Source organism: Sunxiuqinia sp. (assembly GCF_055140945.1).
This window is the reverse complement of the sequence record NZ_JBSQYS010000008.1, coordinates 57672-115342: the sequence shown is the minus strand read 5'-3', so window position 1 is coordinate 115342 and position 57671 is coordinate 57672. Positions and strand designations below refer to the sequence as shown.

47 protein-coding genes (2 of these 47 cut by a window edge) are annotated in these 57671 nt (G+C 39.8%); 20 read left to right on the top strand and 27 right to left on the bottom strand.

The window, feature by feature from the left end; genetic code table 11:
- Nucleotides 1–485, bottom strand: partial view of an APC family permease gene (locus ACTB00_RS05445; RefSeq protein WP_463298922.1) — the 5' portion only. 697 nt of this gene lie to the left of the window's left edge; the window shows 485 of its 1182 coding nt (coding positions 1–485); the start codon lies at nucleotides 483–485; its stop codon lies beyond the left edge, outside the window.
- Nucleotides 486–624: 139 nt separating this feature from the next.
- Between ACTB00_RS05445 and ACTB00_RS05440 the strand changes: the two genes are divergently transcribed.
- The 3 genes from ACTB00_RS05440 to ACTB00_RS05430 are packed head-to-tail and all read left to right on the top strand — an operon-like array spanning nucleotide 625 to nucleotide 4117.
- A complete protein-coding gene (locus ACTB00_RS05440) occupies nucleotides 625–1344 on the top strand; it encodes a glycosyltransferase family 2 protein (protein ID WP_463298921.1) in 720 nt (239 codons plus the stop codon).
- Between the two features lie 30 nt (nucleotides 1345–1374).
- Entirely contained in the window at nucleotides 1375–2760 is a 1386-nt protein-coding gene (locus ACTB00_RS05435) for a hypothetical protein (protein ID WP_463298920.1), read from the top strand.
- Complete coding sequence (locus ACTB00_RS05430; protein WP_463298919.1) at nucleotides 2732–4117, top strand: hypothetical protein; 1386 nt, start codon at nucleotides 2732–2734, stop codon at nucleotides 4115–4117. Before ACTB00_RS05435 ends, ACTB00_RS05430 begins: the two co-directional genes overlap by 29 nt.
- Nucleotides 4118–4291: 174 nt before the next feature.
- On the opposite strand, the gene ACTB00_RS05425 is transcribed toward ACTB00_RS05430, so the two are convergent.
- From ACTB00_RS05425 to ACTB00_RS05400, 6 genes are all read right to left on the bottom strand, one after another.
- Nucleotides 4292–5752 (bottom strand): glycosyltransferase family 39 protein, encoded by a 1461-nt coding sequence (locus tag ACTB00_RS05425; RefSeq protein ID WP_463298918.1) that lies wholly within the window; start codon nucleotides 5750–5752, stop codon nucleotides 4292–4294.
- Nucleotides 5753–6119: 367 nt separating this feature from the next.
- Complete coding sequence (locus tag ACTB00_RS05420; RefSeq protein WP_463298917.1) at nucleotides 6120–7781, bottom strand: hypothetical protein; 1662 nt, start codon at nucleotides 7779–7781, stop codon at nucleotides 6120–6122.
- 123 nt (nucleotides 7782–7904) lie between these two features.
- On the bottom strand, nucleotides 7905–8651 hold the full coding sequence (locus ACTB00_RS05415; RefSeq protein WP_463298916.1) for a glycosyltransferase family 2 protein: 747 nt from the start codon (nucleotides 8649–8651) through the stop codon (nucleotides 7905–7907).
- A gap of 401 nt (nucleotides 8652–9052) precedes the next feature.
- Nucleotides 9053–10216, bottom strand: a complete 1164-nt coding sequence (locus ACTB00_RS05410; RefSeq protein ID WP_463298915.1) for a sigma-54-dependent transcriptional regulator — start codon at nucleotides 10214–10216, stop codon at nucleotides 9053–9055.
- A gap of 33 nt (nucleotides 10217–10249) precedes the next feature.
- Nucleotides 10250–11161: a Ppx/GppA phosphatase family protein gene (locus ACTB00_RS05405; protein WP_463298914.1), complete on the bottom strand. Its 912-nt coding sequence runs from the start codon at nucleotides 11159–11161 to the stop codon at nucleotides 10250–10252.
- A gap of 65 nt (nucleotides 11162–11226) precedes the next feature.
- On the bottom strand, nucleotides 11227–12144 hold the full coding sequence (locus tag ACTB00_RS05400) for a hypothetical protein (protein ID WP_463298913.1): 918 nt from the start codon (nucleotides 12142–12144) through the stop codon (nucleotides 11227–11229).
- A 206-nt stretch (nucleotides 12145–12350) separates the two neighbouring features.
- On the opposite strand from ACTB00_RS05400, the gene ACTB00_RS05395 reads away from it, so the two are divergent.
- The gene (locus ACTB00_RS05395; protein WP_463298912.1) at nucleotides 12351–12542 is read left to right on the top strand and encodes a hypothetical protein; all 192 of its coding nucleotides are present in this window, start codon (nucleotides 12351–12353) and stop codon (nucleotides 12540–12542) included.
- A gap of 129 nt (nucleotides 12543–12671) precedes the next feature.
- Here the strand turns inward: ACTB00_RS05395 and murI are convergent, their stop codons facing one another.
- The 8 genes from murI to ACTB00_RS05355 all read right to left on the bottom strand — a co-directional run bounded on the left by murI (nucleotide 12672) and on the right by ACTB00_RS05355 (nucleotide 20788).
- Nucleotides 12672–13508, bottom strand: coding sequence for a glutamate racemase (gene murI / locus ACTB00_RS05390; RefSeq protein ID WP_463298911.1), 837 nt, complete (start codon nucleotides 13506–13508; stop codon nucleotides 12672–12674).
- Nucleotides 13509–13582: 74 nt separating this feature from the next.
- A complete protein-coding gene (locus tag ACTB00_RS05385; RefSeq protein WP_463298910.1) occupies nucleotides 13583–14092 on the bottom strand; it encodes an OmpH/Skp family outer membrane protein in 510 nt (169 codons plus the stop codon).
- Nucleotides 14093–14246: 154 nt separating this feature from the next.
- Nucleotides 14247–14762 (bottom strand): OmpH/Skp family outer membrane protein, encoded by a 516-nt coding sequence (locus ACTB00_RS05380; RefSeq protein WP_159519107.1) that lies wholly within the window; start codon nucleotides 14760–14762, stop codon nucleotides 14247–14249.
- A gap of 64 nt (nucleotides 14763–14826) precedes the next feature.
- Entirely contained in the window at nucleotides 14827–17484 is a 2658-nt protein-coding gene (gene bamA / locus ACTB00_RS05375) for an outer membrane protein assembly factor BamA (RefSeq protein WP_463298909.1), read from the bottom strand.
- A 13-nt stretch (nucleotides 17485–17497) separates the two neighbouring features.
- Nucleotides 17498–18241 carry an isoprenyl transferase gene (locus ACTB00_RS05370; RefSeq protein WP_463298908.1) on the bottom strand — a complete coding sequence of 248 codons (744 nt, stop codon included), beginning with the start codon at nucleotides 18239–18241 and terminating at the stop codon, nucleotides 17498–17500.
- A gap of 5 nt (nucleotides 18242–18246) precedes the next feature.
- Nucleotides 18247–19041, bottom strand: coding sequence for a DUF6089 family protein (locus ACTB00_RS05365; protein WP_463298907.1), 795 nt, complete (start codon nucleotides 19039–19041; stop codon nucleotides 18247–18249).
- Between the two features lie 187 nt (nucleotides 19042–19228).
- Nucleotides 19229–20110, bottom strand: coding sequence for an NAD kinase (locus tag ACTB00_RS05360; RefSeq protein ID WP_463298906.1), 882 nt, complete (start codon nucleotides 20108–20110; stop codon nucleotides 19229–19231).
- A gap of 12 nt (nucleotides 20111–20122) precedes the next feature.
- Complete coding sequence (locus ACTB00_RS05355) at nucleotides 20123–20788, bottom strand: CBS domain-containing protein (RefSeq protein WP_463298905.1); 666 nt, start codon at nucleotides 20786–20788, stop codon at nucleotides 20123–20125.
- A gap of 53 nt (nucleotides 20789–20841) precedes the next feature.
- Here ACTB00_RS05355 and ACTB00_RS05350 point away from each other — a divergent pair, with 53 nt between their 5' ends.
- Both ACTB00_RS05350 and ACTB00_RS05345 read left to right on the top strand, forming a co-directional pair.
- A complete protein-coding gene (locus ACTB00_RS05350; protein WP_463298904.1) occupies nucleotides 20842–21558 on the top strand; it encodes a pyridoxine 5'-phosphate synthase in 717 nt (238 codons plus the stop codon).
- Between the two features lie 55 nt (nucleotides 21559–21613).
- A complete protein-coding gene (locus ACTB00_RS05345) occupies nucleotides 21614–22423 on the top strand; it encodes an alpha/beta fold hydrolase (RefSeq protein ID WP_463298903.1) in 810 nt (269 codons plus the stop codon).
- A gap of 26 nt (nucleotides 22424–22449) precedes the next feature.
- Here the strand turns inward: ACTB00_RS05345 and ACTB00_RS05340 are convergent, their stop codons facing one another.
- From ACTB00_RS05340 to ACTB00_RS05325, 4 genes are all read right to left on the bottom strand, one after another.
- A complete protein-coding gene (locus tag ACTB00_RS05340; RefSeq protein ID WP_463298902.1) occupies nucleotides 22450–22947 on the bottom strand; it encodes a GNAT family N-acetyltransferase in 498 nt (165 codons plus the stop codon).
- Between the two features lie 67 nt (nucleotides 22948–23014).
- Entirely contained in the window at nucleotides 23015–26140 is a 3126-nt protein-coding gene (locus ACTB00_RS05335) for an efflux RND transporter permease subunit (RefSeq protein WP_463298901.1), read from the bottom strand.
- Nucleotides 26141–27349 (bottom strand): efflux RND transporter periplasmic adaptor subunit, encoded by a 1209-nt coding sequence (locus ACTB00_RS05330; protein WP_463298900.1) that lies wholly within the window; start codon nucleotides 27347–27349, stop codon nucleotides 26141–26143.
- Between the two features lie 36 nt (nucleotides 27350–27385).
- A complete protein-coding gene (locus ACTB00_RS05325) occupies nucleotides 27386–28825 on the bottom strand; it encodes an efflux transporter outer membrane subunit (protein ID WP_463298899.1) in 1440 nt (479 codons plus the stop codon).
- Between the two features lie 242 nt (nucleotides 28826–29067).
- Here ACTB00_RS05325 and ACTB00_RS05320 point away from each other — a divergent pair, with 242 nt between their 5' ends.
- The 5 genes from ACTB00_RS05320 to ACTB00_RS05300 all read left to right on the top strand — a co-directional run bounded on the left by ACTB00_RS05320 (nucleotide 29068) and on the right by ACTB00_RS05300 (nucleotide 33923).
- Nucleotides 29068–29637 carry a DUF502 domain-containing protein gene (locus tag ACTB00_RS05320; protein WP_463298898.1) on the top strand — a complete coding sequence of 190 codons (570 nt, stop codon included), beginning with the start codon at nucleotides 29068–29070 and terminating at the stop codon, nucleotides 29635–29637.
- A 161-nt stretch (nucleotides 29638–29798) separates the two neighbouring features.
- Nucleotides 29799–30734 (top strand): ABC transporter ATP-binding protein, encoded by a 936-nt coding sequence (locus ACTB00_RS05315; RefSeq protein WP_463298897.1) that lies wholly within the window; start codon nucleotides 29799–29801, stop codon nucleotides 30732–30734.
- A gap of 87 nt (nucleotides 30735–30821) precedes the next feature.
- Nucleotides 30822–32144 (top strand): ABC transporter permease, encoded by a 1323-nt coding sequence (locus tag ACTB00_RS05310; RefSeq protein WP_463298896.1) that lies wholly within the window; start codon nucleotides 30822–30824, stop codon nucleotides 32142–32144.
- A gap of 237 nt (nucleotides 32145–32381) precedes the next feature.
- Nucleotides 32382–33293, top strand: coding sequence for a cysteine synthase A (gene cysK / locus ACTB00_RS05305; RefSeq protein WP_463298895.1), 912 nt, complete (start codon nucleotides 32382–32384; stop codon nucleotides 33291–33293).
- 96 nt (nucleotides 33294–33389) lie between these two features.
- A complete protein-coding gene (locus ACTB00_RS05300) occupies nucleotides 33390–33923 on the top strand; it encodes a mechanosensitive ion channel domain-containing protein (protein ID WP_463298894.1) in 534 nt (177 codons plus the stop codon).
- 160 nt (nucleotides 33924–34083) lie between these two features.
- Here the strand turns inward: ACTB00_RS05300 and ACTB00_RS05295 are convergent, their stop codons facing one another.
- Nucleotides 34084–34839, bottom strand: coding sequence for an NYN domain-containing protein (locus ACTB00_RS05295; RefSeq protein ID WP_463298893.1), 756 nt, complete (start codon nucleotides 34837–34839; stop codon nucleotides 34084–34086).
- A 216-nt stretch (nucleotides 34840–35055) separates the two neighbouring features.
- Here ACTB00_RS05295 and ACTB00_RS05290 point away from each other — a divergent pair, with 216 nt between their 5' ends.
- The 3 genes from ACTB00_RS05290 to ACTB00_RS05280 all read left to right on the top strand — a co-directional run bounded on the left by ACTB00_RS05290 (nucleotide 35056) and on the right by ACTB00_RS05280 (nucleotide 38322).
- The gene (locus tag ACTB00_RS05290; RefSeq protein WP_463298892.1) at nucleotides 35056–35742 is read left to right on the top strand and encodes a TrmH family RNA methyltransferase; all 687 of its coding nucleotides are present in this window, start codon (nucleotides 35056–35058) and stop codon (nucleotides 35740–35742) included.
- Entirely contained in the window at nucleotides 35739–37664 is a 1926-nt protein-coding gene (locus tag ACTB00_RS05285) for a dipeptidyl-peptidase 3 family protein (RefSeq protein WP_463298891.1), read from the top strand. The genes ACTB00_RS05290 and ACTB00_RS05285 overlap by 4 nt, the downstream gene beginning before the upstream one ends.
- A 124-nt stretch (nucleotides 37665–37788) precedes the next feature.
- Nucleotides 37789–38322 (top strand): TlpA family protein disulfide reductase, encoded by a 534-nt coding sequence (locus ACTB00_RS05280; RefSeq protein ID WP_463298890.1) that lies wholly within the window; start codon nucleotides 37789–37791, stop codon nucleotides 38320–38322.
- Nucleotides 38323–38325: 3 nt separating this feature from the next.
- Here ACTB00_RS05280 and ACTB00_RS05275 read toward each other — a convergent pair whose 3' ends face one another.
- Entirely contained in the window at nucleotides 38326–40401 is a 2076-nt protein-coding gene (locus ACTB00_RS05275; protein ID WP_463298889.1) for a cache domain-containing protein, read from the bottom strand.
- A gap of 306 nt (nucleotides 40402–40707) precedes the next feature.
- On the opposite strand from ACTB00_RS05275, the gene ACTB00_RS05270 reads away from it, so the two are divergent.
- The 3 genes from ACTB00_RS05270 to ACTB00_RS05260 all read left to right on the top strand — a co-directional run bounded on the left by ACTB00_RS05270 (nucleotide 40708) and on the right by ACTB00_RS05260 (nucleotide 44338).
- A complete protein-coding gene (locus ACTB00_RS05270; RefSeq protein ID WP_463298888.1) occupies nucleotides 40708–42153 on the top strand; it encodes a Do family serine endopeptidase in 1446 nt (481 codons plus the stop codon).
- A gap of 115 nt (nucleotides 42154–42268) precedes the next feature.
- A complete protein-coding gene (locus tag ACTB00_RS05265; RefSeq protein ID WP_159519064.1) occupies nucleotides 42269–43129 on the top strand; it encodes a sigma-70 family RNA polymerase sigma factor in 861 nt (286 codons plus the stop codon).
- Nucleotides 43130–43210: 81 nt separating this feature from the next.
- Entirely contained in the window at nucleotides 43211–44338 is a 1128-nt protein-coding gene (locus ACTB00_RS05260) for an MBL fold metallo-hydrolase (protein ID WP_463298887.1), read from the top strand.
- Between the two features lie 6 nt (nucleotides 44339–44344).
- Here ACTB00_RS05260 and ACTB00_RS05255 read toward each other — a convergent pair whose 3' ends face one another.
- From ACTB00_RS05255 to htpG, 3 genes are all read right to left on the bottom strand, one after another.
- Nucleotides 44345–47512, bottom strand: a complete 3168-nt coding sequence (locus ACTB00_RS05255; RefSeq protein ID WP_463298886.1) for an ATP-binding cassette domain-containing protein — start codon at nucleotides 47510–47512, stop codon at nucleotides 44345–44347.
- A 92-nt stretch (nucleotides 47513–47604) separates the two neighbouring features.
- On the bottom strand, nucleotides 47605–48435 hold the full coding sequence (locus tag ACTB00_RS05250) for a hypothetical protein (protein ID WP_463298885.1): 831 nt from the start codon (nucleotides 48433–48435) through the stop codon (nucleotides 47605–47607).
- Nucleotides 48436–48727: 292 nt separating this feature from the next.
- Nucleotides 48728–50785 (bottom strand): molecular chaperone HtpG, encoded by a 2058-nt coding sequence (gene htpG / locus ACTB00_RS05245; RefSeq protein ID WP_463298884.1) that lies wholly within the window; start codon nucleotides 50783–50785, stop codon nucleotides 48728–48730.
- 192 nt (nucleotides 50786–50977) lie between these two features.
- Here htpG and ACTB00_RS05240 point away from each other — a divergent pair, with 192 nt between their 5' ends.
- Nucleotides 50978–52441, top strand: a complete 1464-nt coding sequence (locus ACTB00_RS05240; RefSeq protein WP_463298883.1) for an aminotransferase class V-fold PLP-dependent enzyme — start codon at nucleotides 50978–50980, stop codon at nucleotides 52439–52441.
- On the opposite strand, the gene ACTB00_RS05235 is transcribed toward ACTB00_RS05240, so the two are convergent.
- The 3 genes from ACTB00_RS05235 to ACTB00_RS05225 are packed head-to-tail and all read right to left on the bottom strand — an operon-like array spanning nucleotide 52438 to nucleotide 54751.
- Nucleotides 52438–53121 carry a LytR/AlgR family response regulator transcription factor gene (locus tag ACTB00_RS05235; protein ID WP_463298882.1) on the bottom strand — a complete coding sequence of 228 codons (684 nt, stop codon included), beginning with the start codon at nucleotides 53119–53121 and terminating at the stop codon, nucleotides 52438–52440. The genes ACTB00_RS05240 and ACTB00_RS05235 overlap by 4 nt on opposite strands.
- Nucleotides 53118–54152: a sensor histidine kinase gene (locus ACTB00_RS05230; protein ID WP_463298881.1), complete on the bottom strand. Its 1035-nt coding sequence runs from the start codon at nucleotides 54150–54152 to the stop codon at nucleotides 53118–53120. Before ACTB00_RS05230 ends, ACTB00_RS05235 begins: the two co-directional genes overlap by 4 nt.
- Entirely contained in the window at nucleotides 54149–54751 is a 603-nt protein-coding gene (locus tag ACTB00_RS05225; protein WP_463298880.1) for a hypothetical protein, read from the bottom strand. Before ACTB00_RS05225 ends, ACTB00_RS05230 begins: the two co-directional genes overlap by 4 nt.
- Before the next feature lie 161 nt (nucleotides 54752–54912).
- Between ACTB00_RS05225 and ACTB00_RS05220 the strand changes: the two genes are divergently transcribed.
- Nucleotides 54913–55257, top strand: a complete 345-nt coding sequence (locus tag ACTB00_RS05220; protein WP_463298879.1) for a hypothetical protein — start codon at nucleotides 54913–54915, stop codon at nucleotides 55255–55257.
- A gap of 326 nt (nucleotides 55258–55583) precedes the next feature.
- Nucleotides 55584–57671: the 5' portion of a tetratricopeptide repeat-containing sensor histidine kinase gene (locus tag ACTB00_RS05215; protein ID WP_463298878.1), read on the top strand. Its footprint extends 18 nt past the window's final position; 2088 of the gene's 2106 nt are visible here — the first part of the coding sequence; the start codon lies at nucleotides 55584–55586; the stop codon falls past the right edge of the window.

Genomic DNA, 57671 nt, shown 5'->3' with positions numbered 1-57671 from the left:
AGCGCTTTCATGCCCATATTCGCACCTTTGGCTAAAATAATGATTGATAGAATCGCCATTGAGGGAATCGATATCCATCTACGGTCTTCAATTCCCAACTGATAGTTGTCGTTTAAAAAATTAATTACCGATTCAAAAGCTTCACCAAAAGCAATAATATAAAAGGCCACAGAAATGGCTTGTGAAAAAAATAAAGCCAAGCCAATAGCTCCAACGATATTAAACCCAAAGGAACGCGAGATGATATAATAAGCTCCACCTCCCTGTACCTGCTGGTTGGTTGCAATTTCGGCCACTGCAAAAGCGGTAGGAATAGTGATGATATGACCAATTAGAATGACACCGATTACTCCCCAGGATCCGATCTGCCCAACGGCCCAGCCGAAACGCAAAAAGAGGATTGCTCCCAATATTGTGGACAATGCTGTAAGAAAGACCGGCATGGTGTCGAACCTAGCATTCGAATTCACAAACGATTTAGCCATGCTGTAGTTTTTTATCGAAGTTAAAAGATCACAGGAGAATTCAAAAGCCAGAGGTTCTTATTTGAATTTGAGAAATACGCGCTGGAACGTGTTATTTTTTCTTAGATTTGCTATTCGTAAACTACTAGCACGAAATTAAATGAGCCAGATACTTTCGATTATTATTCCGGTTTATAACGAGGAAAAAACCATCACGCAGCTTCTGGATAAAGTTGTTGATGTCGAGTTGAAATTTGATTTTACGAAAGAAATGATCATCGTAAATGACTGTTCTACAGATAACAGTGTTGAAGTTATTGAAAAATACATCGAGTCTCATCCTGAAGTTGACATTCAGTTTTATCAGCAACCCATAAATATGGGAAAAGGAGCGGCTTTGCATCGTGGGATCAAGGAAGCAAAAGGTGACTATTTGATTATTCAGGATGCTGACCTGGAGTATGATCCCAGAGAGTACAATGATCTGCTGAAGCCGATTGCAGAAGGCTTTGCCGATGTGGTTTACGGCTCACGTTTTATGGGTGGAAATCCACACCGAATTTTGTTCTTCTGGCATTCTATTGGAAACAAATTGCTCACAACACTATCGAATATGTTTACCAATCTGAACCTCACGGATATGGAAACCTGTTATAAGCTTTTCAGAGCCGATATGGTAAAAAGTTTGGATTTAAAAGAAAATCGTTTTGGATTTGAACCGGAGGTTACTGCCAAGATTGCCCGCATACCCAAAGTTCGGGTTTATGAAATCGGGATCTCTTATTACGGTCGTACATACGAAGAGGGAAAAAAGATCAATTGGCAGGATGGTTTTCGGGCGTTATGGTGTATCTTGAAATATAATCTGTTCAGCAAGTAACTTGGCATGAAATTTAAAAGCAGCACTTTCTTGATTTTTTTATTAGCTGTTTCCTTTGTTTTTTTTGCTGTTTTGTCTTTTTTATCAGAAGGAAGTTGGGGTGGAGCTGATAATGTCGTTCACTATCGGATTGCTCATTACGCATTTAAATACCCACATCTTTTTCTGGATTTGTGGGGCAAACCACTGTTTACAATTCTAAGTTCTCCTCTGGCACAATTGGGGTACCATTACATGCGATTGTTCAATGTCATTGTAGCAATTTTGACTGCGTTTCTTTCGGTGAAGATTTTGGATATCCTGAAATTAAAGGATACCTATTTAGCTATTCCATCCATTTTATTTTCGCCGATTTATTTTGTACTGGTTCCAACAGCCATGACAGAACTGTTATTTGGGCTGATTATCATTTTGGCGATATATTTCTTTTTTAAGGAAAACTTCGTTCTTTCTTCTGTGGCGATATCATTTTTACCTTTTGCCCGAAACGAAGGTTTTATTCTTATTCCAATATTCTTTTTAGCTTTTCTTTTGAAGAAGAAATATCGGGTACTTCCGTTTTTAGTGACTGGATTTGTCTTTTTTAGTTTACTTGGCTGGAAACACTTTGGATCATTCTTTTGGATATTAGAGAACAATCCGTACACCGGAGCAGCCAGTTTGTACGGAAGTGGGAGTTTGCTGCATTTTGTTGATCGTTCGCCACAGGTATTCGGGATTCCTTTGGTCGTGCTCTTTATTGTTGGGCTATTTTTTGCAACACGTAATTTTATAAAAGACCGACTGTGCTTGAGATATACGTTCTTTTTTTATCTGCTGGTTGTAGGAAGTGCACTAACTTATTTTGCTGCTCATTCTTATGTGTGGTGGAAAGGGATGGGTGGCTCTCTTGGGTTGACTCGTGTTATGGCAGGAATTGTTCCTCTTTTTGCCTTGACTGCGGTTTATGGGATCAACCAAATTCCGGTAAAAGCGGACATTAGGCGCATCATTTCAATAATTGCGATCGTTGTTATTGTTTACATCCCATTTCAGAAATATCAGATTCCATTTCAGATAGATGCAACAGAGAAATTAGTAAAAGAAACCAGCAGTTGGTTGCTAGATCATGAGTGGATAAGCGACCGATTAATTTTTTACTATGATCCTGTGTTTTGCCATTATTTAAAGCTAGATCCTTTCGATCAGGAAAGAACACGAGAGCAAATTCACAATCGGGAGAAACCGGAAGAATCGGTTCCCGTTGGTGCCATTGTTATCTGGGATGGCCACTTCGGTCCAAATGAAGGTGGGATGCCATTGCAAAAGTTGAGACATAGTCCGGCTTTTAAACAAATATACCATGTCGAACCCAAACATGAAATCACTGTTTTAAATGGACACAAATATGAAATCTTTGTTTTCGAACGGATATAAATGGAGAAAATCTTTCTCATTTTGGACGATCATTATACTCGTAGTAGTAAATGGTTGGTATGGGAAAAATTTGAAACGCTGGGAGAATAACCACATTGTTGAACAGGATGTCGTTCACTACTATGCTTATTTCCCGGCGACCTTTATTTATCACGATTGGAAATTTGACTTTGTGAAAAATCTTCCCACCGATTTTGATGGAAGAATTTGGTTGCTAGAGACTCCGGATGGTAAGCCAGTACTAAAAATGACCATGGGCCTGTCTATTCTTTGGCTACCCTTCGAAACAATCGCTCATATTTATGCAAAGGTTTCTCATTATAAGGCTGATGGTTATTCAAAGCCATACAGTGTGGCAATTTTTATTGCAGCTTTATTTTATTTGGGATTGGGGCTCGTCTACCTCCGAAGACTATTACTTCAATATTTTTCTGAAATAACGCTAGGTTTTGTTTTGTTGTTGACAGTTTTAGGCACCAACCTAATGCATTATGTTATTGCAGAACCGGGAATGTCCCACGTTTACAATTTTAGTCTGATTATATTATTTATCTATTGGGTGCAGAAATTTTTGCAACACGCAAACCCATTGAATGCAGTAATAATTGGTTTAGTTACAGGTTTTATCGTTTTGATCAGACCAGTAAATATGGTTGTACTTTTTATCCCAGTTTTGTGGAGCATAAGCTCATTGAAAGAGCTTAATCAACGATTTTATTGGTTTTTAAAACAGTGGAAATTTTTGGTCTTGGCAATAATAGTAGCATTTTTGGTCGTATTTCCTCAATTAGCTTATTGGAAAGTTGCTACCGGGCACTGGCTGTATTACTCGTATCAAAACGAAGGTTTCTATTTTTTGAATCCGCACTTAATCGATGGCCTGTTTAGTTACCGGAAAGGATGGTTGCTATATACCCCAATAATGGCTTGTGCTATAATTGGGTTTATTTTCTTAAAAAGGTATATAAAAGGAGCTACTTTAGCACTTGTGGTTACCTTAGGTATTGCGATTTATGTTGTTTTTAGTTGGTGGACATGGTGGTACGGTGGTAGTTTTGGTTCGCGCCCTATGATTGATTACTATGGATTAATGGCATTCCCAATGGCTGCTCTGATTCAAAAGCTTGCTGAAACTAAATGGTGGATAAGGATGGTTACTACAACGGTCTTTGTATTTTTTATTTATCTCAACCAATTTCAAATGTCACAGTATCGCACTTCACTATTGCATTGGGATAGTATGACAAAGGATGCTTATTGGTCAATCATGTTTAAAGAACACTGGCCGACCGACTACGATAATTTGATAAAATCACCAGATTATGACGCTGCAAAAAAAGGCAAGGACGAATATTGATCGCGAATTGCATATTACAGATGTCCCCCATACTTTTCAATAAAAGAAAAAGTATCTCAATTCTGTTATCGACCAGACTGTTGTTTTAGCTCAATTGCATGCTCTATAGGTGTTTGTTCAAAACCTTTTAATTGTCTGTTCGTTGGTTTTTTAAGAAAGGCAGGTTCGTAAAATTTAGTTGGTTTTATTTAAAGTATCCTGTCTTGTATACAGAAAAATATTAATGCAATCTTCAAAAAATGCACTATCCGTCCTCGTAGATGCGGAATCGAGATAGTTTTCGATATCATTATAACCGATGCCTCCATTTTTAAAGAAGGCTATTTTCTGATTAGGGTATTTGGAGATATAATTGATAGCGTCATCAAGGCTCCAAACCTGATATACATCCCTAGATCTCAAGTGCTCTTCGAAATTATTGATATCTCTAAAAACGTTCAAATCGTAATAGTAAGCAAAACCATAATCAGCCCAATGGGGGTAAATTATGGTTATATAATCTTGATCAGTATTATCTTTCAGATAGTTGACAGCCTGTTGCACTTCGCGGTGGGCAATAAATTCTTTTTTGGTCTGTAGTTTTATGCCCATTACAAAAAGTACAATGATGCCTGCAGCTATTAGCATTAATTTTCGTGTTTGGTACAAATAACCAATGGAAATTCCAATAAACAGATACAGGGCTATAGAATTGTACATCACGTAACGGTTTTCAAACATAGGCACTTTCGATGAAACCAGAAACATGATGCTATAGGGGACGATCCAGAATATGAAAAGAACAGGTATTTCGCTTTTAAATTTCGTCGGTTTTCGGGCAATGAATAAAAAAAGCATCCCGAAAGCAAACAAATATAATATGGTTGAAATAACAACCGGGCTATTCATAAACATGGTGATTTCTTTCCAATATGCAGTGCTGTCTGGTGGCCTCATCCATGAATTATCTTTTGAAATCAAGAATTGTTTGATAAATGTAATTGCCATCGGTATGAACGCAATGGCTGTTGAAAAAAGGGCAATTGAAACTTTTATTAAGGCTTTGTTATTTTTGAAGTAGATCAATGCAGTAATGAATTCCATGAAAACCACAAACCAGCCAAAGTAGTGACTGTAAATCAATACAATATTTGAAATAATTAAACCTAAAAGGAAATGTTTCTTGTCAGGTTTTTCTAGCAGCGAAAAAAGATAATATATAGCCGCAGCAGTAGCGCAGAGGAGCAAAGAATAAGTACGGGTTTCCATCCCAAAATAGAACTGATAGGAGGAAAGGACAAACAATCCTGAAGCAATAATCCCGGCATGGTAATTCATGATTTTCTTTCCCGAGAAATACAAGAATACTGCTGTTGTTGCGTTGAATATTAGTGGGATAATGCGAACAGAATAAGGGGTGATCCCAAAAACTTTTATCCAAAAGTGAAGGAGGATCATAAACAGTGGTGGATTGGGTTCGTTATGTGTAGGTAAAAGCAGTATTTCTTTTAAGCTTCGTTGGGCATTATAAATAGTGAAAGGTTCATCAATACTGATATCCCTTGTTCCTATAAAGGTCAACTTCCATACAAAAGCTATCAAGAATAAAGCTACGGGGATGTAAAAGTTTAACAATTTTACGTTCCTATTTTCCATATCTTATTAATTGCAATTTCAAATGATGTATAATTGAATGGTCATCTCGAAATTCTCGTTTATCCGTGTCATTTCAATACTGGGACATTTTTGGTACTGTTTTTTTGTATCCGGTGTAAAGGGATTGCCAATGTGCAGAGCTATAGTTGTACATTCAGGTCCAACTATTCTTTTTGAAGGACTTATCCCCATCTGCGAAAAATCCCTGTGGATAAAAAGAGCTGACCAATAAGCATCGTATTTATGTCTGTCAGCCTTGATTGTTATTTTAGGGTAAACTAAAAAGGACAAAACCAGAAGAATCATTATCAAGGGAATGACAATTTCAGTTATTAGACGTATAGAATTTAGTGAAAAATGTGCCATGCTATTCAGAGCTTTCTGCAATATTTTCTACCCAGTTTAATTTTAATAGAATTTCATTATTCTTTTGATTAATGAAAATAGTATCTGGCAAAAAGGCAAATTCTTTCCGTGGATCTATTTTATCAATCGTTCTGTTATAGAGCTCGTTCGAATTGTTCTCCAGATAGATATATACCGGCATCCCTTTAGTCAAAACTTCGCTCGGGATAAACTGGTCACCCCAGTGCTGAAATTTGTCGTCCCAGGTAGTGTACTGATAAGTATTTGGATAGAGCATTAGTAACTCTTGATAGTAATGAGGTCTTAATGAATTGGCTGCCCAAGCCGTGCTGTATAGTAAAGCATATTCTTTGAAAGGACTTCCGTAATCTTGCGATACGATGATTTTTACGCAATTCTCGTCAAGAGAAGATACGACATGCCATGTTGCTTTCCGAGCTTCCACTTGACTACCAATAACGTCTGATTTGATTCGTATATATTTGAATTGTCGGTTAATATTCCACCCCATAAATAGAATGAGTAAAATATTAAAAAGTAATGCGATCGATCGACGTGGATATAGACTTTTGATTAATTCAATCGATAAAATAATCAATAGTGGGGTCAACATAAGTGCGGGTATGAAGTACCGATGTGCATAATGTTTCCCGGTCAGGATATATTGAACCAAAATTGCTGCTAAAACTGCGATACTAATCCATGTTCCTTTCCAGTGCTTTAATTTATCTCGATAGAAGAGGACAGAAATCATCAGCAATGCCAAAAGCCCAAGAAACAGCCAACCAAAGGTTTGTTCAAGGCCGATCAAGTCATTCAAATTGTTTTTAAAAGCTGAAAAATTAATGATGTCTTCTTTTCCTCCGCCATAAGTGCCACTATGAAGAAATAAGGCTTTGATCCAATTCCAGAAAGTCTCGAGTTGCAAGCTGACTGGTATAGCAATCAGCAAAAAGAAAAAGATTCCGAATCCCAAAAATTGAAGTTTCTTTTTCCAGTCCTCGATTACGATCACCGGAATCAACCAAAGTGAGATGAATGTCAGTTTAATTGACAGTCCAAATGCAAAAACAAAGCCGATAAGAGCAATGTCCCGGAATTTTAAAGTATGGTTTTCAGTATATAGGTAGTTGATCAGCAGGATGCTAATGGCAAAAAGGGGAATTGGGAATAGTAATTCCGGCGTGACACGTCCAATGAGATCGTACCAGATGACTGGCAAGAAAGGCATTGTTTGGATCAACAGACCATACAGTATTGAACCAGTTTTTCTATAAACCATTTTCCCAGCAGCGAAAATCGCAAAAACGACTATACCTGTAATAGACAGGTTGACAATGGCTAGATAAAGATCGGGATGTAAAAACAAATCATTGATAAACGAAGTATCTCCGCCTCTAAAAAGGTGTGTTATCCGAAAGACAAGAGCTACAAGGTATTGTAATGGAGTTCCCGGGTTGTCTATATGACCAATTTTTAGATGGCCTTCAGCAATCCCGAGTCCACTCATAAAATAGATATATTCTGGGTCGACAGAGCGCAAAGATGTCGCACCAAGGATGCTTCTAAAATAAACTGCTATCAGAAAATAAAACGATGGAATGACAAGAAACAGATACTTTAGCTTGTCGTTCCCTGTAGAAAGATCAGGCTTTATTTTCATATGATTATAATTGCTTATTTATAATTACAACACATGGAACTCGCCTAAGGTAATCCTCAACCTGCGTGTGCGTAGATTTACATGCTCGTTTCATTTAATTTAGTTTTGAAAATATTCATTCTCTTATTGTTTCCCAAAAATGTGATGTTTAGCTATCCCCCATTTTTCCAATCTATATTGAACAGCGGTTCGCATGACGCCTAACGCATAAATTGTACTGTTTTTTAAATTTATACTTGAAGCATCGTTAAAGTATTTTGTGGGACAAGTAATTTCTGCAATTTCGTAACCAGCATACCAAATTTGAGCAAGCATCTGGTTGTCGAATACAAAATTATCGGAATTTGCATTGAAGTTAACTTTTTCGAGTGCTTCACGAGAAAATGCCCGATAACCGGTGTGATACTCTGAAAGTTTCGCATTCATCAACAGGTTCTGGATAAAAGTGAGTCCGCGGTTTGCGACATACTTGATTACTGGCATACCACCCTTTAGCGCTCCTCTTCCTAGAATACGAGATCCTAAAACAACATGATATAGTTCGCTTCCAATTAAATGGCTCATAGCCGGGATCAGTTTGGGAGTGTATTGGTAGTCCGGATGAAGCATGATAACAATATCTGCTCCTAATTCAATTGCTTTGTTGTAGCAGCTTTTTTGATTTCCTCCATAGCCTTTATTCTGATCATGCCGGATGATGTGTTTAATTCCAAGTTTTTTGCCTACTTCAACGGTGTCGTCATTGCTATGATCATCAACTAAAATTACGTCATCAACGATTGAAAAATCAATTTCATCATAAGTTATTTTTAGCGTTTTGGCTGCATTGTATGCCGGAAGAACGACAACTACTTTTTTGTTGTGGATCATTTGACTGTTAGTTTTCGAGATCTAAGATATTGCTGAATCAGTTTCAGATTTGAAAACCTAAAAATAGCTAATTTATTGCAAAAAGGAAGTGGGAAATAAAAAAGGAAAACCCTGAGATTCGGTCCGTTCCCCGGGAAACAATAAACCCCGGGGTGAAGTGTTTAAATACGCCATGACAACAACAAAAACTTTCCTGCTTCAGAGGCTTTCCTTAAATCTTAAAATGTCTTTTTATTAACGGCAAGATGTCAATGCTTATAACAAAAAGCAGGTTGACAAGAGCCTGAAATTATACTGATCTCTATTGGTAAAACGCTTCCGGTGGCGCTTCGTTCAGTTATAACAACGGATGCCAAAAGTTGTTTGAAAAAATTTGGAAAACATCAAATAAGAAGGGCTGGTTATTTTATAGAAGTAGCGAAAGCCTCTACATCTTCAGCCGAAATTGACTTATTCCCAAGAATAATCAGTCGTTCAATTACATTTCGGAATTCACGAATGTTACCAGTCCAGTTGATTTTCTGAAGTTTTTTAATCGCCTCATCGCTAATTGTTTTTTCGGGCATGCCGTACTCATTGCAAATCTGTTTGATGAAGTGGCTGGTTAATTCAGGAATGTCTTCAGTCCGTTCGTTTAGCGTTGGTACTTTTATTAGGATGACACTTAATCGGTGGTACAGGTCTTCGCGAAAGTTGTTGTTTTCAATTTCTTCACTCAGGTTTTTATTGGTTGCCGCAATAACCCGAACATCAACCTTAATTTGTTTATCGCCCCCAACACGGGTGATGATACTTTCTTGCAAGGCTCGAAGCACTTTGGCTTGCGCTGATAAGCTCATATCGCCAATCTCATCGAGGAATAAAGTACCACCGGTAGCTTGCTCAAATTTTCCTTTGCGTTGCTTAACGGCTGATGTAAATGCTCCTTTTTCGTGTCCAAACAGCTCGCTTTCGATTAAGTCAGCTGGAATGGCAGCACAATTGACTTCAATAAAGGGTCCGGTAGCCCGATTGCTTTGGTCGTGCAGACGACGGGCAACAAGCTCTTTGCCTGTTCCGTTAGCTCCGGTAATCAGCACGCGCGCATCGGTTGGGGCAACTTTGTCTGCCATGCTAATAACTTTCGTCATCGCATCAGAGCTGCCAACAATTTCGTATTTCTTGTTGACTTTCTTTTTTAGAACCTTGGTTTCGGTGATCAGGTTCGACTTATCCATCGCATTACGAATGGTAATCAATAGCCGATTCAAATCAAGTGGCTTTTCAATGTAATCGTAAGCTCCTTTTTTGATCGACTCTACAGCTGTATCAATATTACCATGACCGGAAATCATGACAACCGGAGCATCCGGAGCGAGTATCTGAATTTTCTCCAGCACTTCAATGCCGTCCATTCCCGGCATTTTGATGTCGCACAATACGATGTCATATTCATTTTTTCGAATCAGATCAATTCCTTTTTGTCCATCTTCGGCTAAATCCACCTGGTATTTTTCATATCCCAGAATATCTTTTAAGGTATTTCTGATACTTCGTTCGTCGTCGATTACTAATATTTTTGACATGCTTATGCGGTTTTATTTGTTCGGGTTTCAAATTTAGTCATAAATCCATTTGTACAAAATGCCTTCGCGTAAGGCAAAATCAGTTTGTGTAATTTTTTCAATCTCCAGTTTCTCAACAACCAGTCGAATGAAAATTAAAGCAGGCACAATCATTTCTACTCGCAAGGGGTCCATCCCTTTCATTTGTTCCCGCTGTTCTTTTGTTGAAAAGATTACCTGATCAGCGATTCGATTAAAGTCGTTCAGGCTGATTTCTTGTTGTTGTCTTATTTTTGTTCCGGGAGAGCTTTGGTCGATCAGGTCTGCAATGGTATCGAAAGCTCCCGAGCAACCAATCAGTTGTAGCTTGCCTGGTTGAACGTTCTTCCACAACAACTCCAACCCTTGGTCAAAATATTTTTCCACGGTACTTATTTCTTCTGCAGTTATTGGATCAGAAAGAGGGATTTGCTCAATAATTCGGGCCATTCCCAAGGGGAAGCTTTCTTTCCAGACGATTTGGTCGTTATTGGTTTCGATAAATTCGTTGCTGCCTCCACCAATATCCATGATCAGGGACTGTTTTTCAAGTTTACCAAAGGCTAGTTTTACGCCTTCAAAAATCAATTGAGCCTCCTGATCACCTGAGATGGTAACTAGTTTTATTGTTGTTTCCTTTAATAAATGAGTCTCAAACTCTTTGCGATTGGCAGCTTCGCGCACGGCCGAAGTGGCAATAGCAAAAACCTTATCGACTTCATATTTCTCAATGGTTTGTCGGTGTTCGTTCAGTGCATTGGTCGCTCTTACAAAAGCTTCTGGAGTAAGCAGCTGCTTGTTTATTCCTCCTTTGCCCAGCTTAACACCAACTTTCCCTTGATAAATTAGTTGGTAGTTTTTATCCTTCACCTCGGCAATTAAAAGGTTGCAAGTGTTGGTTCCCAAATCGATAACAGCCAGTTTCATATTTTTCGATTAAATTGATTGACAAAGATAAGAAATGCGAGTTGACTGCGGGCGACGCCCCTCGTTCACTCACTTAATTTAAAAGGCGACAGCGGATGCCAATTAATCCCGATATTGATAGAAGTGTAAGGATAGTCGCGAAGACCTGTTTTATATTCGGCGAAATAGTTGAACTTTTCATTCGTTACAATTAGACGTGCCTTGAATTGAATGGGCTTGTCGTTTCCGTAAAACTTCCAACCGTTGTAACCGGAGATTCCAAATGCGTATTCCAACTTTTTATGATTGAATTGCGTCTCAATCCCCCAAAGAGGGCCTTCGTTTTGTTCCAGATCGTCTTGGTTGGTTTGCCAAAAGTAATACCCAAGCATTGCATTAAGCTGCCAGCGAAAAATTTCGTGATTTATAAGTTTCTTCCCCAAACTGGCGTAATGCCAGTGTGCAGGTAAATCGGTGTACCGACCATCAAAAATACTTCCGCTGGTTGTTTTCAATACCGAAACAAGCATGGCCGACGGTAAGCCGCGTTTCTCTTTTGTTAGTTGAATGAAGGTTTTCAGAATGATGTCGCCCAAGTCGGTACTCCAGCCCGGATCATCTTTGTATAATTGGATGATGTCGCGTACGTCATTGGTGGCTCGGAAATAGTCAATCAGGTTCCATTCGAGTCCGAAAGCCATAAAGTTTTGCACAACCGGAAACCGAAAATCAAGTTTGAAGGTATGCCCGTTGTCGCCACCGTCATCTCTATAATAGTTGTCAATCGATACTTTAAACTGCGAATCAGTTCCCACTTGCCCGTTTAGTATATCAGGTATGGGCAGGGCATTAGGTCCCATCGTTCCGGGAGCAATCAGTAGCGTAGTGTAATCGCGCGTTGGCGAATTGTGATAGTAATGAAAGAAATCATTCGTGCTTTCGCGCTGAGAAAAGCCGAGCTTAAAGACAAAGACCAGGATTACAAATAGGGTAGGTGTTTTCATTATTTTTGAATAAACAACAGCTGAGCACTTATGTTTTGCAAGAAAAGAAAAAAGATTCTAAAACCAGTCTGCAAGCTATTAAATAACAGTTATGGCTTGTTGGACCAAACGAATTTTAGCGGCTGCTAGCTTGCGTGGTGTTACTTCAAAATGCGTTTGATAGCTTCTCCACGGGCATGGCTAAGCAATAAAACACGTTTTTTTCGATGCCCATGGCCGTGGTGGTGAGCCAAAACACGTTTGAAACCATAACCGGGCTCATGGAGATGAGAGCAAACACGTTTGAGCAGACCTCCACGAACACACTGACGATAACAAACCCATTTGAAACCATCTCCATGCGAATGGTGACACAAAAAAACGCGTTTGAAACCATCTCCATGCGAGTGGTGACGTAAGAAAACGCGTTTGAAACCTTCACCCACGCCATGGGGGAGGCTTGTTTATCAGTTAGTTGGGTAGTTGAGGGGAGAAGGCCTTGTGGCGTTCAGTCGTTTATGAGTTCGGTCGTTTCGAAGGAGGACACGCTAGAGTTCAATTTTTTCGGCTTGAATATCGTACCCTAAAAACTGAGCTGCACGGGCTTCAAAAAAGTGGGGATCTTCAGTCGTTAAGTATTTTCGGGTCGAGTGTTTAGAACAGTTCGACTCCATTTCGGGGTGGCGTTCAAGGTATTCATTTAACTTTTGTGCGACTATTTTTCCTTGCTCAATAATATTGACATCCTGCCGGGGTATGTACTTTCTGATACTGTCAATAAGCAATGGGTAGTGCGTGCAGCCCAAAATCAAACTATCAATCGACGGATCTTTCTGAAACAAGGATTGTAGATTATCTTGTACGAAATAGTCGGCTCCAGCGGTGTTCATTACATTGTTCTCAACAATGGGAACCCACATCGGGCATGCCATCTGGCTTGTTTGCTTCACACTTCCATTCGACCATTTCTCCAGCTCAATAGGATACGACTCAGATGCCACCGTTCCTGATGTTGCTACAACTCCCACATGACCATTTTTCGTCATCGTAGCAACTTCCTCAACACTTGGCCGGATAACCCCCAACACACGTTTGTGTGGGGCAATGACGGGCAAATCTTTCTGCTGAATGTTTCGCAACGCTTTTGCCGATGCCGTGTTACATGCCAGAATAACCAAATGACAACCTTCATCGAAAAGTCGTTTTACCGCCTCCAGGGTGTATTCGTACACCACATCAAACGAGCGCGTGCCATACGGCGTGCGGGCATTATCGCCCAAATAAACAAAGTCGTACTGAGGTAACAGATCGACAATCTCCTTGAGAACAGTCAAGCCTCCGTAGCCCGAATCAAAAACGCCAATGGGTTGGTTACTCGCAGTCATTTAAATTCTTTGCAAACAAAAATAAAAAAAGCCGTCTGATTCAGACGGCTTTCTTGAAACTATTTAGTTATAGCTTATTGAATTCCTAGTTTTGCTTTAACAAGTGGCAACAAATCAATACTTTGATTTGACTTATACAACAAGTTGTTTGAGTCAAACACGTAAATTACGCCTTGTTCTTTCGCAACAGCTTCAATGGTTTCGTTGGCTTTTGCAAAAATAGGTTGCATCAGCTCACTTTGTTTTTGTTGCAAACGTTGTTGTGCTGAACTATTAAAGCTTTGAATGCGCTGTTGAAGGCTCTGTAATTCTTCAACTTTTGATTGATATACGATTTCAGTTAATGAGTCTTGCTTGCTTGATAAATCCTGCAATTTAGTTTGATACTCTTTTTGCAGCGTTCCCATTTGATCTTCTAATCCCTTAGCCTCTTTCTCGATGGTAGCTTGTGCAGTTTTTGCCTCAGGCATTGCCTGAATTAAAACCTGTGTATCAATGTGGGCAAACTTTAATGTTTGTGCATTTACCATTCCTACTGAAAGGAATAGAACCGCTACGAAACAAATTTTGAAAATACTTTTCATCTGGTTATTTTTTCTTTGTTAGTTATTATTATTTCCGCGTCAACCTTTTAAAATCAGTACTCGTTCCTGTCTAGCCGAATCAAATCAAACTATCAATTTTGAAGATTTAACTTCTTTTGTCGGATTTTAAAAATTCGTTGACAAATATAATTGATTAATTCTTATAACCAAGCTTTTCAAGCACCTGGTCACTAAGATCATATTTCGGGTTTGTATAGAGCATTGTAAGGCTTCCGGCCTTGTCGAAGATAACGGCGTAGCTCCCTTCGTTGGCTAGCTCCTGAACCGCGTTAAAGACATCATCCTGGATTGGTTTAATTAAGCCCTGACGCTTTTTAAATAAGTCTCCTTCGCGTCCAAAATACTTACGCTGTAAGTCTTTGTACTCTTTTTCCTTACTAATAATGACATCTTCACGTTTGCGTTTCATTTCTTCGGAAAGCAAAACAGCTTCGGCCTGAAAATCCTGATACATCTGCTCAATGTCAGCATGCATGGTCTCCAATTCTTTTTGATATTGTTTGGAAATTTGATCTAACTGCTCCTGCGCTGCATTATAAGCCGGAATATTTTCTAAAACATATTCTGTATCGATGTAGGCATATTTCTGAGCCATCGCTGTTGCTCCAAAAGCAATCAGAAAAACAAATAACAATACTTTTTTCTTCATGGCAATTCTATTTAAATTCATACTATCTCCGAGATTTACAAATACCGAGCCATTCTTATAACGATCAGAACTGCTGCCCGATAACAAAGTGAAACTGACTTCCTCCAGCATTCTGTTTATATCCTGACTCGTCAAATCCATATCCCCAATCGATTCCCATTAAACCAAACATGGGTAGGAAGATTCGGACACCAGCTCCTGCCGATCTTTTTAAATCAAACGGGTTGTAGTTTTCAAAGTCCATCCAGGCATTACCCGCTTCAAGGAAACCAAGTACATAAATGGTTGCCGACGGTTTCAAGGTAATCGGATATCGCAGTTCCATTGTTAGCTTATTGTACATATTCGAGCCAGTATTGGGGCTCAGACTATAATCCTCATAACCACGAAGAGAAATGATTTCGGAGCCATAGAGGTTATAGCCTGACATCCCGGAGCCACCAACCCGGAATCGCTCAAACGGTGATCTCCGGTCTTTATCGTAGTAACCTAAAAATCCATATTCAAATTTGGTATGCAATACCAAGTTTCGATTTGATGAAAGCGGTGTAAACCACGCACCTTTCATGTTCCATTTATGATACTCGATCCACTTATACTTATCTTCGCTCGATAGGTTTGGATCACTGTAGTCAATATCGTCAAACAAGGAGAATGGTGGTGTAAACTGTAAGCTAACAGAGAACTCGGAACCACTTCTCGAATACAATGGATTATCCACCGAATTTCGTCCAAAGGCCGTTTTAAAGCTCAGGTTATTGAAGCCACCACCACCTGATCCGTCATCATCACTCAGGAAGTAATAATAACCCGACATGTTCTGTAATTTATAATGCTCCAATGAAAGTTCATGATAAACCGTGAAAAAGTCATCCGGCCATTTCAAACGATATCCATAACCCAATGCCAAACGAGTAGTTACCTGAATCTGATCTTCATCTGATGATTGATTATCGTTGTAGGTGTAATTTGATCCCGGGTCGTATCCATAACCATAAGGGCTATATCCGTATGGGGAATAACCTCCTCCATATCCGTAGGGTGAATAGCCTCCTCCATAGCCTCCATAACCTCCATAGGGGCTACCATAACCACCACTATATAGGTTGTTGTTGGCCGAATAATTCACACGCGAATGTGAAAATGAAAGGGAGAATGAATTTGGTTTTTTACCTCCTAACCATGGCTCGATAAATGAGAAACTGTAGGACTGATAAAACTTTCCACTGGTTTGTGCCCGCAGACTTAATGTTTGTCCATCTCCGGTTGGCAAAGGACGCCAGGCTTCTTTGTTTGGAATGTTACGAACCGAAAAGTTTGAGAATTTCAAACCAACTGTTCCTACAAACATATTGGCTCCCCAACCTCCGGAAAGTTCGATCTGATCATTTGCTTTCTCCTGTAGCTGATAGGCAATATCAACAGTTCCATCTTCGGGGTGCGGAACAACATTCGGATTAATAGCCTCGGGGTCGAAGTGCCCCAGTTGCGAAAGTTCACGAACCGAACGGATGATCTTTGACTTACTAAATAAATCTCCGGGGAGTGTGCGAATTTCTCTTCGGGCAACATGCTCATGGGTTTTTGTATTTCCTTCAATCAGCACTTTGTTAATTGTTGCCTGATTTCCTTCATAAATACGCATCTCATAGTCGATCGTATCATTTTCAACCCTGGCCTCAACCGGATTTAAATTGAAGAATAAATAACCATTATCGAGGTATAGGTTGCTCACGGCATCCTCATCTTCGTTCAATCGCTTGTTCAATAATTTTTGATCAAACACATCTCCTTTTTTAACACCAAGGTATGCATCCAGATACTCACCCGGATAGATTGTATTTCCAACCCACTGAACATCTCCGAAATAATATTTTTCACCTTCGTCAACCCATATGTCCAGACGAATCAGATCTTCATCAACTTTGCTGATGCTATCTTTTACAATGGTAGCATCGCGATAACCTTCCTGGTTATATTTATCGACAACATTTTTCTTATCCTCGATAAACTTCTCTTCATTGAATTTCTTTGTCTGGAAGAAGTTTCTCAACCGCTTTTCATTGGTTTTCTTCATGGCTTTCCTCAACTTGTTTTCGTTCAGTTGACTGACACCATGAAAAACAATTTCGTCGATTTTAACCTTCTCTTTTTTATCCACGTTAATATCAAGAATAACGCTGTTTACGGAGGCTGTATCGTCGCGCTGAACAATATTTACCTCGGTATTTAAAAAGCCTTTTTCCAGAAATATCCCTTTTATAATCCGCTCTGCATTGTTTAACTGGTTGTCGGTCACCTGACTTCCTTTCAAGAGCAAAACCTTTTCGGTAATGTCATCTTTTTCGCCTTTGGAAACCCCATAAAAATTAACATCTGCCAGTTTTGGTCTTTCCTGTAGATAAATATCCAGCCATATTTTACTGCCCTCCACTTTGCTGGCTTCAATTTTTACATCAGAAAACATCTGATGCCCCCACAGCTTTTTTATCGCTGTCGTAATTGCTTCGCCGGGAACCGTGATCTCTTCACCGACCTCTAAACCCGAAATCTGGATCAGGACATCAGCGTCAAGATAGCGAATACCTAGCACCTCAATGCCGGCAATCGTGTACTTTTTAGGACTTGAATAGTAAATCGAAAAATTAGTGCTTTCGTTAATTTGTGCATAAGCACTCACACTAAGTAAGAATAGAATTAAGAAGAATTTCAGTTTTTGCATTTTCTGGAATTGATTAGCTAACTAATTGTTGACTTGTTTTACCAAACCGTCGTTCCCTGTTTTGATAATCACAAATGGCCTCATACAAATTTTCTTTCCGAAAGTCGGGCCAAAGAACAGGAGTGAAATAGAATTCGGAATAAGCTATTTGCCAAAGCAAAAAGTTGCTTATCCTGTTTTCACCACTCGTTCTGATTAATAATTCGGGGTCTGGTATTCCAACTGTAGCAAGGTAGTTATCAAGTATATCTTTATCGATATCGTCAATTTGTAATTTGTCGTCTTTTACGTCTTGGGCAATTTTTTTAATGGCTTCGGTTATTTCCCATTTCGAACTATAACTGAGCGCCAACACCAAAGTCAAACCAGTACATTTGCTCAATTCATTTATCGACCAATTGAGTTTCGTTTGAACATCTTCCGGAAGGCTATCAAAATCACCAATCATCGTCAGACGCACATTTTGTTCTTTCAATTTTTCCGTTTCATCATTGATAGCCTGTACCAAAAGTCCCATTAAAGCATTCACTTCATCATGGGGTCTCGACCAATTTTCGGTGGAAAAGGCATATAAGGTTAAATACTGAATTCCTATTTCAGTTGCTCCTTCAACAGTTGAACGAACCGATTCAACACCATGCTCATGCCCAAAAATTCGTTGATTCCCTTGTTTGGCTGCCCAACGCCCATTCCCATCCATGATAATGGCAATGTGCTTAGGCAATTTATCTTTCTGTATTTTGTCTTTAATGGTCATTTACTCTAGTTAATATTTTCATACACCGGACATTCATTACTTCCCCGGTAAAACCGATAAGTTAAATGAACCCCCAAATGTAAGGTGAAATCGTTGTTATGCAAGAAATCGTTGTAATTTACCCATCCTTCAGTGGTTTCACCAGCCAGATTAGTTGTTGTTGAGTAATATTTTCTCGGATCATCCAAATCGTCAATCTTATCATTAAAATATTTCCGAAGAATAGCCTCAATGCCAACACTCAACCGTCCTCCAACATTAAACTTAAATCCAAATCCAACGGGGATGTTTAGCGCGACGACTGCCTCATCCTGGCCGGTTAAAAGCTCGCCTCTGACATTTGCTGGTACTCCTGCCAGTTGGCCGGGGTTTAAGTAATACACCACAGGGCTTAACCGATTTGGATCGTAGGTGTAGCTATACAAGCTAGCTCCGACTCCTCCAAGAAGATATGGCGTAGAGCTATATCGCTTGCTCCCAATGATATATCGAAAGAAATTAAACTCTCCCATCAGCGAAATATCGGTCATAAACTTGTCGAACTCCCAAGGCTCGGTTTCAAACTCACCGGTCGCACCAATTGTTCCTAACATCGCACTTGTTCTTAAACTCACACGCGAGTTAAAGTTGTAACGAAAAAACAATCCAACATTTGGATTCAAAGAACTTGCTTTATCTATGTTTGTCACGTCGCCAATGTAACTTCCAATGCCCCCCCACAAACCAATGTCTGCTGTATTCTGAGCCGAAACTGAACTTAAAGTTAGGGTACAAAAAATGATTGCAAAAAATCTTTTCATCGACTATCTTTTTCTTTGAAAGGTTGATAATAAAAAGACAGTATGGTAAAACATTCTGGCATTCAATAACAACATTAAAATCATAACTCCTTTCAAGAGCTACAAAAGTAATATAATTCTCAAAACATCTTACCGACTGCTTATTATAAAACCGAAATAGAGGTTAAAAATTGTTAAGCATAAAAGTTTAATTTCTTCGGTCAGCTCCCCACATCAGCTTGTTACGAAGTGTATTGAAAAATCCATGCCCGGGAAGTTTAAGGGTTTTTACATGAAAATCGGCTTTGCTGATGTGTAATTCACCTGGGAAATGAATCGCCTCAGAACGGGAGTCCAGCGATGCAAGAAACTGTGAGCCACGGCCTTCAACATGCAAGCGGATTGAAACATTTTCGGGCACAACAATTGGGCGAACGGTTAGATTATGCGGAGCAATCGGAGTAATCACCAAGTTCTTTGAATCAGGTGTAAGAATTGGTCCCCCAACGCTCATTGAATAGGCGGTAGATCCGGTTGGTGTGGAAATTATGAGTCCGTCGGCCCAGTAGGTACTTAAATAGTCGTCGTTCAAATAAGTGTGAATATTGATCATCGATGAGGTATCAAGCTTGGTTACGGCAATCTCATTTATGGCGTAATTAAAATCACCAAACAAAGCTCCTTTTTCTTTCAGGCACAACACCGAACGCTCTTCAATTTGGAATTGCTGGTTCAGGATTTGGTCGATTGCTTCGTGCATATCATCGCGCGAAATATCAGATAAAAAGCCTAATCGCCCGAGGTTAATCCCAACCGCAGGAATCGACTTGTTTTTTACCGTCAGTACTGATTGTAGAAAAGTTCCGTCGCCACCAATACTGAATAAAAACTCAACATCATCCGGCAGGTCTTTTCCCGACGTAAAGATCCCGGCAACTTCAGGTTTTAAAGAATAATTGGATTGCAGAAAATCGAAAAACGGCTTGTAAATGTAAATATTGATCTGTCGGTCTTTCAGCAAGGAAAACAATTTGGCTAAGTCGGGGGTGAAAGCAGGTTCGATATTAATTCCAAATATTGCAATTATCATATATTAACGGCACTAAATATTCATATATTTCATTAATTGATCAAAGCGGTCGTCGTAAGTATTATTCAGGATTGAATCATCCATAAATACTGACCGAATCGAATAGTCATACCGCACAAAGGTCTGTATTATTCGTGAAAGGTCAACCTGATTTACTTTCAGGGTAACTAAAAAATCGTTGGGGCCTTCTCCTTTGTAGGTGTATATGCTCAAAATCTTGGCATCATTAGACTCAACAATCTGGGCAATTTGCGACAGCGAATAATCCAGTGGAGTGAGTTCCAATACAATGATTCCTCCAGGCTCATGCACTGCCATCAGGCTTGCCAGTTTTTTCGACAAATCCAGAACCGAAATTACCCCTTGATAAGTATGCTTCAAATCTAACACCGGAACAAGCGTTAATTTTAACTCAGACATTATTGAAGCCACTTCGTAGATATGCTGATTAATGTGCACATGGGGTTGTAGTAAATGATCGCGGCAATCTTCCATTTTCACCTCAATTAAATCCAGGTCATAAACGGCCTTGTCCGAAATTAAGCCAAGGTACTCATGACCATCAACCACCGGAAGATGCGATATTCGGAAAATCTCCATCCAATTCAACGCTTTCTGCCCGTCATCGGAGAGTCTGAGCGATGGGATAACATCTGATATGAGTTCTTTTGCGATCAATTTTTTATTTGTTTCAATTCTAAATTGTAACTTGCAGCCCTTATTCGATCATTATGACCAGACTTAGTGTAAATATAAACAAAATAGCAACATTAAGAAATTCGCGGGGAGGCAAAATGCCCAGTGTACTTGATGCTGCAATATACTGTCAGAAATTTGGTGCTGAGGGAATTACTGTGCATCCACGCCCCGACGAACGGCACATTACCCGTCAGGATGTTTATGATATTAAACCTCACATTACCACCGAATTTAACATTGAGGGATACCCTTCGGAAGATTTTATTCGTTTGGTGACCGATATTAAAGCCGATCAGGCTACGTTAGTTCCGGATCAGCCCGGGCAACTCACTTCGGATCATGGGTGGAACACCGTGGAGCACCACGATTTTCTGGTTGATGTTATCAGACGCTTTAAAGCTGTCGGAATTCGCACATCAATTTTTGTGGATCCTGATTTAAAAGCTGTTGAAGGTGCTGCGAAAGTAGGAGCCGACCGCATTGAGTTGTACACCGAGCCGTATGCCAGCATGTATTTATCTGATCCCGATAAAGCAGTAGCTCCTTTTGTTGAAGCTGCCAAACTGGCCAAAGAATTAGGCTTGGGCATTAATGCCGGACACGATCTCAGCTTAAAAAACCTAAAATTCCTGATCGATAAGATTCCATACATTGATGAAGTTTCAATTGGGCATGCTTTAATAGCAGATGCGCTGTATATGGGACTTCGGGATACTATTCACGAATACCTGGAGTGCATCGAGCCTTAAAAGTAAACGAACAACTAATCACTAAACTTAAACAGAACAAACAACACGATTAGTTATGAAATTATTTTATCGGGAAGAAGGGGAAGACAACCAACAAGTTATCGTAATTTTACACGGCCTTTACGGGTCGTCAGACAATTGGCTTACCGTAGGGAAAAAGCTGGGAAAAAGCTATCATGTTTATATGGTTGACCAACGCAACCACGGTCGATCGCCCAATGCAGAAACGCACACCTACGAAGACATGACGGAAGATTTAGCCGCTTTCTTTGAACAACGTCAGATCGACAAAGCAGCTGTGATTGGTCATAGCATGGGTGGAAAAACAGCAATCTTTTTTGCTGCCGAATACCCCGAAAAAGTCGACAAACTGATTATTGCCGATATCGCACCCAAAAACTATTTCGAACTACAGGAAAAGGGGCAGTATTACCAACATCAACATATTTTAGAATCGCTGAAAGAAGTTCGACTTCACCAATATGATTCGCGTGAAGATATCGCCGACTTTTTGACCTTGAAACTCGACAATGAAAGTTTGGTGATGTTTCTACTCAAAAACGTTTACCGGAAAAAGGACACGAAGAAATTCGATTGTCGCATCAATGTTGATGTTTTGTATGATCATCTTGATGAGATTATTAGCGGTGTCAACTACCGCTGGTTGGAAGACCGCATGCCGATTTTAAATTATCCGGTTCTTTTTATTAAAGGCGAGAAGTCACCTTACATTTCAGCCGAAGACGAGAAAAAAATTAAAGAGATTTATCCGGAAGTGAAATTCGAACGAATCCCCAATGCCGGACATTGGCTACACGCAGAACAACCTAAGCTTTTCATGGAAGCGTTAGAGCGTTTTATTTAACGATCGGATATTTCAATTTTTCCCGGTCAAATTGATTTTCCCAACACCAACATTTGTGATCCATCAGGCAGGTAATTGTCGATACGCCCATGCTCGGTGAAACCATATTTTTTGTAAAACCGGATTGCCTTTTCGAAATCGGGATGCAAGTAGGTTTCTATGAAAAATTTCTGATAGCCCAAGTCGCCAGCCTTTTCGTGAACAGCATCAAGCAACCGTTTTCCAAAACCTTGTCCTTGCAACATCGGATCGACAGCAAACCAGGCGAGCCAAACGTTTTCCGGTGGTCCCCATTCGTAATGATGTAATCCAACTATGCCCCGTATATTCTCATTCTGCCACCATAAGTAATAATCACGTCCATCGTCCATCCCTTTCTCCATACATTCAAAATGAAAGTTCATGGTTTTATCAGCCCATTTTCCTTCATTTTCATTCATTGCTCTCGCAACCAAATCGGCAGCTCCAGCGATATTTTCTTTTTTCATTTGACGAATTTGCACTTGCGCATCGGTTCCTGTCATGTTAATTTAATTAAAGTTTCAGACTGGGAAATTAGTAAAACTAATGACCTTATACCAACTATTTTGCTTAAGCAACCACACGCTCTTTCTGACGCTTTACCGCTTTAACCACATCCTCCAAAATCATGTACAGGCAAGGAACCAAAATCAGAATAATTGAAGTCGCAAATACAATTCCAAACCCCAGTGAAATGGCCATTGGAATGAGGTAGTAAGCTTGGCGCGAACTTTCCAGTATGATTGGAGTTAGACCACCAAAGGTCGTAAATGTAGTCAGGATAATGGGGCGGAAACGACGTAAGCCAGCCTCGTGGATAGCATCAAATACCGACATACCTTCCCGCTTTCGGTTGGCATAGTCAATCATAATCAATGAGTCGTTGACAACAACACCGGACAGTGCAATGACCCCCATCAAGCTAATCAATGACAAATCGTACCCGAGCAAGATGTGGCCAATCACAGCTCCAACAATCCCGAAAGGAATGGCGGTCATTACAATCAAAGGCTGAACGTAATTATTAAACGCGATAGCAAGCAGTGCATAAATAATAAGCATGGCCAATGCAAAACCGCCCCACAAAGCCTGCGTTGACTCCCTCATTTCTGCCTGACTGCCTTCAAAGCTCCAGGTAATCCCGGGAAAGTCAGCACGCAATTGAGGCAACTCTTCACTTTTGATGGATGCCAACACTCGCGTTGTTGCATTGGCCGGTTCAACATCCATCCCTACATTAACCACCCGACGACCATCCCGGCGATTAATTGATGTGAACGCTTCACCTTGCTGCATCTCAACGACATCTAAAAGAGGAACTTCCACCCCATTCGGTGTCCGAATAACAAAATCTTCTAAGTGGTGAATATCCTGTCTTTCTTCCAACGGTAATTTAACCCGTACTTCAATTTCATTGGTTTCGCGCAATTGGCGCATGGCCAAAGCACCGTAAAATGCATTCCGAACCTGCCGTCCTACTTCGGAGGGCGTTAACCCGAGGCTTCGTCCCTCCGGTAAAAGGTTGAAATCATATTGCATCTTCCCTTTGTTGTAGTTGTCGCTCACATCACGAGTCGCCTCATAGGCTTCCATCCGGTCGAAAAATGCCTGGCTTGCTTTCTCCAACACATCAATATCTGAGTGGCTTAAGTCAACACTAATATCTTGCTGGTAACCGCCAGGCCCTCTTTCTGCTTCAAAAGTAATCTGGTCAACTCCTTCAATGTCGCCAATTTCATTACGCCAAAGTTCGATAACATCCCGGGCTGTCATATCGCGCTCATCCGGCGGCAACATTACAATTTCAACATCAATGAAACTCTGTCCCCGTACATTGGTTTTAATTCCTTCGGCAACTTCGTACAGATTGTGCTCGTCGAACATCTTTTGAGTTGACCGGGTGATCTCACCAGCCACTTTCGCTGCCTGTTCCGGAGTTGTTCCTACCGGAAGTCGCACTCCTGCCTCTATTTCGTCTGCAGCAACTTCCGGCATCATGATAACTCCCATGTGGTCGCTGTAGGCATATCCACCAACAATTAGGAATAACGCAATTGCGCAGCTAATGGTAATGTATCGGTGTTTCAAGCTGGTTTCCAAAAATGGACGATAATAGCGATCGACAAAACGATTGAAGCCAGTCGCAAATTTCTGTTGAAAACCTTCGATCCGCTGAACGATTTTAATTTTTCTCCTGGGATTACTGTGCCCCAAATGGGCAGGCAAAATAAATAAGGCTTCGAAAAGCGATACGGCAAGGACGACGATAACCACCATCGACATCGGCCACCAAAATTTTCCGGTAGTTCCCGGGATAAAGAGAAGTGGAATAAAGGCAATTATATTGGTGAGAATACTAAATACAACGGGCTTGGAAATTTCTTTCGTCCCGGCAATAGCTGCCTCCATGTTTCCCATTCCCTGCTGTCGCTTTTCATAAATGTTTTCACCCACAACAATAGCATCGTCTACAACAATTCCCAGAACGACTAAAAAACCAAACATCGAAATCATGTTAATGCTAATCCCGGCTAACGGCAGAAACATGATTCCTCCAATAAAAGAGATTGCCATTCCCATCATGACCCAGAATGCCAGTCGAATCTCGAGAAATAAGGCTAGAATAATTAAAACGATGACGATCGCCAGAATTCCGTTTTCCGTCAAAAGCGATAAGCGTTCCTGGTAATCCTCGGCCCGATTGCTATCAATTCTATATTTTACACCAGGAGGAAGTGATGGCTCAAAATCGGCCAACACGCGCTGGACTTTCTCTGCAATATCCATAGGAGACTGGTCACCCACTCTGAAGATTTCCAACTCAACTGAAGGCTGTTGGTTAAATTGCCCGTGAAACCCCGTTTCTTCGAACCCATCGGTTATCTCAGCGATGTCTTCCAGCGTTATTCGGGCTCCGTTTGCCGCTGTAATAATATCAATTTGCCCAAACTCTTCGGCCCACTGCTTGCGTTCTTTCATTCGCAAGAGAATTTCGCCGGTTTGTGTTTCTACTGCTCCGGCAGGAATGTCCTCGCTTGACTGTGCCAGTAAGGATGCTACTTCATCAAGCGTTAAATTGTACTCCCTAAGCTTATGATGCGGTATCTCTACATGAGTGACATAATCAGGCACATTACCGATTTCTACTTGGGTGATGCCATTGGTGCTCAGTAGGATATCGCGCAATTGCTCGGCCAGCTTTCTTAAAGTCCAAATATCGGCGTCGCCGTATAAACCCAACTCCATCACATCGCGCTGCTGAGACTGCAAAACCACTTCGGGTTCTTCAATGTCGTCAGGAAATGTGCGAATGCGATTCACCGCCTGATCAATATCCTGAAACGCTTTCATGCGCTCAGAGCCTGTTACCAGCTCAATGACAACACGACCAGAACCTTCTCTGGCTGTTGAGGTAATCTCCTTGATTCCCTGTACTCCCCGAACGGCTTCTTCAACAGGCATTAATATTCCCTTTTCAACCTCTTCGGGAGCTGCTCCCGGGTAAACAACGCTCACCTCAACAATATCCAACTGAAATTGGGGAAACACTTCTTTCTGAATATAGAGCATAGTCCATATACCTCCGCCAATCAAGATCAGCATAAGCAGATTCGCTGCAATTGAATTGCGAGCCATATATGCAATTGCTCCCTTTGACTCTTTTTTCTTCGTATGATCGTTCGTTGAATTGGCCATCTACTCGTTCCCTCCTTCCATTTGGGATTCACTGTCGCCGGAAGATTGTTGTTCACCTTGACTTTCGGTTCGTAAACGAACACCATTCACAACAGTGGATAAATTGGTAGTTACAACCTGATCTGTCTTTGACAAGCCTTCCGTTATGTAAGCGTAATTGGCATCTTGAAGAATAACATCGACATCACGAATTTGAAGCTTCTTATCCTCCATGACCCAAACTGTTTGATTTGCCCGGAGGTAATCGCGACTCAATCGTATCACATCCGGAATTTCTTTTCCTTGAATACTAACTTCCATGAAGGCTCCTAAAATCAGTGGCTGTTCTCCGCTATTTTTTGTTGCTAGTGGGTCAGAAACTTCAACCAGTATGCGTGCAAGGCGGGTTTGATTTTCCAGTGAACCAATGAGCCGGGATACTTGTCCGGTGCGAAACTCATCTTCTGTCCAGGCGGAACGATTTCGCACCTTGACCCTTGAAGCTTTTTCATGATCATCAGGAAAAGAAATCCACCGCAGCTTGGCTAATGGCACACTGGTTTCGACCCAATAATGCTCGATTCCAACCAGTCGGCCTAGGTTTTCGCCCCGAGCCACTTGGGAGCCAACATTGACATTCCGGTTGATAATATGCGCATCAAAGGGTGCTCTTATGCTGGTACGCGACAAATCCAGCTCTGCCTGTCGGACAGATGCTTCTGCTGACTCAATCCTTGCTTTAACTGCATTTAACTGAGGTTCTCGAAGTACCAACGATTGGTTTTGCCCTTTGAGTGCATCGCTAACTAGTTCTAAATCTTGCTTTGCCACCTGCTGTCGTCCCATTTCCATGTCGAGATCTGCCTGTGCCTGATGCAATTCACTTTGCCGCATTTGCAACGCGTTCTGATAATCAGCGGAATTTATCCGAAGTAAAGTTTCTCCTTTTTTTACAAAACCACCGGGAGTAAATACATCCGAACGAAAAATAACCTCTCCTCCAACTTGCGAACTCAGGTTAACATCCTGCTCCGCAACGACTACGCCGGTAGCAACAATAACAGGCCGAAAATTTCCACGATCAACACCAACAACATCGACCAACATTGCGGTTTGCTTCGTTGCCCCTTCTCTTTTTGCCTTCGGTTCTGTTGAAAAAATGATGAGCGTTACTCCCGCTGCTACCAGCAGAATAAGTCCGCTAATAATAAGTGTCTTTTTCGAATTCATATATTCTCGGTTCTTTTAATACTTAATTTAAAAAGATTATTTCCCTTCTAAAACATCTCCTGTTTCAGATACTTTTTCAAGCCGTAAGTCGAATCCTCCAGCCAATGCCCGATAAAGCAAAATTCGATATTCCAAAAGCGTTAGATTGGCTGCCAGCAAGCTGCGTTGCAATTCTTGTTGCGCATTCAGTGCAGTCAACACATCCAAATAATTGCTCATCCCGTTAAAATACTCCAACTGTAGCTGTTTGTAGGTTTTTTCTGACAACTTAACCTGCTCCTTCAGATTGGCAATTGTTTGCTGCTGCATTGCTTCCTGTACCAAGGCGTCCTCAACCTCCCGGAATGCGGTTAAAACAGCTTGCCCGTATCCATACAGATATTGATTTCTAATCGCTTCTGAGCGTTCAATTTCCGCATTGATTTGCCTTCCGTAAAACAGGGGCGCGAGCAAATTGCCGGCAACAGAATAGGCCCAATCATCAAACAACTTATCAGCATTGATTGCAGCCGTTGAAATGGAAGCTGAAATATTGAGACGGGGATAACGATTACTGATTGCAGCAGCCAAATCCCGATCAGCAGCCTGCAACAAATTATAGGCATTTTGCACATCAGGTCGCCGCTCTACTAATTCAACCGGCAAGCCAGTTTGTGGTAGCGGCGGAAGATCTGGCAAACTATCCAACGCCAGTGACAAATTCTCTGTGGGCGTTTCTCCAAGCAAAACGGCTAACTGGTGCTCCAGTAATTTTAATCGGACTTTAGCTGCGAGTTCGCGTTCACGGGTTGCTTCCAACAACTGCTGCTGCCGAAGAATATCCACTCCCCGAACTTGTCCATATCCAAATCGTGCTTTAATCGATCGTAGGACTTGTTCGTTAATATCAACCTGCGAGGAAGCCAATTTGAGTTGATTTTTCGCTTCAATTAACTGAAACCAGGTTGTTGCAATTTCTGCAGAAAGAGATAGGGCGGCCGTTTGAAAATCTGCGTATGACGCCTGAGCTCGATATCGTTCAGCCTGAACACTTGACTTGATTTTCCCCCACAGATCAACCTCATAATCGGCGCTAAGCCCTAGCTGTAAGACTTCACTGTCTCGAAACTGTGATTGAGATCTGTTTTTTTCCGCTCGTAGTGAAGCATCAACAAAAGGATAGTAGTTGGATGACTGACGTTTAACCACCGCCTGTGCCGCTTTTAAACGCTCCCATGTGGTCTTTAAGTCAAAATTAGAATACAGCGCACTGTCGACTAACTGATTTAATTGCGGATCATTAAATGCTTTCCACCACTTTTCAGAGAGGGTGGCTGTACCTGTATCCGAAAATGCTGCTGAGCGTTGAATAGGTATCGAGTTAGTCGTTGTTTTTGGCGAACAGCCAACAATAAATATGACGATCAACATCACAATTCCTGTTCTTCGATCTATTTTCTTTTCACATTCGCATTTAAACTCTCCGACATCAATCATGAACCTATCTGTTAGTATTTCAACACCTTAATAGAAGGCAGTTGAAAGAATAACAACACCCATCTGAATGAAGTTCAAATACACACTACTAAATAATATAACAATTGTTAATTCAGCAGTAGCCGCAAGAGAGGAATAATCTGTTGTCGACTTCAATATTTATTATTGATGATCTTAATTCGACCACGGGTATATTTTGTAACTTTCGGATCGAACAAAACGAAAACTTTAATATCAGAATAATGAAAAAGCTTTTTACCTATTTCATGCAGGGACTGGTTCTAGTAGCTCCCATTGCGATTACAGTTTACATTGTTTTTCTCATTTTTGATTTTGTTGACGGCTTGCTTCGCGACCAGCTGGCGAGTTGGTTTGGCTATGCCATCCCCGGGTTAGGGCTGGTAGTCATTTTCATTCTTGTTGCTGCCCTTGGATTATTGGGTAATTACATTGTTGCCAGCCCATTTAAAGTATTGAGCGATCGTATTTTAAAAAGAGCCCCCCTTTTGAAAGTCATCTACAGCTCGTTGGTTGACCTGTTTTCTGCCTTTGTTGGGAAAGAAAAAAAGTTTAATCAACCAGTCTTGGTTGAAATTAACAAAGAAAATCGATTGTGGAAAATAGGCTTTATCACCCAACAAAGCATGGCCGAACTTGGCATGGAGGGCATGGTAGCCGTATACTTTCCTCACTCTTATAACTTTTCCGGCGAACTGTATGTGATCGACTCATTGGCTGTTAAGTCTCTAAACATGGCACCTTCCGAAGCCATGAAGTTTGTTGTTTCAGGAGGAGTAACACAGGTAAATTAATTTGAAGTAAAAGAGCGACTTCCAAGTACCAATAGGGTCGCTCATGGATTCAGATCCTGCATTCACCGAAAATCATCTTCCAGATTAGTCTGTTTTACTAAATTTGTATATTTTTATTTTCTAATCGCAGATAAAGCTACATTCAATACAAAAACAAACTCATGGAAATTTTTAAAGCGACCAATGTTACCAAAGATTATGCCGGTCACCGGGCACTCGACGGAGTGAGCATTTCGACAAAAGAGCAAAGCATATTTGGATTACTGGGGCCAAACGGAGCCGGGAAAACAACCTTAATACGAATAATAAACCAAATTACAGCTCCGGATGCAGGAGAAGTGCAGTTGTTTGGTCGTAAGCTGAAAGCCAACGACATTCAACACATCGGCTATCTGCCCGAAGAACGAGGACTTTACAAAAAGATGAAAGTTGGCGAGCAAGCCTTATATCTGGCACAACTAAAAGGACTCAGCAAAAGAGATGCTCTAAAAAGCCTCAAGTATTGGTTCGAGAAATTCGAAATTCAAGCCTGGTGGAATAAAAAGGTTGAAGAGCTTTCGAAAGGGATGCAGCAAAAGATCCAGTTCATTATAACGGTTGTTCACAAACCTAAATTATTGATTTTTGACGAGCCGTTCAGTGGATTTGACCCCATCAATGCGAATTTGCTTAAAAATGAAATTCTTGATTTGAAAAATCAGGGAGCCACCATTATTTTTTCTACTCACAATATGGCTTCAGTCGAAGAAACTTGTGATCATATTGCGCTAATCAATCAATCGAAAAAAATATTGGATGGCCCAATTGATGAAATTAAGGAAAGTTACAAACAAGATATTTATGAGATAGAAACGACTGTTCCGCATGACGTTACTTCGGAGTTTTCAAGAAATGGTTTTCAGCTGATTGATTACGAGTTAAAAGGCCTTAGTCAGCGGGTAAAATTCCGACTTGAGAAAGAAATGACCAGTAACGATTTACTTCAAATGCTCATGCAAAAAATGGAAATCCGTTCATTCCGCGAAGTTATTCCTTCAATGAACGAAGTGTTTATCCAAGTTGTAGGACAAGCCAACCCTAAAAAACAAACCGCATGAAACGAGCACACAAAAGTGCAAACACATTAGCGGAAGATTACAAGCGAATTCCATCAAATACCTTTAAAAACTTCAAACTATATTGAGATGAACAAGTCACTACTAATATTAAAACGAGAATATTTAACCCGGGTCCGTAAAAAATCATTTATCATCCTGACGCTACTTGTCCCATTCATCTTTGCGGGGTTCACGATTTTACCTGCCTGGCTGGCCATGCAAAACGACGAAGAACAACGAACAATTGGAGTTTACGATGCGACAGACCAGTACTCGGGGCGAATAGAAAATACCGAATTTACCCGTTTTTCCACCATCCCGCAAGCCGAATTTGAGCATATTCAACAAGACATTAAGTCAAGCAGTTATTACGCCGTCCTGTACATTCCATCAGATATTTTAGCAACGAACAAAGCCCAGTTGCTGTCGGACAAACAGGTAACTTTCGACATTAAAAATATGATTGGCCGTAAGCTCGAAAACCTTATCGAAGCAGATAAAAAAGCTGTTATCATTGATGGTTCGGGCATTCCGGATCTAGAGGAAAAGCTGTCGGCAGCACGAACAAGTATTAATTTGGAAACGCTTAAGGTTGGCGAAAAAGGAGAAGCGGTCAAAAGCTCTACCGAATTGGCCATGGGAGTTGGATATGCTGCCGGATTTCTGATCTACATGTTTGTATTCATTTATGGAGCCATGGTTATGCGTGGCGTTATGGAAGAAAAATCAAGCCGGATTGTCGAAGTGATTATTTCGTCAGTCAAACCAATTCAATTGATGTTTGGTAAAATTATAGGCATTGGCTTAGTTGGATTAACGCAATTGGCTTTCTGGTTGATTTTGATGTTTTTAATTGTTAGCGGACTACAAATGTTTCTTGCACCGGATCAGGCAGAAATGCTTAAGCAATCGCAAAACATGATGGCCTCATCTCCACAAATTCAGGAAAATGCGGTTTTAAACATCATCGATTTAATCGGCAATTTAAATATTCCGCTCATTATTGGATCATTCATTTTCTACTTCCTCGGAGGATTCCTGATGTATTCCTCGTTGATGGGAGCCGTAGGCGCAGCAGTCGACCATGAAGAAGAAGCACAACAATTAATGCTCCCGGTGACAATTCCACTTATTTTTTCAATTATTATTTTATTTCCGGTAGTTAAAAACCCGGAAGGTACGCTGGCGTTTTGGGCTTCCATGATTCCATTCACTTCGCCGGTTATCATGATGGTTAGGGTGCCATACGGACTGCCAGTCTGGGAGCTGCTGCTATCAATGGGCATCTTGGTGGCTTCAATTTATGGAACAATTTGGGTGGCAGGAAAGATATACCGTACCGGAATTTTAATGTACGGCAAGAAAGTCAATCTTAAAGAAATTGTTAAATGGCTTTTTTATAAAAATTAATTCAGATCAAATTGTATTTTATTCAGATATTTTATTTATAATTGTTCCAGATAAGCAAAACGAAAAACTTTCTTATGAGTTATTCCTTCTCAAATATGTGTGTTTGTTGTTGTATGAAATACAATATGGGGAAGGTATGTTTAAGTTAAAGAAATGATAGTCTAAAAGATATAAGCAAGCCTTCCAGTAACTGGAAGGCTTTTTTTTTTGAATAAAACCATTTAAAAACAAATAAGTATGAAATTTAACAACATCTTAGAAACAATTGGAAATTCTCCACTAGTTCGAGTGAATAACCTTTATCCTGATGGATATGAAGTGTATGTGAAACTGGAAAAAACAAATCCTGGCGGTAGCATTAAAGATCGTATCGCCTTAAAAATGGTAGAAGAAGCTGAAAGCAAAGGCATTTTAAAACCCGATACCTTGCTTGTAGAGCCAACCTCTGGAAACACTGGAATTGGACTGGCATTGGTTGCCGCTGTAAAAAAGTATAAATTGATTTTGGTAATGCCTGAATCAATGTCAGTTGAACGTCGCCGCATACTAACAGCCTATGGAGCCGAATTGGTGCTTACTCCAAAAGAAAAAGGGATGAAGGGAGCCATTTCGAAAGCCGAAGAAATTGCAGCCGAAAATCCAAATTCATGGATTCCGTCTCAGTTTGACAATGAAGCAAATATTGCTGCTCACCGCGACCATACGGCACAAGAAATTTTGGCTGATTTCCCGGAAGGTTTCGATTACCTGATTACCGGTGTTGGTACAGGCGGGCACATTTCAGGAGTTAGTGAAGTATTGAAAAAGAGCTTTCCCAATTTGAAAACATATGCTGTTGAGCCTGAAGCTTCTCCTGTAATTGGAGGAGGAAGCCCTGGTCCACACCCCATTCAGGGAATTGGTGCCGGATTTATTCCTGAAAACTTGAAAACCGACCTGTTAGACGGAACTGTGTCTGTTTCGAAAGAAGAAGCCTTTGACTATGCCAAACGTGCTGCAAAAGAGGAAGCCTTATTCGTCGGAATTTCGTCAGGAGCTTCGTTGGCAGCTGTTTCCAAAAAGATTCAGGAGCTACCCAAAGGTTCAAAAATATTGACTTTTGCCTACGATACCGGAGAACGATATTTATCCGTTGATGGTTTATTTTAATGATTTTGAGGCCGGTTTATCCGGCCTCTTTCTTTTCATAGTAAATCACTTTTGTTTCAACGAATTCACTATTTTTGCTTCAAAGCAAAACATACCATGGAAACCTACAAATTACAAATTATAGAAACAGGCATTGTCATCTTGTTACTGATTGCCATTCGGTTTATCATTAAACACTCCATCAATAAAACCCTGAAGAAATTTCATTTCTCCTTGCAGCGCCGAAGGATGACCATCAAGATCATGAATTTATTCATCATTATGAGTGCACTCATTGCATTAACTGGTATTTGGGGAATAGAAAAAGAAAAACTGCTGCTATTCATTTCTTCCGTACTGACAATCCTGGGAATCGCTTTTTTTGCTCAATGGTCACTTTTATCCAACATTACTGCCGGATTAATCCTTTATTTTAACCATCCCCTAAAACTTGGAGATCACATACGTATTCTTGAAAAAGATTTTATTATTGAAGGGAAAATCGATGATGTCACCTTTTTCTTTGTTCATATCATTTCCGCCGAAGGAGACCGGATTACCGTTCCCAACTCCATCATTTTGCAAAAAAATATTTCGGTAAAGCATCCGAATGAAGGAAAAGCTAGAATTGAAAAGGAAAAACACAGTTAGCCAAAATTTTAAAGCAGCTTCTTCCGGATTTTTATTTCGTTACAGATATGACTAATGATTGCTTTGTGTATTGAGTTTATCGTTTAGTTTTTGAAAGAGTGGCAGTGTAAAACAAAATTTTAGACCAAACTCCGCCTCCTTTCAATCAGATACAAATTAATTAACGTCTTGATTTTTGCTTTTCCTTTATCTTTACATAAATCAGTTTCAGTTGTCCTTTGGTGTTCTCCCGCTGTTCAATTTCAAAGTTTTTAATGGACTTGATTAGTGGTGTCAGTTTTTGAAAACCGTAGTTTCGGGAATCGAAATTCGGTTGTTTTTTCTGAATGAGATTACCCACATCGCCAAGGAAAGCCCACCCATCATCGTCTGCCAAATCAGAAATAGAGCCTGAAATTAATCGGATGACCTTGGGAGTAATCTTGTCGACATTGTTTTTGGGAGTTGCCTGACTGGTAGGTGTCGCAGACTCACTTTCTTCAGGTTCGGTTTTCAAGATTTCAATGTAAATAAACTTATCGCAAGCGACAATGAATGGTTCTGGTGTTTTTTTCTCACCAATTCCAATCACCTTCATGCCGGCTTCGCGCAAGCGGGTTGCCAGTCGGGTAAAGTCACTATCGCTCGATACCAGACAAAAACCATCCACTTTCTCCGAATAAAGAATGTCCATGGCATCAATAATCATGGCCGAGTCAGTGGCATTTTTCCCTGTGGTATAGCCATATTGTTGGATGGGGGTGATGGCGTTTTCCAACAATAGGTTTTTCCATCGTGTTAAATTGGGTTTAGTCCAGTCGCCATATATGCGTTTGATCGTCGGGTTGCCATACTTGGCAATTTCCTCCATCATCTCTTTTACGTGGGCTGACGGTATATTGTCGCCATCAATTAATACGGCTAGTTTTATATCCATGATTTTATCTATTTGTTGCAAATTACGCATTATTCCTAAAGAGAAGCACGAAAAATGATGAAAAGCTACTGATCGGGTTTTTAATTGCCAACAGATGGTTGAAAATATCCAGGATACGCCAGGTGTAAAACAAATTTTGAGTCAGCTTAAAAGTTTAAAAATTGATTATTTTTACCCGCCAAAGCTTACTTACTCTATTTCAAGTACGATTGATTTATGGATTACCAACTCATTGAATACCTAACGGAGTGCCTGACACCGGAACGAAAGGCACTTTTTGAAAAAGTCCTGGAACAACGAACTCGCTACCTTACGGTTGTATTGGAAGATATTTTTCAACCCCAAAATGCAAGTGCTGTGCTTCGCTCAGTCGATTGTTTTGGGTTGCAGGATTTGCATGTCATCGAAAATCGGAATGAATTCACGGTTGATCGGGAAGTGGCCATGGGGGCATCAAAATGGCTAACAGTAAAGAAATACCAGGGACAGGAAAACAATAGCTTGGATGCGATTCAGTATTTGCGGCAGCAAGGATACCGGATTGTTGCAACTACTCCACATGATGGTGATACAAATCTTGAAGATTTCGATTTAGCCAAAGGAAAAGCTGCTCTTTTTTTTGGAACCGAACTGACAGGAATTTCTGATGTGGTAAAACAGGAGGCGGATGAATTTTTGAAAATTCCCATGTACGGTTTTACCGAAAGCTTTAATATATCGGTTTCTGCAGCCATCATTTTGCATTATTTGACCTATAAAATGCATGGAGATTCGAACATCGATTGGAGCTTGACGGATGAGGAAAAAGCAACGATAAAATTGAGCTGGATCAAAAGAACTTTAAAACGATCGGAATTGTTAGAAGAACGATACAACGAACTGAAAAAAGAAGGAAAACTATGAATGTGTTTGCAGAAAAATTTGCCGACTTAAAAATACTACGATATGAACTGATAGGCTTTGAAAACCTGAGCCTTCAACAAAAAAAGTATATTTATTATTTGTCGAAAGCAGCCTTGTGCGGGCGCGATATTTTGTGGGATCAGAACAACAAATACAATCTGAGAGTTCGAAAACTGGCAGAGATCATCTATAAAACGTATTCCGGAGATCGGGGAAGTGTGCTGTTTCAACAATTTCATATCTATTTGAAACGAATTTGGTTTGCCAATGGCGTGCATCATCATTATTCGATGGATAAAATTTTGTCTGGTTTTTCGGCTGAAGAATTGAAGCAGTTAATCTCAGATTCTGACCTTTCCGACTTTAAGCACATTGATGAAGTTGATGATTTGGTTGATGTGATTACGAACCCAGAACGCGAAAAAAAGCGTGTAAGCCTTGATAGTTCAAAAGATTTGTTGGAAGCTTCGGCGATGAATTATTATCGGGATGTGACGCAGGAAGAAGCAGAAGAATTCTATAGAACTAAAAACCAGGAAGCCGGGGAGAAAGCTCCGCCGTTGGGGTTGAATTCGCAATTGGTAAAAGAAAACGAGGAGTTGACTGAGATTGTCTGGAAGGTTGATGGGCAATATGGAAAGCCGATAGAGCAAATTTGTTATTGGCTGGAGCAGGCAATTCCTGTTGCAGAAAACGAACTTCAGAAGCAGCATATCCGCAAGTTGATTGAATTCTACCAGACTGGTGATCTCAAGAAGTTTGACGATTGCAGTGTTTTATGGGTGAAAGAGCTGGAGGGACAAGTTGATTTTATCAATGGCTTTATTGAAGTGTATGGCGATCCGCTGGGCATTAAAGGAAGCTGGGAATCTATTGTTAACTATAAGGATTTGGAGGGAACTAAAAGGGCAACGATTTTGTCCGAAAATGCGGCATGGTTCGAGCGGCATTCGCCGGTAAATGAAGCATTCAAAAAGAAAGAAGTAAAAGGCGTAAGTGCCAAGGTTATTCATGTAGCCATGCTTGGCGGCGATTGTTATCCGCACACACCAATTGGTATTAATTTACCCAATTCCGACTGGATCAGAGAAGATTATGGTTCTAAATCGGTAACGATTGAAAATATCACCAAATCGTATTTTCTCGATTCGCTGGGTAATGGCCTGATTGAAGAATTTGCAGCCTCGGAGCAAGAAGTAGCACGAGCAAAAAAATATGGCTACAAGGCGGGCAATTTGCATGTTGATTTGCATGAATGTTTAGGGCACGGCTCAGGGAAGATGATGCCTGGCGCAAAGCCGGAGGATTTGAAAAATTACTATTCGACGATTGAGGAAACCCGGGCCGACCTATTTGCACTCTATTATGCCATGGATGAAAAGTTGTTGGAACTGGGCTTGGTGCCATCTGAAGAATCGGGGATGGCTGAATACGATTCGTACCTGCGTGTTGGATTAATTACTCAGCTGACCCGGGTAGAGCAGGGAAAGGATATAGAAGAATCGCATATGCGTAACCGCCAGCTCATTGCGCGTTGGTGTTTTGAACATGGCAAAGCTGAAAATGTGGTGGAGTGGATCAAAAAGAATGGTAAAACATATGTCAAAATTAACGATCATAAAAAGTTACGAGACATGTTTGGGACTCTACTCGCCGAAGTTCAGCGAATAAAATCGGAGGGAGATCTTAAGGCTGCTGCTAAATTGGTCGAAACATATGGGGTGAAAGTTGATGCAGATATGCATCAGGAAGTATTGGAGCGTTTTAAAAAGCTGAATATTGCACCATACGCCGGATTTATGAACCCTGAATTAAGCCTTAAAGAGAATGAACAAGGAGAGGTGATTGCAGTAGAGGTGGCTTATGCTGACGATTATACTGCTCAAATGCTATCGTACTCCGAGAATTATAGTTTTTTGTAAGAAACGGTTAGCGATCATTTTCAGTTTGTAATTAGATGAAACGAGCTGCTAAATGTTTTTCAATCAGGTGATTATTAGAGGCGAGTTCTATACGATTCCATAAAAGAATAAACAATTAAAACACATGAAATCAACATACTTATTTTCACTGGCTATTATTTTGCTATTCACATTTTCATCCACTCTTTTCGCACAACAAAATGAAGAAGAAAAAGCAACGATTGTTCAGGTTGGACAAATGGTGCCAGATTTTGTTTTTAGAAATGAGTCAGGACAAGATCTTCTCATTTCTGATTTGAAAGGGAAAGTGGTTATGATCAACTTTTTTGCGACTTGGTGTGGGCCTTGCTTAAAAGAGCTTCCTCATGTTCAATCCGATATTTTTGATACCTATAAAGACAACCCGAACTTCAGGCTGTTGGTTATTGGACGGGAGCATAGTTCTGATGAATTAGCCGAGTTTAAGGAGAAAAAAGGGTATTCTTTTCAGCTGATTGCTGATCCTGAGCGAAAGATTTACTCAAAATTTGCCGAGCAATTTATACCACGAAATTTCATTATCGATCGGGAAGGGAAGATTATATACAACTCTGTTGGCTTTAATGAGGCTGAATTTGAAGAGCTGAAGAAAGTGCTTGCCTCTGAGTTGGCAAATTGAAAATTATTTTGATTTCGGTTCCCATTGAGATGGAATGTAAAAATAAAAGTCTGATCCTTTCCCCAGCTCAGATTTTACACCAATATCGCCTCCCAGAAGATGAATGATATTTTCAGAAATGGCTAACCCAAGACCCGTTCCCCCGTATGTTTTGTTTGTTAGTTTCCTGGCTTGGATGAAGCGTTTAAAAATGTCTTTCTTGTCATCTTCATGGATGCCTATTCCGGTATCAGAAACTTTAAAGTGTAACCACTTATCACGTTTGTCAACTTTGAGGCTTACCGATCCTTTTTCTGTGAATTTCAACGCGTTGTTTATCAGATTATCCAACACTTGTTTTAATCGGTATTTATCGGTTGTGCACACAAAGTCATCAGGCAGTGTATTTTCCACGATAAATTCTACCTCTTTTTCTTTTTGTTTGATAAAGAGGTCTTTATAGTACCATTTTATTTCTTCAATCAGTTCATTGAGTTTGAACTCATTAATGGCAACCGATAATTGATCAGACTCAATTTTAGAAATGTCAATAATGTCATTAATCAGTTTCAGTAATAATCCGCCATTTTTTTGTATAAGCTGAATGTACATGATCTGGTCCTCTTCAGATAAACTTTCCTCGTCCAGAAGGCTTGAAAACCCGAGAATAGCATTCATTGGTGTGCGAATTTCATGCGACATGTTGGCGAGAAATGCCGTTTTTAATCGGTCAGATTCCAGCGCTTTTTTCTGTTCCAGAACCAGCTGTTTGTATACTTTGCTACGCTCAGAAATCATTTCGTTGGCAACTTCTCCCATTTCTTTAAATTCATTAAAATAGAGGTTGTCAATGTTAATCTTTTTATAACTCTGTTTGCCGGTGTTGAAGAAGCGAGTGAAGTTGCTAAAGTCGGCAAAATAATGGGAATTAAACCTGCGGATAACCATCGTTTCTCCCAGGATTACCAGTAGGAGGACAAAGAAGATAACCAACAGGTTTTTGATCAAGTCATTTCGAAGCAATTCCTTTTGATGTTCAATCTCCAATAAGATGTCGTCCAGGTAAAAACCGGCACCAACCAGCCATTTTGTTTCCGGAAATTTTTTTATATAGGAAATTTTTTGTTGCATTTTTTCTTCACCGATTTTGTTCCATTGGTAGGTGAAGTAGCCTCCTTCCTTCGAATTTTTTGTAATCTCTATTTCTTGCAGAAACACAGCCATTTTTGCAGAATCTGACCCGTCAAGCAGATTGAAATCACCATAATAGGGCTGACCATCAAAAACCACCGGATCGCCGTCTAACTCATTAATAAAAACATAGCCGCCATAGCGAAAATGATCGGCGCTTACTTTTTGGGCAACTTCGTTTTTAAATTCCTGATAATAGTCTTCATAGTAGGTTTTAGATCCAAAGTACCAGTTTAGCTGGTTGTGCTTTTTTAGGAAAACAATTTTGTTTTCAGGAATAGTGTCAGTTATGGCGAGTTCATCTCCATTGGTATAGTTGATAAATCCAGAGTCCTTATCTTTTAAAAATTCCAACTCCCGCTGTACAACTTTATTGCCATTGATGTCTGTGTGTTTAAGCAGATTTGAGCCGGTGTATTCCGGGCGTCCCGGATAATAAACGCCGATTCCATCCAGATCGTTAATGAAAACGTGCATGAATTCATTGCCATAGTCTAAGGCCGATACGGTTTCAATTATTAATTCCTCAAGATCTTTGGTGTCAATTTTGCCCTGATAGTAGTTGTATAGTTTGTCAGCAACACGATACGCATTTTTCACATTTTCATTGACTCTGTCTTTCAGCCTCCTGTCAAACGATCTTTTTTGGCTGGCTATGTATTCAATTTCAATATTGATTAAGTCGCGTAAAAACTCCTTGTGCTCTCCAATATGTGCTTCTTGTTGCTGCTTACTGATATCTCTGAAGATTAAAATTTCCTGAATGGAAATAATCCCGGCAACAAAAAAAGTCATCAGTAATGTTGATACGATTACAATTTTCCGAATATGATTAGTAATGCTCCTGGAAGCTGGTCGTCTTGGGGCTTCTGTTGGCTTGGTTTCTTTTACTGTTTGTTTTTCTTCCATTCAGAAAAAACAATTAAAATCGTTTAATTAAAGTCGTCACATTCAAAGTTAATCATATCTCTGAAATATTGTCAGTACTATGCGCATTCAATTTGTCTGTGTGCAGACTAGAATTGTAAGACTGATCTTTCAAAGATGTTAGGCTGAGCAATATAATTTCCTTATAATTCGTGTTTTACAGGTGCTTTGCTGTTAAAACATGTTAAACAATACAAATGAATTAAAAATTGGGAAACACTGGCACCTTTTGTGCGTTAATTTAGCCGATATTGAAAAAAATAATTTCTAATTATAAAATAAGACGAAATGAAAGACTATAAAAAAATTGGACTAACATTCATCGTAGCGCTTTTTGGTGCTTTCGTTGCAATATGGGCCTACACAAGCTTTTTTGAAGAACCACAATTGGTAACCGTACAACAGGATCAGGCGATGCGCTACGCAAACCTGCCATCTGCGCCACAGGGAGAGGCTCCGGATCTAACCTATGCGGCCGAAAATTCAGTTCATGCGGTTGTGCACGTAAAAGTAACCTCAAAACAAGAGGTTCAACAATATCATTCGAATCCTTTTTACGAATGGTTTTATGGCGACCGTACCCCACGCCAGCAACCACAAATACGTCAGGGTGCCGGCTCTGGTGTTATATTGAGTGAGGATGGGTTTATTGTTACGAATAACCATGTAATTGAAGGTGCAGATGATATTCAGGTTGTTTTGAATGACAATCGGCAATATGAGGCAAAATTAGTTGGCACAGATTTGACTACCGATATTGCCGTATTAAAAATAGAGGAGAATGGTTTACCCCATTTGAAATTCGGGAATTCTGATGCTTTGAAATTGGGCGAATGGGTATTAGCAGTTGGTAATCCTTTCAATCTTACATCAACAGTAACAGCAGGAATTGTTAGCGCAAAAAGTCGTAACATCGGAATTAATCGCGTTGATATGGGGATCGAGTCATTCATCCAAACAGATGCGGCAGTAAATCCAGGGAACAGCGGTGGTGCTTTAGTGAATATGAACGGAGAACTTGTCGGCATTAATACTGCTATCGCTTCTAGAACTGGTTCGTATGCTGGTTATTCGTTTGCCGTGCCGGCAAGTATTGTTGGTAAGGTTGTGGAAGATTTGAAGCAGTTTGGTCAAGTACAAAGAGCATTACTTGGAGTTATGATTCAGGACGTTGATGCAAAACTAGCAGAAGAAAAGGATATTGATATAATTGAAGGAGTTTACATTCGCGAGGTCAACGAAAATAGTGCCGCAGAAGAAGCTGATATTGAGGCGGGTGATATTATTTTAAATGTAGACGGAGTAAAAGTTAACTCAACGGCACAGCTTCAGGAGCAAATTAGTCAGCATCGTCCCGGAGATGTCGTGAAAGTTTTGATAAAAAGAGACGGTAATTCGAAACAAATTAAGGTGACCCTTCGTAACATGCACGGAGATACAGAAATTGTTAAAGCTAGCGACAACAGATTTCTTGGCGCCAGGTTTGAACAACTAACAGAAAACGAGAAATACCAACTTCGCATAAGCCATGGGCTAAAGATTACAGATTTAAGTAAGGGAAAGTTGAAAGATGCCGGACTTAAAGAAGGTTTTGTCATAACTGATGTGAACAAGGAAGAGGTTGAGTCGGTTAATGATTTTAAACGGATAGTTAACAGGGCTGATGGTGGTATTTTAATTGAAGGAAAGTATCCCAGTGGAGAGCCGGCATATTTTGTGTTTGGCACCAAATAAGTACATCATTGTTTACTTATAATTAACAAACAAGAAGGCTTTGTGCAAAGCTTTCTGTTTGTTTGAATTATTGACCTTAAAAGTCTATATTTGCACGATTTTTTTAGAAGGGTATATGAGACAATTAAAGATTACAAAATCGATTACCAACCGTGAGAGTGCTTCACTTGACAAGTATTTGCAAGAAATTGGCAAGGAGGATCTGATTACAGTTGAAGAGGAAGTTGAATTAGCACAGCGGATTAAAAAAGGCGATCAACATGCGTTAGAAAAACTGACCCGTGCGAACTTGCGTTTCGTGGTTTCAGTTGCTAAACAGTACCAAAACCAAGGCTTAAGCCTTCCAGATTTAATTAACGAGGGAAATTTGGGACTGATTAAAGCAGCTGAAAAGTTTGACGAGACCCGTGGGTTTAAATTCATTTCTTACGCTGTGTGGTGGATTCGTCAATCTATCCTTCAGGCATTGGCTGAACAGTCGCGTATTGTTCGATTACCGCTAAACCAGGTAGGTTCGTTGAATAAAATCAACAAAGCATTTTCGAAATTCGAACAAGAAAACGAGCGTAAACCGTCACCTGAAGAGCTAGCTGATTCATTGGAACTGCCTCCTGAGAAAGTTGCAGATACCTTGAGAGTATCGGGACGCCATATTTCTGTTGATGCTCCTTTCGTTGAAGGAGAGGATAACAGCTTATTGGACGTGCTGGTAAACAACGACTCACCAAATGCAGACCGTAGTCTGATGATGGAGTCGCTTGCCCGTGAAATTGAGCGCGCTCTCGCTACCCTTACAGAACGTGAAAGTGACATCATTAGGATGTTCTTCGGAATTGGTTGCCAGGAAATGACCCTGGAAGAAATTGGAGAAAGATTCGGGCTAACCCGCGAAAGGGTGCGCCAGATAAAAGAAAAAGCAATCCGTCGATTGCGACACACATCCAGAAGTAAATTATTGAAAACATATCTTGGATAAGAAATTCTTTTAAACCGCCCCACGAGGCGGTTTTTTTATGCCCTGAAACTTTTGTACCCCATTGTTGTTTTACCAATCAATATGAAGAAAACAATGATGGTACTTGCTTTTATTATACTTACAATTTTTGTTGTCGGCTATTTGGTAATTAGGTACAATCCGGCCTTTGGTAGAACACCGGACGGAGAGCAATTGGCTCGTATAAAGAACTCTCCGAATTATGTTAGTGGGAAATTTCAAAATCCAGTAGCGACAAATGTTCAGATTGACGACGTTCCATATTTCAAGTTGATTAAGGAATTTCTTTCAACAAAAGATGATCGAATTCCTAAAGAGGAAATACAGGTTGAACCCATTGATCAATCAAAATTTCATCATACCAAAAATAGTGTCAACATTTGTTGGCTCGGACATTCGACTCTTTTAATTGAAGTTGATGGTAAAGTGATCTTAACTGATCCCGTATTTAGTCAACGGGTTTCGCCATTCTCATTTATTGGAACTAAAGCCTTTCCGTATTCCGAAAATTATTCATTGGAAAGTCTCCCAAATATTGACTTGGTGTTGATCTCGCACGACCATTACGATCATTTGGATTATCGAACAATTAGAAGTTTGAAGAATACCGGTGTTCAGTTTGTAACTGCCTTAGGAGTTGGTGCACATTTAGAATATTGGGGAATTTCACCCGACCGGATAACCGAACTGGATTGGTGGGAAGAATACCAGTTTACCAATGAAATTCGATTTACAGCAACACCCGCGAGGCATTTTTCGGGACGAGGACTGACAGATCGTTTTTCAACCTTATGGGCGTCATGGATTATTGCAGGTTCAAAAACGAAGCTGTTTTTTGGAGCCGATTCCGGCTATTATCCCGGATTTGAGGAAATAGGCGAGAAGTATGGCCCTTTTGACATAGCTATGCTTGAATGCGGCCAATACAGTCAATATTGGCCATTTATCCACATGATGCCTGAAGAGACGTTTAAAGCTTCAGCCGACTTAAAAGCGAAAGCATTGCTACCCATTCATTGGGGGAAATACAAATTGAGTATTCATCCCTGGACAGAGCCGATTGATCGGTTACTGGCTGCCCGTGATAACGAAAACACAGAAATTGTTACGCCGCGAATTGGGCAGGTTTTTAACTTAAATTCGCCTTTTCCGAAGAAGCGATGGTGGAAAAATGAATATCACGAAAACTAAGGATTTTTATTTCTCTTTTTTCTTCGAGTCGCCTTTCATAAATGCCATTGGATTGTAGAAGATGTTGTCTCTTAATCTTGCCTGACGCGCCAACCTCCAATTCTCAACATAAGTTAATCCTTTATGCAATAAATCAAAGTAAAGAGAAACCATCAACAAAAACGTGAATAGCCATAATACGCCAATGTTGAATAGGATCGTACCTATTTTCCAGTCGCCAAGAAGCTTGTAAGAAGCATAAAAGTGCGCAATTCCATTGTTTTGAGCCGGCTTCCGGTAAATAGGTTCATCGCCCTGGTAAATCCTGTTTTCGTGTAAGTATGTTTTATGTAAGCTGTATTTGTCACGCACCAAAATCTCCATCTTTTTATTGGTGTATCGATCTCTAAATTCAATCAATCGCTCGTCTTTCCCATTAAAGCGCGAAAGCAAACTATTGTATTTTGCTTCAAGTTCGCTTGAGACTTCCTGATAGGCTAGTTTGTATTCCTGCTGCGATTTACGCAGGTATTGCGTCAGTAGATCTCCCCAGCGAGCATTGAAATCAGGTGTGCCAATAAACTCAAACGCCGATTGAATGGAGTCGTTAAAATGCCCGTTTTCTTTAAAGAGATCAGTAAATGAGTTTTTCAGAACAGGGATCAATGTTTGGGCATTTTCATTCTCGTTTTTATCCTCAAAAATGATGTAAGAGTTTAAGTATTTGTCAACTTCAGGAATCCAATAAAACGCTTTAAAACCGAGGTCGTTTTTCTTTTGTTCTTCCTCAAAAAGAATTTTCCGGTAGGCGTTGTTTTTATATTGATCTACAGCTAGTGCTTCGTAAGCCCAACGTGAACTCATAAGATCGCCAATTAAAGGCGTACGGTTGTAGCTGCTAAGCGAGGGATGCATCTTATTAAAATCAATAATCACACCACTAAGTAATAGCTGAGGAACCAGGATTAAGGGAATCAGGACATAAATGGCAACTGCCGAGTTTAGTCCTGCCGAAAGGTTTAGCCCCAGCAGGTTTGCAAAACAAGCAGTAGAAAATAGAATTGCCCAGGTGGAGAATGTGAGTCCCGGTATTTCAAGCATGAAATGACTGATTAGTACAAACGAAAATATTTGAACAGCCGAGATTAAAAACAAGATTAGTATTTTGGATGAAATATAAGCCCCCCGGCTCAAATTCAGGAACTCTTCACGCTTTAGAATTTTGCGGTCTTTGAAAATTTCTTCGGCACTAATACTTAGTCCAATAAACAGAGCCACAACGACACTCATAAACAGAAATGCTGGTAAGTTGTCGTTGTTGGCCAGCCAATATTTTCCTTCGTCAGAATATTTGGAAAAAAAGCCTAAAATAATCGCAAGCAATGGTGCCTCTAGCAATGCGATTGCCAGGTACTGTTTGTTCGACTTTTTGGTGGCGAAATCTCGTTTGATGAATAATTTTAGCTGGTTAAACCAATCCGGTATTTTAAAAAGAATTTTGGGGAAGACTTCCTTCTCGGCCGGATTTGTTTTCATGAAATCGAGTACTCTGGGTTCGACGTTCTTTTTGTAACGCTCGTACCAGTCTTCCGGCGATATTTTCCGACGGCGAATACTTTTCCCAAACGGATTTACCATTCGGGCTTCAATAATCTGAAGCGGTTGCTCAGTCTTTACATTTCCACAGCTTAGGCACTCGCTTTCATCGGGATTAATATAATTGGCCTGGTTTTTAAAATAGGTAATAGCATCCATCGGGTTTCCAAAAAAGACAACCCGCCCGCCTTTGTCCATAACAATCATGCGGTCGAACAATTTGTAAATATCGCTCGAAGGTTGATGAATGTTTGCAAAGACCAGTTTCCCTTTTAAACACTGTCTTTTTAGGAGGTGCATCACTTTTTCCGAATCGGCCGATGAAAGTCCCGAGGTCGGCTCATCAACAAACAGAATAGAAGGCTCGCGCATGAGCTCAAGCGCAATGTTTAATCGTTTTCGTTGTCCTCCACTCAAGATCTTTTTCAGAGGGCTTCCCACCACCAAATCGCGCGCTTCAACCAAATCGAAATCCTGAAGAGCCTGGTCTATTTTTTCCTCAATTTCTTTATCATTCAGATCGCCGAAACAAAAACGGGCATTGAATTCCAGATTTTTGTATACGGTTAGTTCTTCAAGCAAAAGGTCGTCCTGCGGAACGTAACCAACAACTCCTTTTAGTAATTCTTTGTTTTCCGGATCATGCAGATCGAAACCGTTTAGCGAAATGGTTCCGTTGTTCGGCTTTAGTTTGCCGTTCAACACATTCAGCAAGGTAGTTTTTCCAACACCGCTACCTCCCAGTATGCCAACAAGGTCACCCGATCGTTCCTGAAAGCTTAAGGGGTGCAGGCCATAGTTTTTTTTGGAGAAGCGATACTCCGTATTTTCAACATTTAGGACAATGCGCGGTTTTCCCTTTTCCTGAATAAAGCGTGTCATAACACTACTATAGTAGATCGGAATAATTCTGGAGGTCTTCAATATTGACCCGGGAGGAAAAACATACAACCGATTTTGAGTAAGTCGATGTCCATTCAGGTACATGTTACGTGGGCCCCAATATTTAAAGAAAAGGGTATTTATGCTTCCAACGCGTATCAGTTCAAGTTCTACTTGTTGATTCTCCCGGTATAGATGTTTAATCTCTTTATCATGATAGGTCTCATTGCCATTAACTACAAAGAGGCATGTTTTATCTCTTACCTTAGTTATTGAAAATAAATGAAACCGGTAAAGGTTATCATATTCTTTCGAATTAATTTTTAATCCTCGAGCTACAAGGTTGACCGTTTTTAGATCGTCCAGCTTAAAATCTCCATCTTGATTGATGAAATTTAATAGTTGGCCGACAATCATAAAGCGGGTACTCAAATCAAATTGAGTTACAATATCTTCGCAAATTTGGCTGAGATAGGACTTATTGATGAATTTTTCACCTCTACCGTTTTCTTCATATAAAATATCACGGTTGCTGATGTGATAGTATTCAACTGATTCAACGTAATGTTGATGATATAACTCAACCAATTCGCGGTTAAAGTTTTCATTAAGAAACGACCGCACCAGTTCAGAAGAAATCGATCTTGATTCTTCATCCTGGTAGTCTGTTATAATTGCAAACAGCCTGATCAGCGTTTCTATGATACCTTCATACATAAGTCTGAAATTTAAGAAAAAACGGATTTTTGTATTCCTATAATGTGATGGAACAACAAAAACCCGTTTTGTATTTTAGAGCTGACTTGGTCTTATTTCGTGAATTTATTTCTTACAGAAGTTAATAAATCAGTCAACTTAGTCACTTGTTCCTGAGTCATTGCAGTGGTACCCTCTTCCAACGCATAAATGTCATTGATAGCGACTATGTCAGCGTATACATCGCTCAACATCTCTGAATCTTTGTAAGACTCCATCATTTTTTCGAGTTTCATCAATGGTTCTTTTTGAAAAAGAATTGCTTCAATGATTTTCGGGTTTTGAAACGTATTTTCAGAAATATGAGTTGTCAAATACAGCCCTTCGAAAACAGTTCCTGAAAGCACTAAATAGGACACTTCTGGCCGTCCTTGCTCGTTTAAAGAAGTGTAAGCATTTTGGAACATGTTGGTGATAATATTCACCAATTCGTCGTTGTTGTCCAGATTTGCTTCAATTTGATCAGGAAGATTTTCTTCAAAGGCTTCAGTCATATCCAGTTCGCGCACCAATTTTTCTGTTGCCTTGAAATAATCCTGCACATCGGTTTTCTGGTTGTAAGTTGTTGCATAAGCCAAGTCAGAAGTGTAAATTCCCAGATTCACAGCACGGTCTTTTTCTGAGAAATATTCTGACGCTTTTTCAGGATCATTGGTGATTCCAACAATGTAGCTTGCTTCAATTTCGTTCAACATTTGAGTCACTTCGAATGCTGATGATATGGGGTAAGAGTAGTCTTCGATTTCTTCTTTTATCGTTTCCTCAACAATTTTGGGCTCGGTCTTTTTTTCTTTTTTCCCGCCTGTACATGCACTGAAAGTACCAGCAAACAGAGCTAATACGACAGCCAGAGAAACGAATTTAAGTGTTTGTGTTCTTCTCATACTTATGGTTTTTAATTGTAATTTATTTGTTTGATGAAAGTTAGCTTGTTATCTGCCTCACAAATGCAAACCTGATAACTGTCTTTTTAATTTTAAGCTAAAATAATATAAAAATGTTGGGTAAGGTATTAATTAAAAATGATTTTTTCATTTAAAGATGCATCAATCCTACATTTGAATGTTAATTGTATGTTGGAAAAAATAAACACCTACGAGTTTATAGATTTGAAAAAAGAGCGAAATGGCTTGTGCCCGATCGCTCTTTTCTAGTCATTTATTTGATAGGCTGTTTTTACTTGATCAGCTCTACGCTGCGACGTACAAATTTATCGAGTGCTTCTCCTTTTAGCATGCCATTTGCCAATAACGCTAAATCAACCATTTGCTTGGTAAATTTATTCTTCTTGCCAAAGTCACTAAGTTTTTCGCGTTTTTGTTGTTCTAATTCTGTAATTGCTTTTTGCAAATCATCCAGTTTTTCTTTGTCAGCGGCAGGAACTTCCTCTTCTTTCTTTCCTTCTTTCGCTTTTTCCAAAGATTCCTTTTCCTGTTTCTTGGCAGTTAAGTCTTCTTTTATTGTATCAAAAGCTTTACCTAACTTTTTATCTTTCGATTCCAATACTTTTTGTACCAACGGATGAGCTGTATTTACAACAAGATTTAAGCTGTCAGGCAGGTTGCCGTACATATTCATGCCTCCGCCGCCTTGCAACTGACCCATATCTTTCATTCGGCGCATAAATTCGTTACGCGTAATAACGATTGGTTGTCCGGCTTCGCCTAAATTTTTAAAATCGACAATGTAATTGACGCCATTATCCGCAGGGCAAACCGACTGAAATACCGGGCTCAATTCTTCTTTTTCTTCCCAACTCAATTCTTCTTTTTCTTCCTCTTTCTGAATCAGATTTTCAATCACATCCGAGTCAACACGAACAAAACGCTTGTCGCTATGTTGTTGCTCCAATTTGTTTAGCAGTGGAGTCGCCAAAACATTGTCCAGCACAAGCACATCGTAACCTTTATCTTTGGCTGTTTGCACAAACGAGTATTGTTCTTCCAGATTACTGGTGTATAAATAAACCAGGTTGTTGTCTTTATTCGTTTGGTTATCCTTAATGAGTTTTTCGTACTCTTCGAAAGTAAAGTATTTACCGTCGGTATTTTTAAACAGGAAGAAATTCATGGCACGTTCTGCAAACTTCTCATCGGTTAGTATTCCGTATTCGATGAAAATCTTCAAGTCGTCCCATTTTTTCTCGAAATCCTCGCGGTTATCTTTGAATAGTTGGTGCAAACGATCAGCTACTTTCTTGGTAATGTGACTACTGATCTTTTTCACATTCGAATCGCTTTGCAAGTACGAACGAGAAACGTTTAATGGGATATCAGGCGAGTCGATTACACCATGCAGTAATGTCAGAAATTCAGGAACAATTCCTTCAACTGAATCAGTTACAAAAACCTGGTTCGAATACAACTGAATTTTATTTTTTTGAACTTCGATGCTGTTTTTCAAGCGAGGGAAATACAAAATGCCGGTCAGGTTGAATGGGTAATCGACATTCAGGTGAATATGGAACAACGGATCTTCGCCCATTGGATAAAGCTTACGGTAGAATGCCGAATAATCCTCATCTTTCAAATCAACCGGAGCTTTTGTCCAGGCTGGATTCGGATCGTTAATCTGGTTTTCGTTTTCTGTTTCAACCTCTTTACCATCTTTCCATTCTGTTTCTTTTCCAAAAACAACCGGAATTGGTAAGAATTTACAGTATTTATTCAGGATTTCTGAAAGTCGGGCTTTATTTAAAAATTCTTTCGAATCTTCGTTGACATACATGATAATGTCGGTACCAACCTCTTCGCGCTCGGTATTTTCAATGCTGTACTCCGGACTTCCGTCACATTCCCATTTTACAGCTTGCGCACCTTCTTTGTATGATTTGGTTATAATCTCAACCTTATCCGAAACCATAAACGACGAATAGAAACCTAATCCAAAGTGGCCGATAATTGCGTTGGCATCGCTTTCATATTTTTCGAGGAATTCATTGGCTCCCGAAAAAGCAATCTGATTAATATACTTTTCAATCTCTTCGGCTGTCATTCCAATTCCATTATCCGAAATCGTAATGGTCTTTTTGTCTTCATCCAACGAAATGCGGACTTTCGCATTCTCTGTTGAAACGGAAGTTTCTCCACGCCCGGACAATGTTTTTAGCTTTTGAGTTGCATCTACCGCGTTTGAAACGATTTCACGAAGAAAAATATCGTGATCAGAATACAAAAACTTTTTGATGATGGGGAATAAATTGTCACTGGAAACGCCAATTTTACCTTTTTGCATCGCTTTTATATTTTTTAGTTTAACATCAATTTTACGGCTCCTCTTTTTCAAAGCTTGTGCCATTCTCAAAAAATGACGAATTGTCACGATTGTTTGCAAAAGCTTGATTTATTGACTCGCAAAAGCTGACTTATCTCGGTTTTTATGTCAGTTGTATTGCGTTATTTTAGGTCAAGTAAACTTTCAAGCAAGATGACCCAACTCGAAAAATATTTTAAGCCCTTTCGTGAAAACATTATTGGTATTGATCAAACTTTTTCCAGCCCCTTTGGAGAACAGAAAATTTTGTATGCCGACTGGATTGCCAGCGGACGGTTGTATCGACCAATAGAGCAGAAAATGTTGACGCAGTTTGGCCCATTTGTAGCCAATACCCACACCGAAACCAGCGAAACGGGCGCCTTAATGACGAAGGCTTATCTATTGTCGCACAAAATTATAAAAGAGCATGTGAATGCCGGTCCCAATGATGTCATCATTACCGCAGGATTTGGCATGACAACCGTGATTAATAAATTTCAGCGAATTCTGGGGTTGAAAAATGGTAAAGTTCCGGGAAGTAAAAATATTGAGGAAACCGAAAAGCCGGTCGTTTTTATCACGCATATGGAGCATCATTCGAATCACACAAGCTGGTATGAAACAATTGCCGATGTAGTAATTGTTGAGCCGGATGAAAATTTGCAGGTTAGCACAGAAAATCTTCGTAAAAAGCTGGAGGAATATAAAGATCGCGCGTTTAAAATTGGAGCATTTACGGCCTGTTCGAATGTTACAGGAATACGGACACCTTATTTTGAGATGGCCAAAATTATGCACGAGTTTGGCGGAGTCGCTTTTATTGATTTTGCGGCTTCGGCTCCGTACGAAACAATTGACATGCACCCGGAAGATGCGATGATGAAACTGGATGCTGTTTTGTTTTCGCCCCACAAGTTTTTGGGAGGCCCGGGCTCGTCAGGAGTGCTGGTTTTCGATAAGTCGATGTATCGAAACCCCGTCCCTGATCATCCGGGCGGTGGAACGGTGGATTGGACTAACCCATGGGGGAAATACAAATATGTCGATAATATTGAAGTTCGCGAAGATGGTGGAACTCCCGGTTTTTTGCAATCAATAAAAACAGCTTTGTGTTTTCAGTTAAAAGACCAAATGGGTGTTGAAAATATCAGGCAGCGTGAAGAGGAGTTGTTGGCTCTTGCCTTTGATGGTTTAGGCAGCATTCCTGACGTTAAAATTCTTGCGAATGAAGAGCGAGATCGTTTAGGCGTAATTTCATTTTATGTGCAGGGTGTTCATTACAACCTGCTGGTGCAGTTACTAAACGATAAATACGGGATTCAGGTTCGGGGAGGTTGTGCTTGTGCCGGGACTTACGGACATTTTTTATTGGAAGTAACAGCAGAGCGATCCGATGCGATCACCGATAAAATAAACCATGGCGATATGTCAGAAAAACCGGGATGGGTGCGCTGGTCGCTTCATCCGACGATGACTAATGCAGAGGTCGAATTGTTCATTGTGGCACTGAAAGACATCATTTCCAATATTTCAGACTATTCAAAAAAATACAAGCCGGTGCCTCGTACGAATACATTTAGCCATAAGGATGAAAAAGACTACCATTTGAAAGTTGCAGAATGGTTTGAACTTTAAGTATTCAGGAGTTCAATTAACTCGGCTTTAAAATGTTTGCTCACGGGTAGAAAAGCATCCGCAATTTTTAATCGATTGCCTTCAAGATATTCAATATGCTTAAGGGCAACCAGGTATGATTTATGAATTTGACAGAAGCCGGTTGACGGTAGTTTCTCCAAAAAAGCAGCCAGCCGGTCGTAAACGGTTAGTGTTTGGGTGGTTAAAATGAGTCGGATGTAATCGCCCATGGCTTCAACATAGAGCAATTCATTCAAGTCTAACCGATATATTTTTCGGTCTGCTTTCACTACGATGAAATTATTAGTTGTTTCTTCCTTGCCTGCCTTTTGCAGAAATCGGTTGACGGCTTTTAAAAAGCGAGCTTGTTCCACCGGTTTGAGGATATAGTCAATTGCTTCCAACTCGAATCCTTCAACAGCATGTTCTGCATAAGCAGTAATAAAAATAATGTCTGGAGGATTTGGAAGGCTTTTGATCAGTCCAATTCCGGATAGCCGGGGCATGTTGATATCCAAAAATATCAAATCAACTGAGTTTTGTTGGATGAAGTTTCGTGCATCGATCGCATTGCCAAAGGAATTTAGAAGCTCCAACTCGGGGCAATCGGCGATGTATTCTGCAATCAAATCGCGCGAAAGCGGTTCGTCGTCGACTAGAATACACGAATGCTGTTTCATTTAATCGAAAGTTTAAGTTTAACAAGGTACCGTTTTTGCTGATCATCTATAACCAGTTCGTGTTTGTCAGGATATAGCAATTCCAGTCGTTTACGAACATTTTGGATGCCCATCCCTTTGTATTTATTTTTTGACAAATCCTCTTCAACCCCTTTTCCATTTTCTACAAAAAACTGAAAGTCATTGTCCGAGTTTGCCCAAGCAATTGAAATCCGACCATCTGTATTCAAGTTATTAGTGCCATATTTAAAGGCATTCTCCACAAATGGCAATAAGAGAAGAGGTGCTATTTTTAATCCCGAAGGATCTCCTTTTTGGTTGACTTCAAGATTAAAATCCGGTTCCAAGCGTATTCGCTGAACTTCAATGTATTTATTCAAAAAATGCAATTCTTTTTCCAGCGATATGAAATCAGTCTCCGCATCGTAAATCACATAGCGAAGTATGTCTGATAATTTTAATACCAGTTGAGGTGCCAGGTCTGATTTTTTTCGTGTCAGCGAGTACAGGTTATTTAGGCTGTTAAAAAGAAAGTGTGGATTCAGTTGCGAACGGAGTGCGCGCAGTTCGCTCGTTGTTTTTTCTTGTTCAACTTGATTAATCCTAAACCAAGCCCTTGCCAGCTTAATTAAAGTTGTTAAAACGAAGTAAACCGCGAAAAACAGAAGGATGTCCCAAAAGGTATAATAGGCGATGAAATAGTAGCCCGGAAACAAATAATCAATCCACCGCTCAAAAAGTTGAAGGTAAAATTCTGCTCCAAAAGCCAATGATATAATAATAGAGAGCAAGTACCAACCGTATTTGTTTTTAGCCAATAGCCGGGGAAAAAGGATCGCTTCATTCAGGTACACAACTACCAGAATCGGAAGGTGAAAAACCAATGCGTAAATCAGATCGATTTGATGAATCTCGGCTGAAACACGCAATATATTGACCAATACCAGAAATGAAAGAGACCAAAAAGCCAGGTGTTGAATCGGTCGTGATTGAATCAGTTTTCCTAAAATGGATAGCATTTTTATGATCATTTTTTAATTCTATGTAACTCCACATCCACTCCATCTTTGAATGCTTCCTCCGAATTTACATATTTTACAACAAACTTTTGGAGTTCTTTGGGTTTAGCGGTAAGCAATATATTTTCGCCATTATTTTCATGATGAATACGGATTCGATTTTGTTCGATTAAATCTTCCAGCCATTCCGGATCAAACCAATTAATTTTGGCTTCACCGTTTTCCAGTTCCAGTTTGGCAAAACTGTGAACTGGAAGAGCATGCCAATCGAAGAGATCGGGATCTTTGTCAAAATAATCATCCAGGTAGAAGTCGAGAAAATAATGGTCGTCTAGTTTGATTAAATGCACCAGAAAAGACTTTTTTGATAGTTTGTCATCTTCTTTGATCCGAAGAATATAGGCTGTGCTATCCAGATTTTCAGGTTTATGTTCTCCTTTGTAGTTAAACTCAAATTGCCAAACGGAAGAGTCCGAGTCTATCCATTCTCCAAGTAGAAAATCATTTGCATAGAGATCATCATCGGTGTACAGCGGATAGAATGAGAATACCATGCATCCGGATAAAAACACAAAAAGTAATGCGATCAGATATAAGTTTTTTGATTTCATGATGTTTGATTTTTATTGGATTACGACTTAAAAAAACAAGAACTTTTGCTCATTTTAAAATTTATTCGTCAACAGGACGGGTTTTCTCGTTGAAAGAAGAGTGAATTGCTTTACTTAGCTTTAAATTTGATATATTTGAGCATAGCTAAATTTTTAAAGATATGAAAAGCTACAAACCGTATTTAAGTTTAAGCAAATCAGTTGAAAATTACGTGCTTGACGTAGTTTTTTCGGCAAGTAAGTTGCAAACAATCGCTTCTATCCAACAGCAAGAAATTGTCGTTGAAGGAAAAGCCTATTGGGGAGTGATTATTACCTTATCAACAACCTCTCAAATCGTTAATGGTCCCGATGTGCCAATTTTTTCTACTACTGCTGATATTTCTTTCGACAAAGCAGGGGAATACAAAACCATAAAATGTGTTGTTCGGCAAGTTGTGCCAGACGGTGAAGTTGGTCCTGCTAGAGATAAAGAGACTGATGTTGATTTTATTGATGGAGATTAATTAAAAAAGTAAAAGAAATGAAGAAAGCAGTTTACTTTATTGATGTTAGCATTTATTATTGCAACCAGTTTTATTTTGTCAGGTTGTCAGGATCCAACCGAAGAATATACCGAGGCTGACAATTCTGAACAGATACAAGTATTAGACCGTCAAAGTAACCTTATCGCTCCCTCTCAGGATTAAGAAACAGATATCGATTTTGGAGATGGCAATTAGTCGTTAAATTTTTAGGGGAAGTATTAAGGACTTTCTTTTTTTTTGAATAAAGCGCTACACTTTTTGTAATTTTAGCTTTGATAAAAGAACTTTTTTAATTCAAGGTCAGTATGTTGAAGCAAGTATTGCTTTATTTCGTTGTACTATCCGGACTATTGGGTAATAAAATCAGAGCAACCGAATTGTCGGATTATGATACTTTGAAACCAACAGCCAAACTAAATTTTCTCGAAAATTTGGTTGACCGTGATTTGGATAGTGCCATAATTATAGGCAATGCTATTTTGAAAGAATCAACAGTTTCTGATTCTATTTTAGTTGGAGCAAAGATTTTACTGGGGGCTGCATACTATGATTTAGGACAAAAAGATACTTCGTATAGCATTCTTAATTCAGTTTTAGAGCAAGCTCAAACAACAGGAAATCGATTGATTGAAATTAAAACCCGCACTCAAATAGCTTCAAAACTCCGGGATGATTACCAATTCGAAAAAGCTATCAAACATCTAATAAGTGCTGAGCGATTATTGCAAAATTCTGATCCGATAGATCTTCGTTTCGACATCCTAAACAGACTTGGAGCAACTCATCGTAAGATGAAAGACTATTCGAGTGCGCTAAACTACTTTTCTTATTTAGAAGAAAACTATTATTACCAGTTAAGTCAGATACAGCGCTATCTGTTGTTTGTGAATAAAGGCAATGTTTATGCTGTTCAGAAAAATTATGAAAAAGCAGAAGAACTATTTAATAAGGCCTACGAAGAGACTTTAACAATTGACAACAGACCTGATCTCCGAGCATTAATCACCTATAATCTGGGGACTTTATATTATCGGCAAAGGAAATTTGACAAATCTGCAAAATACGTCTCAGAATCGTTAAGATCATATTTGAAAATTGGAGATCAGGTGAATATTGAGCGTTGTTACCGGGTGCTCGGAGCTATCAATTATGATCAAAACAATTTCTCACAAGCTGAAAAATACTACTTAAAGGCATTAGAAATTGCCCAAAGCATTGGTCATAGAAAATCGATATTAGGGAATTATAGAAATTTATATTTGAACTATTGGGCAAAAGGCGAGAAAACGAATAATTCTAAATATTTAATGAGTGCACTTGAATATTATTCCAAATGGTCTAGTTTAAATGATAGCCTTTATAAAGTTGAAACAGCCGAAAAAATACTGGAGCTCGAGAAGCAATATGAAACAGAGAAAAAGAATGCTCATATCACCTTGCTGAAAAAAGAAAATGAACTTCAGGAAGATGAAATTGTATTGCAACGCACCCAGCGTAATTACTTGTTGATTGTTATGTTGTTGGTGACTGGCATCTTGGGGATCTTCATTTATTTTTATTATTACAACCGAAAAATTAATAAGCTTTTGCAACTACAGGGGAAGCGCATTTTGAATCAACGAAATCAAATTTCGAAGCAAAATAAAAAGCTCGAAAGATCGATAAGTACACAAAACAAGCTGTTTAGCATTATTGCGCATGATTTGCGTAGTCCATTAGTTTCAATCTCAAATGTTTCGAAGTTGATTGGCCTTTACTTAAATGATAAACGGTATGACGAACTCGAAGCGGTTGCGCAAATGATGGAACAAAAAAATGAGCAGGTACTGGATCTGACTGACAACCTGCTTAGTTGGGCAAAAAGTAAAACGGAAGGGCTCACCCCAATTCTTGAACCGATTCGTTTTAGCGAAGTTTTGGAAGATTGTATGGACCTATATCAGCCCATTGCAAAGACCAAGGAAATTCGACTTAGTCATACCGATAAGAAGGGCCTGATCCTTTGGGCTGATCGAAATATGTTGAGAACCGTTTGCCGAAACTTGATTAATAATGCCATTAAGTTTACACCACGGGGAGGATCGATTACTGTTGATTATTCGAAAAAGAAAAAGTTTGTGGTGCTTTTTGTGCAGGATTCAGGGGTCGGGATTCCGGAAGAAAAAATAGCTTCGTTGTTCGAAATTGATCGGGCAAAATCTACTCCGGGTACAGAAGGCGAAAAAAGTTCGGGATTGGGCCTGACGGTTTGCAAGGAATTTGTTGATGCCATGAACGGTAAAATATGGGCCGAAAGTGAAGCCGGAAATGGTAGTCGTTTTTGTATTAAGCTTCCATTGTATAATCCTGAGGTTCATCAAACGTCCTATCAAACTCCTGCTTCGGTAGATCTT

Excerpts from the sequence above, each read along its gene's own strand:
- ACTB00_RS05440 (WP_463298921.1), top strand. The coding sequence starts at position 625 with ATGAGCCAGATACTTTCGATTATTATTCCGGTTTATAACGAGGAAAAA.
- ACTB00_RS05430 (WP_463298919.1), top strand. The coding sequence starts at position 2,732 with ATGAAATCTTTGTTTTCGAACGGATATAAATGGAGAAAATCTTTCTCA.
- ACTB00_RS05425 (WP_463298918.1), bottom strand. The coding sequence starts at position 5,752 with ATGGAAAATAGGAACGTAAAATTGTTAAACTTTTACATCCCCGTAGCT.
- ACTB00_RS05420 (WP_463298917.1), bottom strand. The coding sequence starts at position 7,781 with ATGAAAATAAAGCCTGATCTTTCTACAGGGAACGACAAGCTAAAGTAT.
- ACTB00_RS05415 (WP_463298916.1), bottom strand. The coding sequence starts at position 8,651 with ATGATCCACAACAAAAAAGTAGTTGTCGTTCTTCCGGCATACAATGCA.
- ACTB00_RS05410 (WP_463298915.1), bottom strand. The coding sequence starts at position 10,216 with ATGTCAAAAATATTAGTAATCGACGACGAACGAAGTATCAGAAATACC.
- ACTB00_RS05405 (WP_463298914.1), bottom strand. The coding sequence starts at position 11,161 with ATGAAACTGGCTGTTATCGATTTGGGAACCAACACTTGCAACCTTTTA.
- ACTB00_RS05400 (WP_463298913.1), bottom strand. The coding sequence starts at position 12,144 with ATGAAAACACCTACCCTATTTGTAATCCTGGTCTTTGTCTTTAAGCTC.
- ACTB00_RS05395 (WP_463298912.1), top strand. The coding sequence starts at position 12,351 with ATGCCCATGGCCGTGGTGGTGAGCCAAAACACGTTTGAAACCATAACC.
- murI (WP_463298911.1), bottom strand. The coding sequence starts at position 13,508 with ATGACTGCGAGTAACCAACCCATTGGCGTTTTTGATTCGGGCTACGGA.
- ACTB00_RS05385 (WP_463298910.1), bottom strand. The coding sequence starts at position 14,092 with ATGAAAAGTATTTTCAAAATTTGTTTCGTAGCGGTTCTATTCCTTTCA.
- ACTB00_RS05380 (WP_159519107.1), bottom strand. The coding sequence starts at position 14,762 with ATGAAGAAAAAAGTATTGTTATTTGTTTTTCTGATTGCTTTTGGAGCA.
- bamA (WP_463298909.1), bottom strand. The coding sequence starts at position 17,484 with ATGCAAAAACTGAAATTCTTCTTAATTCTATTCTTACTTAGTGTGAGT.
- ACTB00_RS05370 (WP_463298908.1), bottom strand. The coding sequence starts at position 18,241 with ATGACCATTAAAGACAAAATACAGAAAGATAAATTGCCTAAGCACATT.
- ACTB00_RS05365 (WP_463298907.1), bottom strand. The coding sequence starts at position 19,041 with ATGAAAAGATTTTTTGCAATCATTTTTTGTACCCTAACTTTAAGTTCA.
- ACTB00_RS05360 (WP_463298906.1), bottom strand. The coding sequence starts at position 20,110 with ATGATAATTGCAATATTTGGAATTAATATCGAACCTGCTTTCACCCCC.
- ACTB00_RS05350 (WP_463298904.1), top strand. The coding sequence starts at position 20,842 with ATGACCAGACTTAGTGTAAATATAAACAAAATAGCAACATTAAGAAAT.
- ACTB00_RS05345 (WP_463298903.1), top strand. The coding sequence starts at position 21,614 with ATGAAATTATTTTATCGGGAAGAAGGGGAAGACAACCAACAAGTTATC.
- ACTB00_RS05340 (WP_463298902.1), bottom strand. The coding sequence starts at position 22,947 with ATGACAGGAACCGATGCGCAAGTGCAAATTCGTCAAATGAAAAAAGAA.
- ACTB00_RS05335 (WP_463298901.1), bottom strand. The coding sequence starts at position 26,140 with ATGGCCAATTCAACGAACGATCATACGAAGAAAAAAGAGTCAAAGGGA.
- ACTB00_RS05330 (WP_463298900.1), bottom strand. The coding sequence starts at position 27,349 with ATGAATTCGAAAAAGACACTTATTATTAGCGGACTTATTCTGCTGGTA.
- ACTB00_RS05325 (WP_463298899.1), bottom strand. The coding sequence starts at position 28,825 with ATGATTGATGTCGGAGAGTTTAAATGCGAATGTGAAAAGAAAATAGAT.
- ACTB00_RS05320 (WP_463298898.1), top strand. The coding sequence starts at position 29,068 with ATGAAAAAGCTTTTTACCTATTTCATGCAGGGACTGGTTCTAGTAGCT.
- ACTB00_RS05315 (WP_463298897.1), top strand. The coding sequence starts at position 29,799 with ATGGAAATTTTTAAAGCGACCAATGTTACCAAAGATTATGCCGGTCAC.
- ACTB00_RS05310 (WP_463298896.1), top strand. The coding sequence starts at position 30,822 with ATGAACAAGTCACTACTAATATTAAAACGAGAATATTTAACCCGGGTC.
- cysK (WP_463298895.1), top strand. The coding sequence starts at position 32,382 with ATGAAATTTAACAACATCTTAGAAACAATTGGAAATTCTCCACTAGTT.
- ACTB00_RS05300 (WP_463298894.1), top strand. The coding sequence starts at position 33,390 with ATGGAAACCTACAAATTACAAATTATAGAAACAGGCATTGTCATCTTG.
- ACTB00_RS05295 (WP_463298893.1), bottom strand. The coding sequence starts at position 34,839 with ATGGATATAAAACTAGCCGTATTAATTGATGGCGACAATATACCGTCA.
- ACTB00_RS05290 (WP_463298892.1), top strand. The coding sequence starts at position 35,056 with ATGGATTACCAACTCATTGAATACCTAACGGAGTGCCTGACACCGGAA.
- ACTB00_RS05285 (WP_463298891.1), top strand. The coding sequence starts at position 35,739 with ATGAATGTGTTTGCAGAAAAATTTGCCGACTTAAAAATACTACGATAT.
- ACTB00_RS05280 (WP_463298890.1), top strand. The coding sequence starts at position 37,789 with ATGAAATCAACATACTTATTTTCACTGGCTATTATTTTGCTATTCACA.
- ACTB00_RS05275 (WP_463298889.1), bottom strand. The coding sequence starts at position 40,401 with ATGGAAGAAAAACAAACAGTAAAAGAAACCAAGCCAACAGAAGCCCCA.
- ACTB00_RS05270 (WP_463298888.1), top strand. The coding sequence starts at position 40,708 with ATGAAAGACTATAAAAAAATTGGACTAACATTCATCGTAGCGCTTTTT.
- ACTB00_RS05265 (WP_159519064.1), top strand. The coding sequence starts at position 42,269 with ATGAGACAATTAAAGATTACAAAATCGATTACCAACCGTGAGAGTGCT.
- ACTB00_RS05260 (WP_463298887.1), top strand. The coding sequence starts at position 43,211 with ATGAAGAAAACAATGATGGTACTTGCTTTTATTATACTTACAATTTTT.
- ACTB00_RS05255 (WP_463298886.1), bottom strand. The coding sequence starts at position 47,512 with ATGTATGAAGGTATCATAGAAACGCTGATCAGGCTGTTTGCAATTATA.
- ACTB00_RS05250 (WP_463298885.1), bottom strand. The coding sequence starts at position 48,435 with ATGAGAAGAACACAAACACTTAAATTCGTTTCTCTGGCTGTCGTATTA.
- htpG (WP_463298884.1), bottom strand. The coding sequence starts at position 50,785 with ATGCAAAAAGGTAAAATTGGCGTTTCCAGTGACAATTTATTCCCCATC.
- ACTB00_RS05240 (WP_463298883.1), top strand. The coding sequence starts at position 50,978 with ATGACCCAACTCGAAAAATATTTTAAGCCCTTTCGTGAAAACATTATT.
- ACTB00_RS05235 (WP_463298882.1), bottom strand. The coding sequence starts at position 53,121 with ATGAAACAGCATTCGTGTATTCTAGTCGACGACGAACCGCTTTCGCGC.
- ACTB00_RS05230 (WP_463298881.1), bottom strand. The coding sequence starts at position 54,152 with ATGATCATAAAAATGCTATCCATTTTAGGAAAACTGATTCAATCACGA.
- ACTB00_RS05225 (WP_463298880.1), bottom strand. The coding sequence starts at position 54,751 with ATGAAATCAAAAAACTTATATCTGATCGCATTACTTTTTGTGTTTTTA.
- ACTB00_RS05220 (WP_463298879.1), top strand. The coding sequence starts at position 54,913 with ATGAAAAGCTACAAACCGTATTTAAGTTTAAGCAAATCAGTTGAAAAT.